At 33.4% G+C, this 56489-nt stretch carries 64 protein-coding genes and 2 pseudogenes (2 of these 66 cut by a window edge); 34 read left to right on the top strand and 32 right to left on the bottom strand.

All coding sequences use genetic code 11. From position 1 onward, the window contains the following. Positions 1 to 260 carry the 5' portion of an RT0821/Lpp0805 family surface protein gene (locus ACQH1W_RS06050; RefSeq protein ID WP_341762651.1) on the bottom strand. It extends 211 nt beyond the left edge of the window, so only the first 260 of its 471 coding nucleotides appear in the window; its start codon is at positions 258 to 260; its stop codon lies beyond the left edge, outside the window. A gap of 114 nt (positions 261 to 374) precedes the next feature. Between ACQH1W_RS06050 and ACQH1W_RS06045 the strand changes: the two genes are divergently transcribed. From ACQH1W_RS06045 to ACQH1W_RS06035, 3 genes and pseudogenes are all read left to right on the top strand, one after another. Further along, a complete protein-coding gene (locus tag ACQH1W_RS06045) occupies positions 375 to 1283 on the top strand; it encodes a cation diffusion facilitator family transporter (protein WP_375332751.1) in 909 nt (302 codons plus the stop codon). A 10-nt stretch (positions 1284 to 1293) separates the two neighbouring features. After that, positions 1294 to 1737 carry a nucleoside deaminase gene (locus ACQH1W_RS06040; RefSeq protein WP_341763442.1) on the top strand — a complete coding sequence of 148 codons (444 nt, stop codon included), beginning with the start codon at positions 1294 to 1296 and terminating at the stop codon, positions 1735 to 1737. 402 nt (positions 1738 to 2139) lie between these two features. Further along, positions 2140 to 3364: pseudogene (locus tag ACQH1W_RS06035) on the top strand (multidrug effflux MFS transporter). A 575-nt stretch (positions 3365 to 3939) separates the two neighbouring features. On the opposite strand, the gene tsaD reads toward ACQH1W_RS06035, so the two are convergent. After that, a complete protein-coding gene (gene tsaD, locus ACQH1W_RS06030; RefSeq protein WP_425361208.1) occupies positions 3940 to 4974 on the bottom strand; it encodes a tRNA (adenosine(37)-N6)-threonylcarbamoyltransferase complex transferase subunit TsaD in 1035 nt (344 codons plus the stop codon). Continuing rightward, positions 4971 to 6419, bottom strand: a complete 1449-nt coding sequence (gene gatB / locus ACQH1W_RS06025; protein WP_375332753.1) for an Asp-tRNA(Asn)/Glu-tRNA(Gln) amidotransferase subunit GatB — start codon at positions 6417 to 6419, stop codon at positions 4971 to 4973. The genes tsaD and gatB overlap by 4 nt, the downstream gene beginning before the upstream one ends. Positions 6420 to 6703: 284 nt before the next feature. Between gatB and infA the strand changes: the two genes are divergently transcribed. Both infA and ACQH1W_RS06015 read left to right on the top strand, forming a co-directional pair. After that, complete coding sequence (gene infA / locus ACQH1W_RS06020) at positions 6704 to 6919, top strand: translation initiation factor IF-1 (RefSeq protein WP_341748261.1); 216 nt, start codon at positions 6704 to 6706, stop codon at positions 6917 to 6919. Positions 6920 to 6934: 15 nt separating this feature from the next. Further along, positions 6935 to 7567, top strand: a complete 633-nt coding sequence (locus ACQH1W_RS06015) for a Maf family protein (RefSeq protein WP_341761612.1) — start codon at positions 6935 to 6937, stop codon at positions 7565 to 7567. A 40-nt stretch (positions 7568 to 7607) separates the two neighbouring features. Here the strand turns inward: ACQH1W_RS06015 and ACQH1W_RS06010 are convergent, their stop codons facing one another. The 6 genes from ACQH1W_RS06010 to ACQH1W_RS05985 all read right to left on the bottom strand — a co-directional run bounded on the left by ACQH1W_RS06010 (position 7608) and on the right by ACQH1W_RS05985 (position 13094). Next, positions 7608 to 7781, bottom strand: a complete 174-nt coding sequence (locus ACQH1W_RS06010; protein WP_425361000.1) for a hypothetical protein — start codon at positions 7779 to 7781, stop codon at positions 7608 to 7610. After that, positions 7769 to 7918, bottom strand: coding sequence for a hypothetical protein (locus ACQH1W_RS06005; RefSeq protein ID WP_375332754.1), 150 nt, complete (start codon positions 7916 to 7918; stop codon positions 7769 to 7771). The genes ACQH1W_RS06010 and ACQH1W_RS06005 overlap by 13 nt, the downstream gene beginning before the upstream one ends. 309 nt (positions 7919 to 8227) lie before the next feature. Then, positions 8228 to 8857, bottom strand: a complete 630-nt coding sequence (locus ACQH1W_RS06000; RefSeq protein WP_375332755.1) for an IS110 family transposase — start codon at positions 8855 to 8857, stop codon at positions 8228 to 8230. Positions 8858 to 9596: 739 nt separating this feature from the next. Continuing rightward, positions 9597 to 11912 carry a hypothetical protein gene (locus ACQH1W_RS05995; protein ID WP_425360999.1) on the bottom strand — a complete coding sequence of 772 codons (2316 nt, stop codon included), beginning with the start codon at positions 11910 to 11912 and terminating at the stop codon, positions 9597 to 9599. Between the two features lie 248 nt (positions 11913 to 12160). Continuing rightward, the gene (locus tag ACQH1W_RS05990; RefSeq protein ID WP_341762645.1) at positions 12161 to 12283 is read right to left on the bottom strand and encodes a hypothetical protein; all 123 of its coding nucleotides are present in this window, start codon (positions 12281 to 12283) and stop codon (positions 12161 to 12163) included. Positions 12284 to 12401: 118 nt separating this feature from the next. After that, positions 12402 to 13094 carry a CvpA family protein gene (locus ACQH1W_RS05985; protein WP_375332757.1) on the bottom strand — a complete coding sequence of 231 codons (693 nt, stop codon included), beginning with the start codon at positions 13092 to 13094 and terminating at the stop codon, positions 12402 to 12404. 183 nt (positions 13095 to 13277) lie between these two features. On the opposite strand from ACQH1W_RS05985, the gene ACQH1W_RS05980 reads away from it, so the two are divergent. The 6 genes and pseudogenes from ACQH1W_RS05980 (at position 13278) to ACQH1W_RS05955 (ending at position 17339) form a co-directional block, all read left to right on the top strand. After that, positions 13278 to 13850 (top strand): YqgE/AlgH family protein, encoded by a 573-nt coding sequence (locus tag ACQH1W_RS05980; protein WP_341761659.1) that lies wholly within the window; start codon positions 13278 to 13280, stop codon positions 13848 to 13850. A gap of 62 nt (positions 13851 to 13912) precedes the next feature. Next, the gene (locus ACQH1W_RS05975; RefSeq protein WP_341761658.1) at positions 13913 to 14815 is read left to right on the top strand and encodes a TerC/Alx family metal homeostasis membrane protein; all 903 of its coding nucleotides are present in this window, start codon (positions 13913 to 13915) and stop codon (positions 14813 to 14815) included. A 210-nt stretch (positions 14816 to 15025) separates the two neighbouring features. Beyond that, entirely contained in the window at positions 15026 to 15295 is a 270-nt protein-coding gene (gene acpP / locus ACQH1W_RS05970) for an acyl carrier protein (RefSeq protein ID WP_341761657.1), read from the top strand. Between the two features lie 17 nt (positions 15296 to 15312). After that, on the top strand, positions 15313 to 16572 hold the full coding sequence (gene fabF / locus ACQH1W_RS05965; protein WP_425360998.1) for a beta-ketoacyl-ACP synthase II: 1260 nt from the start codon (positions 15313 to 15315) through the stop codon (positions 16570 to 16572). 364 nt (positions 16573 to 16936) lie between these two features. Beyond that, positions 16937 to 17023: pseudogene (locus ACQH1W_RS05960) on the top strand (IS6 family transposase); the annotation flags it as partial. 193 nt (positions 17024 to 17216) lie between these two features. Beyond that, a complete protein-coding gene (locus tag ACQH1W_RS05955; protein ID WP_341762641.1) occupies positions 17217 to 17339 on the top strand; it encodes a hypothetical protein in 123 nt (40 codons plus the stop codon). A 61-nt stretch (positions 17340 to 17400) separates the two neighbouring features. On the opposite strand, the gene rplI is transcribed toward ACQH1W_RS05955, so the two are convergent. The 3 genes from rplI to rpsF are packed head-to-tail and all read right to left on the bottom strand — an operon-like array spanning position 17401 to position 18649. Beyond that, complete coding sequence (gene rplI, locus ACQH1W_RS05950; RefSeq protein WP_375332758.1) at positions 17401 to 17955, bottom strand: 50S ribosomal protein L9; 555 nt, start codon at positions 17953 to 17955, stop codon at positions 17401 to 17403. A gap of 13 nt (positions 17956 to 17968) precedes the next feature. Continuing rightward, a complete protein-coding gene (gene rpsR / locus ACQH1W_RS05945; protein ID WP_341762193.1) occupies positions 17969 to 18253 on the bottom strand; it encodes a 30S ribosomal protein S18 in 285 nt (94 codons plus the stop codon). Positions 18254 to 18280: 27 nt separating this feature from the next. Beyond that, positions 18281 to 18649, bottom strand: coding sequence for a 30S ribosomal protein S6 (rpsF, locus tag ACQH1W_RS05940; protein WP_341748149.1), 369 nt, complete (start codon positions 18647 to 18649; stop codon positions 18281 to 18283). 471 nt (positions 18650 to 19120) lie between these two features. Here rpsF and ACQH1W_RS05935 point away from each other — a divergent pair, with 471 nt between their 5' ends. The 3 genes from ACQH1W_RS05935 to ACQH1W_RS05925 all read left to right on the top strand — a co-directional run bounded on the left by ACQH1W_RS05935 (position 19121) and on the right by ACQH1W_RS05925 (position 21257). Further along, positions 19121 to 19825 carry a winged helix-turn-helix domain-containing protein gene (locus tag ACQH1W_RS05935; protein WP_425360997.1) on the top strand — a complete coding sequence of 235 codons (705 nt, stop codon included), beginning with the start codon at positions 19121 to 19123 and terminating at the stop codon, positions 19823 to 19825. 290 nt (positions 19826 to 20115) lie between these two features. Continuing rightward, positions 20116 to 20460 (top strand): hypothetical protein, encoded by a 345-nt coding sequence (locus ACQH1W_RS05930; RefSeq protein ID WP_425360996.1) that lies wholly within the window; start codon positions 20116 to 20118, stop codon positions 20458 to 20460. Beyond that, complete coding sequence (locus tag ACQH1W_RS05925; protein ID WP_375332761.1) at positions 20415 to 21257, top strand: IS110 family transposase; 843 nt, start codon at positions 20415 to 20417, stop codon at positions 21255 to 21257. Before ACQH1W_RS05930 ends, ACQH1W_RS05925 begins: the two co-directional genes overlap by 46 nt. A gap of 35 nt (positions 21258 to 21292) precedes the next feature. On the opposite strand, the gene ACQH1W_RS05920 is transcribed toward ACQH1W_RS05925, so the two are convergent. The 6 genes from ACQH1W_RS05920 to ACQH1W_RS05895 form a co-directional block, all read right to left on the bottom strand. Then, positions 21293 to 21865, bottom strand: coding sequence for a malonic semialdehyde reductase (locus ACQH1W_RS05920; RefSeq protein WP_341762636.1), 573 nt, complete (start codon positions 21863 to 21865; stop codon positions 21293 to 21295). 566 nt (positions 21866 to 22431) lie between these two features. Further along, a complete protein-coding gene (locus ACQH1W_RS05915) occupies positions 22432 to 23502 on the bottom strand; it encodes a hypothetical protein (RefSeq protein ID WP_341762635.1) in 1071 nt (356 codons plus the stop codon). A gap of 13 nt (positions 23503 to 23515) precedes the next feature. Continuing rightward, on the bottom strand, positions 23516 to 23848 hold the full coding sequence (locus ACQH1W_RS05910) for a ferredoxin family 2Fe-2S iron-sulfur cluster binding protein (RefSeq protein ID WP_341762634.1): 333 nt from the start codon (positions 23846 to 23848) through the stop codon (positions 23516 to 23518). A 28-nt stretch (positions 23849 to 23876) separates the two neighbouring features. After that, a complete protein-coding gene (hscA, locus tag ACQH1W_RS05905; RefSeq protein WP_375332762.1) occupies positions 23877 to 25682 on the bottom strand; it encodes a Fe-S protein assembly chaperone HscA in 1806 nt (601 codons plus the stop codon). After that, positions 25673 to 26173 carry a Fe-S protein assembly co-chaperone HscB gene (gene hscB / locus ACQH1W_RS05900; RefSeq protein ID WP_341761668.1) on the bottom strand — a complete coding sequence of 167 codons (501 nt, stop codon included), beginning with the start codon at positions 26171 to 26173 and terminating at the stop codon, positions 25673 to 25675. Before hscB ends, hscA begins: the two co-directional genes overlap by 10 nt. Positions 26174 to 26260: 87 nt before the next feature. After that, positions 26261 to 27502 (bottom strand): MFS transporter, encoded by a 1242-nt coding sequence (locus ACQH1W_RS05895; RefSeq protein ID WP_341762631.1) that lies wholly within the window; start codon positions 27500 to 27502, stop codon positions 26261 to 26263. Between the two features lie 454 nt (positions 27503 to 27956). On the opposite strand from ACQH1W_RS05895, the gene rpmI reads away from it, so the two are divergent. Both rpmI and rplT read left to right on the top strand, forming a co-directional pair. Further along, the gene (gene rpmI / locus ACQH1W_RS05890) at positions 27957 to 28160 is read left to right on the top strand and encodes a 50S ribosomal protein L35 (protein ID WP_341747956.1); all 204 of its coding nucleotides are present in this window, start codon (positions 27957 to 27959) and stop codon (positions 28158 to 28160) included. 27 nt (positions 28161 to 28187) lie between these two features. Next, positions 28188 to 28544, top strand: a complete 357-nt coding sequence (gene rplT, locus ACQH1W_RS05885; protein ID WP_341747957.1) for a 50S ribosomal protein L20 — start codon at positions 28188 to 28190, stop codon at positions 28542 to 28544. Positions 28545 to 29222: 678 nt separating this feature from the next. Here the strand turns inward: rplT and ACQH1W_RS05880 are convergent. After that, a complete protein-coding gene (locus ACQH1W_RS05880) occupies positions 29223 to 29438 on the bottom strand; it encodes a palindromic element RPE1 domain-containing protein (RefSeq protein ID WP_375332763.1) in 216 nt (71 codons plus the stop codon). A gap of 18 nt (positions 29439 to 29456) precedes the next feature. On the opposite strand from ACQH1W_RS05880, the gene ACQH1W_RS05875 reads away from it, so the two are divergent. Beyond that, positions 29457 to 30008, top strand: a complete 552-nt coding sequence (locus tag ACQH1W_RS05875; RefSeq protein ID WP_375332764.1) for a hypothetical protein — start codon at positions 29457 to 29459, stop codon at positions 30006 to 30008. A 16-nt stretch (positions 30009 to 30024) separates the two neighbouring features. Next, positions 30025 to 30777, top strand: a complete 753-nt coding sequence (locus ACQH1W_RS05870) for a hypothetical protein (RefSeq protein ID WP_341762629.1) — start codon at positions 30025 to 30027, stop codon at positions 30775 to 30777. A gap of 5 nt (positions 30778 to 30782) precedes the next feature. Here the strand turns inward: ACQH1W_RS05870 and ACQH1W_RS05865 are convergent, their stop codons facing one another. Both ACQH1W_RS05865 and ffh read right to left on the bottom strand, forming a co-directional pair. After that, entirely contained in the window at positions 30783 to 31847 is a 1065-nt protein-coding gene (locus ACQH1W_RS05865; RefSeq protein ID WP_375332765.1) for a hypothetical protein, read from the bottom strand. A gap of 29 nt (positions 31848 to 31876) precedes the next feature. Next, a complete protein-coding gene (ffh, locus tag ACQH1W_RS05860; RefSeq protein WP_375332766.1) occupies positions 31877 to 33229 on the bottom strand; it encodes a signal recognition particle protein in 1353 nt (450 codons plus the stop codon). Positions 33230 to 33466: 237 nt separating this feature from the next. On the opposite strand from ffh, the gene ACQH1W_RS05855 reads away from it, so the two are divergent. Both ACQH1W_RS05855 and ACQH1W_RS05850 read left to right on the top strand, forming a co-directional pair. Beyond that, positions 33467 to 34276: a class I SAM-dependent methyltransferase gene (locus tag ACQH1W_RS05855; protein WP_425360995.1), complete on the top strand. Its 810-nt coding sequence runs from the start codon at positions 33467 to 33469 to the stop codon at positions 34274 to 34276. A gap of 58 nt (positions 34277 to 34334) precedes the next feature. Next, a complete protein-coding gene (locus ACQH1W_RS05850) occupies positions 34335 to 35624 on the top strand; it encodes an MFS transporter (protein ID WP_425360994.1) in 1290 nt (429 codons plus the stop codon). Here ACQH1W_RS05850 and ACQH1W_RS05845 read toward each other — a convergent pair. The 4 genes from ACQH1W_RS05845 to ACQH1W_RS05830 form a co-directional block, all read right to left on the bottom strand. Then, the gene (locus ACQH1W_RS05845) at positions 35542 to 36291 is read right to left on the bottom strand and encodes an HD domain-containing protein (protein WP_425360993.1); all 750 of its coding nucleotides are present in this window, start codon (positions 36289 to 36291) and stop codon (positions 35542 to 35544) included. The genes ACQH1W_RS05850 and ACQH1W_RS05845 overlap by 83 nt on opposite strands. A 689-nt stretch (positions 36292 to 36980) precedes the next feature. Beyond that, positions 36981 to 37814 carry a 3-deoxy-8-phosphooctulonate synthase gene (gene kdsA / locus ACQH1W_RS05840; RefSeq protein WP_375332770.1) on the bottom strand — a complete coding sequence of 278 codons (834 nt, stop codon included), beginning with the start codon at positions 37812 to 37814 and terminating at the stop codon, positions 36981 to 36983. A 17-nt stretch (positions 37815 to 37831) separates the two neighbouring features. Next, positions 37832 to 38137, bottom strand: a complete 306-nt coding sequence (gene secG, locus ACQH1W_RS05835) for a preprotein translocase subunit SecG (RefSeq protein WP_341755495.1) — start codon at positions 38135 to 38137, stop codon at positions 37832 to 37834. After that, a complete protein-coding gene (locus ACQH1W_RS05830; RefSeq protein ID WP_425360992.1) occupies positions 38134 to 38874 on the bottom strand; it encodes a triose-phosphate isomerase family protein in 741 nt (246 codons plus the stop codon). The genes secG and ACQH1W_RS05830 overlap by 4 nt, the downstream gene beginning before the upstream one ends. Positions 38875 to 38963: 89 nt before the next feature. On the opposite strand from ACQH1W_RS05830, the gene ACQH1W_RS05825 reads away from it, so the two are divergent. Both ACQH1W_RS05825 and ACQH1W_RS05820 read left to right on the top strand, forming a co-directional pair. Next, complete coding sequence (locus ACQH1W_RS05825; RefSeq protein ID WP_375332771.1) at positions 38964 to 40652, top strand: peptidylprolyl isomerase; 1689 nt, start codon at positions 38964 to 38966, stop codon at positions 40650 to 40652. A gap of 390 nt (positions 40653 to 41042) precedes the next feature. Continuing rightward, positions 41043 to 41885 carry a hypothetical protein gene (locus tag ACQH1W_RS05820; protein WP_375332772.1) on the top strand — a complete coding sequence of 281 codons (843 nt, stop codon included), beginning with the start codon at positions 41043 to 41045 and terminating at the stop codon, positions 41883 to 41885. A 364-nt stretch (positions 41886 to 42249) separates the two neighbouring features. Here the strand turns inward: ACQH1W_RS05820 and ACQH1W_RS05815 are convergent, their stop codons facing one another. Beyond that, on the bottom strand, positions 42250 to 42693 hold the full coding sequence (locus ACQH1W_RS05815; RefSeq protein WP_375332773.1) for a hypothetical protein: 444 nt from the start codon (positions 42691 to 42693) through the stop codon (positions 42250 to 42252). Between the two features lie 650 nt (positions 42694 to 43343). Here ACQH1W_RS05815 and ACQH1W_RS05810 point away from each other — a divergent pair. Continuing rightward, complete coding sequence (locus tag ACQH1W_RS05810) at positions 43344 to 43631, top strand: co-chaperone GroES (RefSeq protein ID WP_341762618.1); 288 nt, start codon at positions 43344 to 43346, stop codon at positions 43629 to 43631. Positions 43632 to 43661: 30 nt separating this feature from the next. Further along, positions 43662 to 45305: a chaperonin GroEL gene (gene groL, locus ACQH1W_RS05805; RefSeq protein ID WP_425360991.1), complete on the top strand. Its 1644-nt coding sequence runs from the start codon at positions 43662 to 43664 to the stop codon at positions 45303 to 45305. Between the two features lie 118 nt (positions 45306 to 45423). On the opposite strand, the gene ACQH1W_RS05800 is transcribed toward groL, so the two are convergent. The 4 genes from ACQH1W_RS05800 to ACQH1W_RS05785 all read right to left on the bottom strand — a co-directional run bounded on the left by ACQH1W_RS05800 (position 45424) and on the right by ACQH1W_RS05785 (position 47739). After that, positions 45424 to 45843 carry a type II toxin-antitoxin system VapC family toxin gene (locus ACQH1W_RS05800; protein WP_341762617.1) on the bottom strand — a complete coding sequence of 140 codons (420 nt, stop codon included), beginning with the start codon at positions 45841 to 45843 and terminating at the stop codon, positions 45424 to 45426. Continuing rightward, positions 45827 to 46069, bottom strand: coding sequence for an AbrB/MazE/SpoVT family DNA-binding domain-containing protein (locus ACQH1W_RS05795; protein WP_341747931.1), 243 nt, complete (start codon positions 46067 to 46069; stop codon positions 45827 to 45829). Before ACQH1W_RS05795 ends, ACQH1W_RS05800 begins: the two co-directional genes overlap by 17 nt. A gap of 417 nt (positions 46070 to 46486) precedes the next feature. Further along, on the bottom strand, positions 46487 to 47092 hold the full coding sequence (locus ACQH1W_RS05790; RefSeq protein ID WP_425360990.1) for a carbonic anhydrase: 606 nt from the start codon (positions 47090 to 47092) through the stop codon (positions 46487 to 46489). Positions 47093 to 47151: 59 nt separating this feature from the next. After that, positions 47152 to 47739 carry a UbiX family flavin prenyltransferase gene (locus ACQH1W_RS05785; protein WP_342279177.1) on the bottom strand — a complete coding sequence of 196 codons (588 nt, stop codon included), beginning with the start codon at positions 47737 to 47739 and terminating at the stop codon, positions 47152 to 47154. 104 nt (positions 47740 to 47843) lie between these two features. Here ACQH1W_RS05785 and ACQH1W_RS05780 point away from each other — a divergent pair, with 104 nt between their 5' ends. Next, complete coding sequence (locus ACQH1W_RS05780; RefSeq protein WP_341755487.1) at positions 47844 to 48029, top strand: DUF465 domain-containing protein; 186 nt, start codon at positions 47844 to 47846, stop codon at positions 48027 to 48029. Then, positions 48007 to 48636 carry a guanylate kinase gene (gmk, locus tag ACQH1W_RS05775; protein WP_342278233.1) on the top strand — a complete coding sequence of 210 codons (630 nt, stop codon included), beginning with the start codon at positions 48007 to 48009 and terminating at the stop codon, positions 48634 to 48636. Before ACQH1W_RS05780 ends, gmk begins: the two co-directional genes overlap by 23 nt. A gap of 220 nt (positions 48637 to 48856) precedes the next feature. On the opposite strand, the gene ACQH1W_RS05770 is transcribed toward gmk, so the two are convergent. Continuing rightward, positions 48857 to 48991, bottom strand: coding sequence for a palindromic element RPE2 domain-containing protein (locus ACQH1W_RS05770; protein WP_375331484.1), 135 nt, complete (start codon positions 48989 to 48991; stop codon positions 48857 to 48859). A gap of 18 nt (positions 48992 to 49009) precedes the next feature. Further along, positions 49010 to 49675 (bottom strand): bifunctional (p)ppGpp synthetase/guanosine-3',5'-bis(diphosphate) 3'-pyrophosphohydrolase, encoded by a 666-nt coding sequence (locus tag ACQH1W_RS05765; RefSeq protein ID WP_341761688.1) that lies wholly within the window; start codon positions 49673 to 49675, stop codon positions 49010 to 49012. 554 nt (positions 49676 to 50229) lie between these two features. On the opposite strand from ACQH1W_RS05765, the gene ACQH1W_RS05760 reads away from it, so the two are divergent. The 8 genes from ACQH1W_RS05760 to lptC form a co-directional block, all read left to right on the top strand. Beyond that, on the top strand, positions 50230 to 51522 hold the full coding sequence (locus ACQH1W_RS05760; RefSeq protein ID WP_375332775.1) for an NAD(P)H-binding protein: 1293 nt from the start codon (positions 50230 to 50232) through the stop codon (positions 51520 to 51522). Further along, positions 51522 to 51989 (top strand): DUF2269 family protein, encoded by a 468-nt coding sequence (locus tag ACQH1W_RS05755; RefSeq protein WP_375331482.1) that lies wholly within the window; start codon positions 51522 to 51524, stop codon positions 51987 to 51989. The genes ACQH1W_RS05760 and ACQH1W_RS05755 overlap by 1 nt, the downstream gene beginning before the upstream one ends. Before the next feature lie 207 nt (positions 51990 to 52196). Next, positions 52197 to 52976: an exodeoxyribonuclease III gene (gene xth / locus ACQH1W_RS05750; RefSeq protein ID WP_341762612.1), complete on the top strand. Its 780-nt coding sequence runs from the start codon at positions 52197 to 52199 to the stop codon at positions 52974 to 52976. A gap of 297 nt (positions 52977 to 53273) precedes the next feature. Then, entirely contained in the window at positions 53274 to 53579 is a 306-nt protein-coding gene (locus ACQH1W_RS05745) for an RNHCP domain-containing protein (protein WP_341762611.1), read from the top strand. A gap of 326 nt (positions 53580 to 53905) precedes the next feature. Further along, on the top strand, positions 53906 to 54601 hold the full coding sequence (locus tag ACQH1W_RS05740) for an outer membrane beta-barrel protein (protein WP_375332776.1): 696 nt from the start codon (positions 53906 to 53908) through the stop codon (positions 54599 to 54601). A gap of 150 nt (positions 54602 to 54751) precedes the next feature. After that, positions 54752 to 55360: an outer membrane protein gene (locus ACQH1W_RS05735; protein WP_341762609.1), complete on the top strand. Its 609-nt coding sequence runs from the start codon at positions 54752 to 54754 to the stop codon at positions 55358 to 55360. Positions 55361 to 55423: 63 nt separating this feature from the next. Next, entirely contained in the window at positions 55424 to 56380 is a 957-nt protein-coding gene (locus tag ACQH1W_RS05730; RefSeq protein ID WP_375332777.1) for a KpsF/GutQ family sugar-phosphate isomerase, read from the top strand. Continuing rightward, on the top strand, positions 56380 to 56489 hold the beginning of the coding sequence (lptC, locus tag ACQH1W_RS05725) for an LPS export ABC transporter periplasmic protein LptC (RefSeq protein ID WP_375332778.1). Its footprint extends 553 nt past the window's final position; 110 of the gene's 663 nt are visible here — the first part of the coding sequence; the start codon lies at positions 56380 to 56382; its stop codon lies off the right edge, out of view. Before ACQH1W_RS05730 ends, lptC begins: the two co-directional genes overlap by 1 nt.

Genomic DNA, 56489 nt, shown 5'->3' with positions numbered 1-56489 from the left:
GCTTTCTGAGAACTTAGCTCTGCCAATTTCCTATCATGTTCATCCATAGTTTGACCAATTTGACCACCAATAAGTGCACCAGCTAAAACACCTATACCAGTTGCGGCAAGACGACCAGTCCCTTTACCAAATTGTGATCCTAAAAGTCCGCCAGCTACACCGCCAATTAGCGTTCCACCACCTTGTTTATTCATACCAGAACAGCCGTGTAACATTGTTGCTGCTAAAATAATTGCTATAATTTTGCATGTTAAATTCATAAAAACCATATGTTTAAGAGTTACGTTATTTGACGCACCCTAGGGTTAGTATATACTATACACTAATATATACTAACACTAATACATTTTATACTATAAAATCGAAAATTTTATATGACTAATTCAGAACATCAAATTTTAATCAAGTCCTCATCTTATTTGTCTTTTAGTATAGCTGTATTCATTTTATTTATTAAATCTTATGCATGGCTAGTAACTGATTCTCAATCTATTCTAGCGTCTTTAATTGATACTATGCTTGATATTTCATCATCTCTTATTAATTTGATTGCTATTCGTTTTTCACTGCAGCAACCTGATTATCACCATAGATTTGGTCATGAAAAAATCCAAGATTTAGCAATTTTTTCACAAGCAGTATTCTTTGTTGTTTCGGGTTTATTTATGGGTTTTTCTTCTTTAAGGTCTCTTATTGATGGATCAGTTCCAAGCAATATAGAATCTGGCATTAATATACTATATTTGTGCATTATCCTAACTGTTATTTTGGTGGCTTATCAAACTTATGTGATAAAAAAAACTAGTTCTGAAATAATCAAAGTAGATAAATTACATTATTTTACAGATTTACTAACAAATGTTGGCGTAATTGTTTCTATAAAATTAAGTACTCATTTTTGGTTTATAGATTCATTATTTGGCATTGGTATTGCAATATATATAATATATGCCTCTTATGCTTTATTCAGAAAAGCTTTTAAAAATCTTATTGATGAAGAAATGCCTGAAGAAGATAGAAAAAAAATTCTCTCAATAATTACTAGATTTAAAGAAGTAAAAGGTATACACGAAATGAAGACTAGATATGCTGCAAGTAAGCCGTTTATACAATGTCACATAGAAATGGACGGAGATATGTCATTGTATAGTTCTCATTATATTAGTGATAAAATTTATATTGCATTGTTATTAGAGTTTCCAGGTGCAGAAATAATTATTCACCTAGATCCATATGGTTATGAGGAAAAAGTGAATTACCGTGAAAACATCAACCAAATTTAACAATTTCTTCATGGAGGAGGCTTTAAAGCAGGCACAACTTGCTTTTAATGAAAATGAAATTCCGGTAGGTGCTATTATAGTTAATAGAATAAGTAACAAAGTTATTTCAAAGGCTCATAATATTGTTGAACAAACAAAGAATCCGCTACTCCATGCTGAAATTATCGCAATAAATCAATCTTGTCAAATTCTATCTAGTAAGAATCTATCAGACTGTGATATGTATGTTACTTTAGAACCATGTACAATGTGTGCTGCTGCAATATCTTTCGCTAGAATAGGCAGATTATTTTATGCAGCAAATGACCCAAAACAGGGAGGAGTTGAGAATGGTGGGCGTTTCTTTAATAGTAAATCTTGTTTTTACCATCCTGAAATATATAGTGGTTTTTCAGCAAAAATTTCTGAGAATTTAATGAAGGAATTTTTTAAAAAAGTCAGATCACTGGAATAGATAGGGTATACTTAAATGATTTGGAGGATTGGATTTGAAAATGAATGGTGAGCAAGCGGAGTGTACATATAGTACCATAACTGTTGAAAGTTAGTAAATACAGCTTCCCTATACGTCTATTGGCGAGGAGACCGTAGGTCGACGAAGCAATCCAGTAACATCATTTATCTATAGATTGTTTCCTAGATTGCTTCGCTTACGCTCGCTAATAGACGCTGTGGTATAGGTATTTGTAAACTTTCAACAGTTGTGGGGTGACATCCGAAGGTGCAGGGACACCCTAGGCTATTAAACCAATATCTTACATCAATATTTGAGGTCATTTAGCATCCAAAAATTTTGTGTAATGTTCCAAAATTTTAATGTATAAAGGACAATATCTGCAACTAATGGGAGTTATTAATGAAACTAGATAAAATTGAGAATATCATAGTCGCACCACTATATATTATTATATTAATTATTGCAATATCCCAATTAAGTGAGACTATTTATGCTCCTTCCCTTCCTGACTTAGCCAAAGATTTAGCAATTAGTGCTAATTTAGCAGAATACACTCTGACTATTTTTTTGCTTGGCTTGGCTGTTGGTATTTTAATATGGGGTAATTTATCTGATTGTTATGGGCGTAAACCTTGCTTACTTACAGGATTTTTGATTTATGCTTTATCGTGCTTCATTTGTTATTTCACAGATAATATTAATATATTACTGGCTGCAAGCTTTTGGAGTTAGTGTTGGATCGGTATTAGGGCAAGCCATAGCTAGAGATGCAGTAAAACCAGAAGAGCGTGGTAAAATGTTCTCAACGATATCTATTGCCATGGCGTTTTCTCCTGCTATAGGACCAGTTATCGGTGGTTTTGTTATAAAATTTTATCATTGGTCGGCGGTATTTCTTGTTCTGATAATGATTGCAATATTTATCATGCTGTTAATATCAGTTAAACTTCCAGAAACTAACCTAAATCTTAGAACTGAACGTTTGGTTATTCCACTTTATAAAGAATGTTTTGGTAAAATGATCAAAGATCCAAGATTGCTTGGTTTAGCATTTTTAATTGGAGCAGTGAATGGTATTTTATTTGGCTATTTTACTGAAGCACCTTTTTATTTTATCTCAGGACTAAATATTTTAACTTCATCATTTGGTATGATATCATTTTTTATATGTATTCCCTTAGCTTTAGGTGGGCTTATATCCAAAAAGATGCATAAACTGCAAAGAACCTCTGATAATATTATTTTTGCAGCTATTAAGGTTATGTGTTCAGGATCTCTACTATTCTTTTTATCTAGCTATTTTAATCTAATTAATACAGAGAATGTGACAGGGTCTTTAGTACAAACTTTAATATGGCTAGGTATGATTATTACTGGTATCACTATGATAGCTACAAATTGCTTAAGTCAAGCTTTGGAAAATTATGGCAAATTTGCTGGCACAGCAGCTTCGCTTTTTGGTTTTATATATTATGTAATTGCCACAAGTTTTACAGCATTAATGGGATATATGCATAACGGATCATTGACACAATTACCATTATTCATGCTGATCACTTCAATTAGTATGATGTTAGTGTTTCATATTGTTATTAATAAGCAGCAAATGGCGAAGAATTATTAATTCTTATATCGATACTTGCTTTGTTATAAGGAAAAATGCACTCTTGAAGCGGCTGACGCGACTCATCTTCGAGACGAAAAAGTGCTTGAAACGTCTAAAGAATCAGGTTTGCAGTGGTTTTAGCATGAAGTTTGTAGTCATGTAAACATCACTTTTCTACTTGACATACTAAAAATTAGTCAACATAATGCTTCTTATGTGTATTACCATTGTTTTGTTTCAAATAAAAACTCTTGTCATTAAAGTACACTTTTATCAGTATTTCTTTATTATAAAATTCCACAGGTGAAAAAATGTAGTCAGTAACGAGAATTTAATTCTATACTCCACTCGTCGCATAATACTAACGTTCTATAGCATAATTTCTGCTCATATTTATCTCGAAGATGAGACGCGAGTGCATTTTAACTTTTTTCATCATTCAATATGTGATTTTAATTATTAAAATCACATATTGAATGGAGTATTATATTTTAACAATCAGGTGGGCAGCCGCTTCAAACCTGATTGTTTCTATATATAATACTGAATTCGATGTAACTTGTTACATCGAATTCAGGTTAGATTACCCATTTTTATAAATCCTCTAAGCTCCATTTAGCTCTAGGACAGAAATCGAGTCGGTTAGTAAGATTGTTTTGTAGACGTTCTAACCCAGCATAAGCGATCATAGCAGCATTATCAGTGCATAAATGTGCTGGGGGTAGTAAAAGTGCATATCCTTGGGTTGCAGCTTGATACTTAAGTATAGACCTCAAATAATCATTAGCAGCAACCCCACCGGCAAGCACGCAAGTTTTTTGTGGCAATAGCGACTTACCTATAAATTCTTCATACATTCTGAAGCTATTAAGCATTTTTACTGACAAGATTTCTCCAACCACATATTGAAAGCTGGCTGCTATATCATTAATTTCTTGATCACCTATAGGTTCTAATTTGGATATTAATATGCGTACTGCAGTCTTCAAACCTGAAAACGACATATTACAGCCAGTTTGATGAATAATGGGTTTTGGTAAAATATATTTAGACGAATCGCCAAATTTTGCTCTTCTCTCAATTTCTACGCCTCCAGGGAAAGGCAAACCCAACATTTTAGCTACTTTATCAAAACACTCTCCAACCGAATCATCTATAGTTTGTCCTAAAATTTTATATTTGCCAAGGGAGGAAGTGGCAACAAATTGACAATGTCCACCGGAAACTAATAGAAGTAAGTAAGGATATTCAGCCTTATTGGTTAATCTAGCAGTAAGTAAATGTCCTTCTAAGTGGTTAACTGCAATAAAAGGCTTATTTAAGACACTAGCAATGGACCTAGCAAACATTGATCCAACTATTACTCCTCCTATCAAGCCAGGACCGGAAGTGGCTGCGATTCCATCTATATCAGATAACTCAAGATGGCTTTCATCTAAAACATATCTAACTGCTTTTTCTAAATTCTGCAAATGTGATCTAGCGGCAATTTCCGGTACTACCCCTTGGAATAGCTTATGCTCTTGATGTTGGGAAATAACAATATTTGACAAAATTTCTTTATCTGAGGTGACTATTGCCACGCCAGTATCATCACAACTTGACTCAATACCCAATATTTTAATTATTGTAATCTCTCCTTTAATAAATCATTCACTAGGCTAGGATTGGCCTTGCCTTCAGTTTTTTTCATTACTTGTCCTACGAAAAAGCCAAATAACTTATCCTTACCGCTTTTATAAGCAGCAACAGAATCAGGATTCTCCGACAATATTTCGTCAATTATAGCAGATAGTATACCACTATCTGACATTTGCACTAAGCCCTTTTCTTTAATAATTTTTTCCGGTTGCTCACCAGTTTCAAACATAGTTTCGAAAACTACTTTGGCAATTTTTCCCGAAATCACCCCATCTTCTATTAGCTTGACCATTTGGGCAAGCATTTTCGGGGTAATTTTACACTCATTTAAGCTAATGGAATTTTTATTAAGCTGACCAAATAACTCACTAATAATCCAATTAGCAAGTATCTTAGGACTGCATAAGGTCACTGCTGCTTCGAAATAATATGCTACCTGTTCATCAGCCGCAAGAACCTCAGCGTCATAGGTGTTTAAACTATATTCTGCAATATATCTTTTAATTTTTGCATCCGGAAGTTCCGGTAGCTCCCGAGCTAATTGCTCTATCAGCTCCTCAGATAAGACTATTGGTAATAGATCTGGATCAGGAAAATATCTATAGTCATGAGATTCTTCTTTTAAACGCATTGTCCTAGTTTCACCAATATCAGCATCAAATAATCTAGTCTCCTGTATTATTGTCTGACCATTTTCGATTAAATTTACTTGCCTATTTGCTTCAAACTCTATTGCCCGCATAATATTACGAATCGAATTTATGTTCTTAATCTCACACCTTGTTCCAAGTGGATTCTTAGGCAGCCTTACTGAAACATTAGCATCGCAACGTAACGAGCCTTTTTCCATGTCACCATCACAACTTCCTATATATCTCAACAAAGTCCTGAGTTTACGAATAAATTCAGCCGTTTCCTCCGGTGAGCTAAGGTCTGGTTCAGTAACAATTTCCATTAATCCTACACCAGCCCGGTTTAAATCAATGAAGCTATAATACTGAGATTGATCATGGATAGATTTGCCCGCATCTTGTTCTAAATGCAAACGATTAATTCTAATTTTCTTGGTTGCTCCCTGCTGAGTTACTATGTCTAAATAACCATCTTGGACAATTGGATTATAGAATTGCGAGATTTGATACCCTTGCGGTAGGTCAGGGTAAAAGTAATTCTTACGATCAAATCTTGAATTAAGATTAATTTTTGCCTTAAGTCCGAGACCGGTCTTAATTGCTTGATGGACACAATATTCATTTAATACTGGTAACATTCCAGGCATTGCTGCATCAATCAACGATACCTGTGAATTGGGAGGAGCAGCAAATTCGGCAGAACTAGCAGAGAAAAGCTTGGATTTTGAAGAAATTTGAGCATGTATCTCCACACCTATAACATATTCCCATTTACCTGTATTACCAATAATATAAGCCATTTAAAATCTCTTTAGTTTACTATTAAAATGTGAAAAATTCTTAAGATTAAATCTTTATCATATTTTCAATAAAAATTGTAGTTTTTTATAAATCTTTATTTTCTACATCTTTTTTCATGAGGTGATCCTGATATTACTTGCAAATTTTTTATATTAATGTAGATTCTTTAATATTGGTGTATAAGCGTTTGAATAACTATAATTTTATGTCAAGCGTGGTTCTGAAATTGTCCACTATGGCAAGCCATTTTAGAAATTAAAAATTATAATTTAGTTAAGTTGTAATGAGCAAAGAAGAGCTAATTAATTTTGAAGGCGTTGTCCTTGAGCTTTTGCCTAACGCAACTTTTAGAGTGAAGTTGGAAAATGGTCATTTTATTATCGCCCATACTTCTGGTAGGATGCGTAAGAATCGTATTAGGATACTTGTCGGAGATAAAATCACAGTGGAAATGACGCCTTATGATCTAACAAAAGGTCGTGTTATCCACCGTCATTAGAGTCTTTCATATTTTATGTCAAATATAGAATCCACTTTTTTAGAACAGCAGAATATACCTATAGTTCTAGCCTCACAATCACCTGCAAGACTTGAATTACTAAAAAGAATAAAGGTATTTCCTGCACAAATTATTCCTGCTAATATAAATGAAACAGAGTACTTACGAGAGTTACCAAACCAATTGGTAACAAGATTAGCACAGGAAAAAGCCGAGGTTGTTGCCAAAAAAATAAGTGGTGAAGCTATAATTATAGCAGCTGATACTGTTGTGGTTCACGGTAGAAAAATACTACCCAAGGCTTTAACAAGTGAAGATGTTAGATATTGCCTTAATATTTTATCTGGAAAGCGTCATAGGGTTTATACAGGTATCTGTATAATAAAAAAGACTCTCGAACAAGTGCTATTGCGACAAAAATTAGTGCAAACCATAGTCAAATTTAAAAGATTGAGCCAGCAAGAGATAGAATTTTACTGTAGCCTAGATGAAGGAATCAATAAAGCAGGCGGCTGCGGAATTCATGGATATGCCGAAGCCTTTGTTCCTAGCATATATGGATCTTACTCAAATATTATGGGATTACCACTACTGGAAACCATGCATATGCTTACTTCTTTAGGTTTTAAAAATATACCTCTTAAATAACCTGAGCATCCGTAATAGAAGTCAATAAAAAAATAGTAACTTAACATAAATTTTCATTCCAAGAAGAATTATTTTTTACAATAGAGTGCATAAAAGCTAGTAATTTACGCATAACAGCAACAAGAGCAACTTTTGCTGGTTTATGTTTAGCAATTAAGTGGTCATAAAAATTGCTTAAGCACTTATTACATCGTAAGGCAGCTACTGCAGCCATATTAGATTACCTCTACCTGCAAAAATACTTCTTCTACCTTTATAACTACCGCTTTCTCTAGCAAAAGGAGCAAGACCTACTAAAGATGTTAACTGCCTAAAAGTAATATTGCCAAGCTCCAAGGCTTCACGTCTCATCTTCGAGACGAAAAAGTGCTTGAAACGTCTAAAGAATCAGGTTTGCAGTGGTTTTAGCATGAAGTTTGTAGTCATGTAAACATCACTTTTCTACTTGACATACTAAAAATTAGTCAACATAATGCTTCTTATGTGTATTACCATTGTTTTGTTTCAAATAAAAACTCTTGTCATTAAAGTACACTTTTATCAGTATTTCTTTATTATAAAATTCCACAGGTGAAAAAATGTAGTCAGTAACGAGAATTTAATTCTACACTCCACTCGTCGCATAATACTCACGTTCTATAGCATAATTTCTGCTCATATTTATCTCGAAGATGAGTCACGTATTACAGTGCTAGCAAGAGTAATGCCAACTGCTGGAATAGAAGTAAGACGATCAATTTTATCCTTTATTTCTTGAGCTTGAGAAATTAATTCTTTAATACTGTCATCAATCTCTTGTAATTGTTCTGTTAAACTAGCAATATGCTGGTTCAAAGATAAAATGACGACCGCATTAAACTCAGTATCCTGCCTAGCAATTTCTTGATTCTTAAATACTAATAATTGTTCTCTTCTTTTTAATAAAGCATGTAACTGTTGTTGACTATTACTATCATAAGTAACATTCACTGGTAAAGCAAAGCACGTTGCATAATCATGCAACAATTTACTATCGATATTATCAGTTTTAGCAAGCCATCCTTTAGCTTTAGCATAACTACGCACTTTATTAGGGTGTACTGTAGCAAAAGGCAATTTATTTATTTTTAAAAATTCTCTTAAATTATGTTCATATCCACCAGTAGGTTCAAAGACAACAATTAACTCAGATAAGACAGGATAGTATTTATTAATAGTGCTAAGTATAGTAGTAAAGCCATGTTGATCATTGGTAACTTCAAAAGCCTTGTTGGTAGTATAGATACTTAAAGTTTTTTTACTAACGTCCACACCAATATAAGTTGTTTCATATAGAGCCTCATGATTTATATTAATAATAGGATACGCTACATACTCATACGCAAGGTTTAAACCTTATGACATCCGTTCGTAGTCTTTATCCAAACAGGATGGGTCTTTGCTCAGGTACGAAGTCTTTAAAATTCAAAGCTTCAATTCGAGATACAGTTTACCCATCCTACCACTATATATAACTGATCACGTTATATTTATCATGGCTTTTTTATTGTATGAATTCGATATAAGAATTATTAACTCTTATATCTGAATTCAGGTTAAGATTATATAGTGTTCTTATTGTTTGGAGGTAATTCTACTTACAAAATTACCTCTTTTCGTATTTTAGGATCAGGGCAATTTAAAAATCGTAGCTAATAATTGATATAACATACATTTAGCCACTATCGATGTTATTCCTACGTAGGTGGGAAGGCTTTATTGCGTGGATCAAAAACACCAACGTTAATATGGTACTTACAGAACCAAAAACGATCTCACCCCTACCTACGCAGGGGTAACATCCACAACTGTTGAAAGTTAAAAATCGTCATCGCGAGGCGTCGATACGCCGTGGCGATCTCATGAAGTAAGCTCTTCTTCACAAGATTGCCACATCGTCGCTTACAGCGACTCCTCGCAATGACGGTTTTTTAACTTTCAACAGTTATGGGGTGACACCGGGCTATTAAAGCGATGAGTCACATCGAATTGAGGTTAAATTACCCCAGTTTTAGGCATCTACATCACCGTTAACTGTCACACCTATTAAAGATGCATCTTCATGATTGTTTATGTCTAGTTCTACTAATGCTAATTCAGCTAATGCTAATGCTTCATGGCTCAAATGGCTTACTCCACCAAAAAACTTCTTGATAACCCATCCAACAGTACCTCCAACAGCACCTATAGTAGTTACAGCAAAAGATATCAGACCTAAGATTTCTCCTATTGACATTGTGCTACTAGCAGGATTATTAGGATTTGATTCCTTAGGAGTATGCTTTTCTGTAGTAGAATCAGCAACTACACCAGCAGCAATTGGTTCTGATTTCTCAGTAAGATTTTTCTTAGGAGTAGTAAGTTCTTCCTTAAGAGTAGTAGTTTTTTGAGGATTAGACCATACTGTAGCAGAATCAGTAGTAGGATTTCCAGCAGAGGAAGCAGTAGACTTTGTCGTAGTAGTACTAGACCCATCCGTAGTAGGAACAGTAGTCTCTTGCTCAGTAGTAGTCGAACCTTCAGTAGAGGAAGTAGTAACCCTCTTTGTAGTAGTACTAGACTTCTCCATAATAGGAGTAGTAGTCTCTTGCTCAGTAATATCTTCAGTGGAGGAAGCAATAGACTCATCCGTAGTAGAAGCAGTAGACTTCACGGTAGTAACAGCAGACTCTGTCGTAGTAGTAGACCCCTCAGGAATAGCAGTAGTAAGCTCTTCCTCAATAGTAGTAGTGTCTTGCTTAGTAGTACTAAACTCCTTCGTAGCAGGAACAGTAGACTTCACGGTAGTAACAGCAGACTCTGTCGTAGTAGTAGACTCCTCAGGAGTAGCAGTAGTAAGCTCTTCCTCAATAGTAGTAGTCTCTTGCTCAGTAATATCTTCAGTGGAGGAAGCAATAGACTCATCCGTAGTAGAAGCAGTAGACTTCACAGTAGTAACAGTAGACTCTGTCGTAGTAGTAACAGTAGACTCTGTCGTAGTAGGAACAGTAGACTTCACGGTAGTAACAGCAGACTCTGTCGTAGTAGTAGACTCCTCAGGAGTAGCAGCAGTAAGCTCTTCCTCAATAGTAGTAGTGTCTTGCTCAGTAGTACTAAACTCGTCCGTAGTAGGAACAGTAGACTTCTCTGTAGTAGAAGCAATAGACTTTTCCTTAGGAAGAGGCTTATTAGTAGTACGAATATCACGCTTCTCTCGCTTGCCAGTATGGGATATATCTTTGGAAGACTCCTCCTCAGTAGTACTAGACTCCATTGTAGAGGTGTGGGACTCTTTATTAATATGTTTATTGCGTTCTAGTACCTTTAAGATTTTTTTGGATGTCTTACCTTTTATACCTATGTTTTTCATTAGGCCTACTTCAATAATCTTAGTATCTGTAAGTTCTGGTATAAGATCATTTACCCCTTTATCACTTATCTTGTTACTTGCTAGATTTACTGCTTTAACCTTAGTATTGCCTTTTTTAAGTGATTTTATAAGATCTATTGCTCTTTCATCACCTATTTTATTATGTGCTAGATTTAATGTAGTAACTTCAGTACCTGTAAGCATTGTTCCAAAGTCTATTGCTCCTGTAGTTCCTATCTTATTATGCACTAGACTTAATACTTTAACCTTACTCCCTTTAAGAATTTTTCCAATCTCTTGTGCTTTTTGGGGATCAACCCCAACATCCCATAGATATAATTCAGTAATATTACTATTTTCGAGTTGTTGTTTGAGCATTTCTGTATTTAGATCATAGCTGAAAGTTAACTTACTACCATTACCATGTAGTATAATATTACCATCAGCATTATGTAGTATAAGACCATCACCTACTGCACGTTTTCCCCTAATAAGAGATTGGTCATCATTATGTTTTGTAGAGCCTTTTGATTTGTTATGGTTTTGGCTAGTTGAAGTAGTTGCAGGAGTAGTATCAAAAAGAACAGGTGGCTTACTCATCTCTGTAGAACTTTTTACCGTACTTGATAAGCTATTTTGATTATCTGTCGAGATAGCTTTCTTGGACGAAACGGTAATATTAGGAGAAATGGCAGAAAGGGCGGTAAGAGCAGTCAAAAAAGCTTGTGCAGTAGGAGTATGTGCTTTACCTCCATCAATAGGCTCTATAATATTCTGCCTTGAAAGATTAGGTTCATAATCCAATATGGCAGGAATATTAGGTAAGTCATCTGTGTTTAGTCTATTATTTCCTTGTATGTTGTTCCCATTACTCAGCTTTTTACTTAATAATTGTACTTCAAAATCTTGTGTTTTTAGAAACTCCCCTTGACTCTTCCGATGCTGATTAACCCAATCTCCATTATTAATACGTCCCATATTTTTTCTCTCCAGTTATATTACAGATTATTAAAAATTTATTTACTATAGGATAGTATTAGAATAATATTTGTTAACTAATGTCAAGCAAATAATAACAATACTTTAATATTTAAGAACTTTTTTGTAAAATAACTTAGTCTAGATAGCATTAATGTAACCTGAGTCTGATGTAAGACATCGGTTTAATAGCCTCGATGTCACCCCTAATAGAGATAATACTGATAACTTGTTACATCGAACTTAGGTTAAATTACCTTATATTCAATAACAAATTTTTGCTCTTGAATAAACTCATGATTAGCTATATCTTGAATATATCTACCAATAATATAACTCTTTTTATTATAGTTATTCAATAGCCTAGTCATGATTCTCTATAGCCTAGTCATGATTCTCTATAGCCTAGTCATGATTCTCTATAGCCTAGTCATGATTCTCTATAGCCTAGTCATGATTCTCTATAGCCTAGTCATGATTCTCTATAGCCTAGTCATGATTCTCTATTTTTTTTGATAATACTTCATCAAGTTCTTGCATAAGATCTTCAGGGAGTTGTTTTACTTTATTGGGAGATTCTTGAGATTGTGATTTTTCTAACACATTTGTAGTATCAATAATCTTTGATTTTTTAGGTAATTTAATGGATTCCAAACTATCTTGTGGTAAAGTTCTTATAAGATTTTTACTTAAATTATCTAGATACGATGTAGTCACAGATTCCTTAAGCCATTTTGGATATTTATCAATAGTAGTATTTTGTATAACGTCTTTTAGGGTTTCTGCTTGTAAGTAACTGTCAGAAAAGAAAATTGTTAGGACTAGGAAGATACATAAACAAATAATCATACCTCTAAACATGCCTGCGGCTAAGCCTATAGATCTGTCAATGACCCCACCACTTATAATAGAGATCATCAAAAGAAATTTACGGGTTACAAAAGAGCATATGATTAGAGAGATAATATAGGAAATAATCCCAGAGGTGACTACCAATGCAATGTGGTTATTAAAATATCGAGTAATAATGGAAATAGTATATGGAGATAGGTAATAGGCAAAAAGAATTGAGACTATAAAGCCAAGTAAGCTAATAGTAAGCTTTATTATTCCTCCATATGCTCCGAGCATCGATGAAGTAGTAATAATTGCCAGTATTATTATGTCAAACCAAGTAAACATTAGACTTTTTCAAAAATTACTTTAAGTTTAGAACAGGAGTTGAGTATATTTACCATCATGTTCAAAATTTTTATTAGACCTCTCAGATGAAATTTCAAAAGAGGTCTATTGAATAGCCGTAATTTAACATTATATGTATCTAAAAGCTAGTATGTTAATAAATTTTAAAATACAATAAACATTATGAGTGTAAACGATAAGATTTTTGATAATTTATCTGGTAAGGTTCTGATCGCTACTCCTTACATGCTTGAGGGTATATTTAATAAATCACTTATTTATATGCTGTCTCATACAGCAGAAGGAGCAATGGGTTTAATTTTCAATAATTTAGTGAATCATATAGAGATAAAATCGTTTTTTAAAATATCTGATGATCAAATAGATAGTAACATTATGATGCCTATATATCTAGGAGGACCAGTTGAGCATGAACGCGGATTCTTCCTACATTCTGATGATTATAACGAAAATCTACTATTGAAGTTTCAGAATCATTTAGCAGTTAGCTCTAATCCTAAAATCCCTCATGATATTGCTTCTGGTCATGGCCCTAAAAATAGTTTATTTATTATTGGATACACTGCTTGGAAAGCAGGGCAGCTTGAAACAGAGATTAAGGAGAATTTGTGGATAATAACAAAGTGTGATAAAGAATTTATTTTTTCTGATCATCCAGAGAATAAGTGGCACAATGCTTTACACAATCTCGGTATCAAAGAATCCCACTTTACTTCACGAATGGCTAATGCTTAACATCAGATCATAAACTTGAGAATTAATTCTTCAAGTTATTATAGTAGTTTATGGAGGGAATCTTGACTTGGGTTGTTTTTTGTACAGTGATTGCAGGTTTACTAATCTACGATCTTGGTTTTGCAAACCAAGAAAATAAAGTGATGAGCTTCCGCCAAACTATTTATTTTAGCCTTTTTTATTTAATTATAGCATGCCTCTTCGGTATTTTCATTTTTTTTGATATGGGAGGAGAAAAAGCCCGGGAATACTACACTTGCTTTTTTATAGAGAAAGCTATGTCATTGGATAATATTTTTATTATATTGATGGTTTTTCAGTTTTTCTCTATTCCTTTAATATATCAGCATCGGATATTATTCTTAGGAATTCTAGGTGTCATTGTTTTTAGAGCCATAATTATATATCTAGGTGTCATTGTTATCTCGAAATTCTCTTGGTTATTATATATTTTTGCAGCTATTCTTATAGTTACAGGCATCAAAACTTTTTATATAGCAAAAAAAAGTTTTAAAGTAGAGGAATCGTATATTTATAGAATTCTACAAAAATACTTTAATCTTACTCCTAAAATTTCCGGTTACAAATTTTTTATTAAAACTAACAATAGGTTAAGTATTACGCCTCTTCTTGCATCATTAATAATTATAGAAATCATGGATATTGTCTTTGCCATTGATAGTATACCAGCAATATTTGCTATCACTAAGGATCCTTACATAATTTATACTTCTAATATTTTTGCCATATTAGGTTTACGTGCCTTATTCTTATGTTTAGCTAATATTGTTGAGCAATTTAGTTATATAAAATATTCACTAGCATTAATATTAATATTTATTGGCATAAAAATATTCGCTGAACATTTTATTGAGATTCCATCTTACGCTGCACTGGCTATGACTATTACTCTTCTGTTGCTTGGTATTATTGCTTCTATTATCAGGAAAAGGAGTGTATACTAAACTGTAAACTATTAGTAATATTTCAATTTAAGAACTAAAGAAATTTTACACTGGCATAAAATATTTTTTTGTGCTAGAAGTTTGGAATTATTGTATCGTCTTATTCAAAGCTTACTTATGTATAGATTATGTTTATTCCATACAAGTCATTATAAGTGGCTAGAGTTTAAGTGTTTTACTAAATTTAATTTATGTTATGAGGTTCTAATTATGAGTGAAAATATAAATATTACACAAAATGTTGTTGAGCAAGATATTGTCGAACAGGAGGTTATTGAAATCGTCGCTAACACATTAAAAGTAAAGAAGGATTTAATCACTCCTGAATCTAGATTTGTTGAGGATCTTAAATCAGATAGTTTAGATACAGTTGAATTAATGATGGCAATAGAAGCAAAGTATAAATGTGATATACCAGATGAAGATGCAAGTAAAATTTTAACTGTCTCTGATGTTGTACAGTACATAATAAAAAAATAACTAATTAATAAATAATCATGTCGACTAGAAGAGTTGTTATAACCGGTATTGGGCTTATCACACCACTAGCAATTGGTGTAAAGACCTCTTGGGAAGGTATTATAAAGGGTCGCAGTGGCATCAAGTCAATCACAAAATTTGATACTTCTAACCTTGCCTGTAAAATAGCGGGTACAGTGGATCACTTAACAGATAATGGCTTTAACCCGGAAAAATTTATTGATCCTCGCAATGTCCATAAGATGGATTTATTCATTCAATATGGTGTAGGAGCAGCTACTGAGGCAATCGAGGATAGTGGGTGGAAAGTAAAAGATGCATTATCTGGAGATAGGACCGGCTTAATACTTGGTTCAGGAATAGGTGGACTTGGGATGATCGAAGAAACATCCGTAAAGTTTCATAAAGAAAATAATGGCAAAGTTAGTCCATTTTTTATCCCCTCCTCATTAATTAATCTCCTTTCAGGTCATGTTTCCATTAAATACGGATTTACCGGACCAAATCAGGCTGTCGTTACAGCTTGTTCTACTGGCTCTCATGCTATAGGGGATGCTATGCGTATGATTCAATACGGTAATGTAGATGTTATGGTTGCTGGTGGGGCTGAAGCACCGGTTACTCCGGTTGGAGTGGCTGGATTCGTTGCCGCAAGGGCATTATCTACTAAATATAATTCTACGCCTGAAATTGCATCAAGACCATGGGATCAAGATCGTGATGGATTTGTAATGGGAGAAGGAGCAGGTGTTGTAGTACTTGAAGAATATGAGCATGCTTGTGCTAGAAACGCTAAGATTTATGCTGAAATTATTGGATATGGTTCTACTGGCGATGCTTATCATATGACCTCACCTCATCCCGATGGAAGAGGTGCTTATAGATCTATGTCTGATGCTCTTAAAGATGCAAAAATTGATGCAAGTCTTATTGATTATATCAATGCCCACGGCACTTCTACACAAGTTGGTGATGCTATAGAGTTAACGGCTGTTCAAAAATTATTTTTGGATGCTAACCCAAATGTTCTTATGTCGTCAACCAAATCATCTATTGGTCATTTGCTTGGAGCAGCTGGCAGCGTGGAATTAATATATTCAATTCTTGCTATGCGAGACCAAGTTGCTCCACCAACTCTCAATTTGCATAAACCGATAGCAGAAGCAAAAATAGATTTAGTTGCTTTAGAAGCTAGAAATACAAAAATTAATTACGTGCTTTCTAATTCATTCGGATTTGGAGGAACTAATGCAAGCTTAATTATTAAGAAAGTATAGGATTTACTTTTGGTTTGTATCATTTTCAAAAGTTGGAGTAGGAAGCTACCCCAATTAGGGATAATAATTAGTTAATTCTTACCCCTAATTGGCTTTAATATAAGGAAAAATGCATTTTTAAAGCGGCTAACACGAATGCATTTTAAACCTATTCTAAAGCTAAAAACATGATTTTAAAAGATTAAAATCATGTTTTTAGCAAAATATTAATTTAACAATCAGATGCAGAGCTGTCTCAAATCTGATTGTTTCGATAATTTCACCGAATTTGGAATAAGAATTGGTCAATTCTTATCCCAAATTCGCGTGTCTTGTACTTTTCTGCAATTTTTAAATCGCCATGGGGGTTATACGTAAGGTAAGTAATATAGCTGAACAAGACCACCGCTTTATCAAGAAACGAACTAAGCCAATGCTTGGTTTTAAGAGTTTTCGCTCTGCTGCTATTACCACATATTACCCTACATTTTTTATATAACCACTATTAAAATGGCTGCTGATCGTCTATTAGCGAGGAGTCGCGAAAAAGTGGCGACGCGGCAATCCAAGATACGCGAAGCGTTCTCTAAAAAAACAGCTTCGCTGTTTACCTAGATCGCCACAACTTCTAAAGAGCCTTGCTATGACGATTATAGAAAAATGTAGTGTACCATGCTATTACCATTACTGGTATAGAAAATATTCATATGATTCAAAAAAGACAAATTACTGGAGCTAATAATAATTTTTCTACTTTTGAGAATTTTGTTATGCTCATGGCATCATAATGTCCAAAATCTAAGGTTTTACAATTTTCGTTAGAACACGATTTACAAATGCGACAAAACCTTATATCTGCTCCACATCGTTAGGAGTAGAGGTTTCTTGTTGATCAGAACTTTCAAGGGGGTCAATAGTATCTTGCTTATTGTTCCTTGAGTAATCTTGTGCTTCAGATTCTGACCTTGCAACAATTACCGTTATATTTGTACTAAGCTCAGCGTGCAACCTAACCTCTACCACGAATACACCTGTTGACTTTATCGGTTTCTCAAGAATTATACTTAAATGTGATATTAAGTGCAAAGAAGCCTTAGACAAACTTTCAGCAATTTCTTTATTATTCACTGAACCAAACAACCGACCATCATCAGCAGACTGCTTAATAAATATTAATTCCTTACCACTTATAACATTATTAATAGCTTCTGCCTCAGATCTTATTTTTAGCTCCTTCGTTTCAAGATCATGTTTTTGGGCTTCTATGAACTGTTTATTAGGTTCTGTTGCCCTAATTGCTAATTTTTTGGGGATAAGATAATTACGAGCAAACCCCTTTTTTACCTTAAGAATCTCTGCAATCTTTCCAAGTTTTCTTACAGGTTTAATCAAAATAACTTCCATCTTATTCCTCTGCTCAAATTTGAAATACAAAAGGCAACAACGCTAGGATTCTAGCAATTTTTATAGCATTCTTCAGTTTTCTTTGCTTTTTGGCACATACATTGGTAATCCTACTAGGCAACATTCTACCACCTTCTGATACAAATTTTATTAACAAATCAGGGTTCTTGTAATCAATTACTGGAGCATTTGGAATAGAAAGAGGACATCCCTTACGTTTTCTAAAAAACACTCTTTTATTATTTCTATCAGCCATTCTAGTCATTGACTGAGAGTCAACAGCATCATTCTCAAACATTTTAATCTTTTCCAATTTTATTACTATTTAGTCTTTATTAATTGTTACATCAACTATTTCTTCATGATCTGAACCTTTACTTCTTAGAATCGGCGAAGGTTCAGCACTTATTGAATCAACATTGATATTAACAAACCTAATAATATTTTCACTTAGCTTCATTTTCCTTTCCAGTTCATTTATTACCGAAAAATCAGTTTTAAGCCCCATAAAAACATAATGTCCTTTTTTATTATTACCAATTTTATAGGCTAAACTTCTTAAACCCCAATATTCAGTTTTAATAACTTCACCGTTACTATCTTTAACAATTTTAGTAAAGTCATCGGTAATTTTATCTACATCAGCAGACGAAATATCTTGGCGTATGATAAAAACTGATTCGTAAAAAGCCATATATAAGAATCTCCAGCTACAAAATAAAGCCATTTATAACAATAAAAAACATTTAATTCAAGTGTTATCTTTATTATAGAGCATAATTAATAAATCACTAATACCTTTTGATTGCAAAAATATAACCGTTTTACACGGATTGTAAATAAATAATTAAATTAGTAGACTTATATTAATAAATTTAGTAGAAATTTATTAATTAATTCGATAATATTGCACTTTAAAAAGTCAAATTAATATCATTACAATAAATTCACAATAATGTAACATTAGACTCTTGCATAACTGAATTATACTCTTTTTACTTTAAAAATTGACTCAGCAAAAACTTTGAGGATTCGCGTACTTCACATTACTTACATGTACGTTTAGCATGCTTATACCTTGTTTTATGCTCCAATCCCTCAATCATTTGGGTATACAAAGAAGAATTTAGTCATGCCTAAAGTCTTCATTTAATTAGTATTTAAAATGTTCGATAAATTACCACCTAGAATTCTTATTATAGAATCAACTAAAAGCATTAACGTTTCTTTATCTAATGTCATAGAGAGAGCATGGTTTAATCTTGTTAAGGCTAACACAATAGAAAAAGCTATAGCCTACTCTATTGCAAATCACCCTGATATAATTATTGTTGATTCAATGGTACAAGATAAAGTTGCTACAGAAATAGCAACTAAACTAAGAGAAATTAATGGTTTAGAGAAAGTACCAATAATTTTTTTGCTACATTCCGGAGAATCTCCGTCTAATTATACTTTGGAAGATAATAACTTTGTTGTTTCTCTTACTAAACCATTCACTTCAGATCAGCTAATGATTTCAATAAGATCATTACTCCGACGATCTAATTTAATTCTACAAGATAAAGTTATAAAATATAAGGAAGTAAGTATGGATCTTACTACCTATAAAGTAACTAATAAAGGCAGGATAATTCGTTTAGGACCAACAGAATTTGAGATTTTACAACTTTTTATCAAAGCACCTAAAGTAATATTTTCCCGTCAAGATATTGTAGACAAAGTGTGGGGCAGAGATACATCTATTGACCTACGTACTATTGATGTACATATAAATAGAATAAGAACATCTCTAAAAAATAAAGAATCTGAGGTATTTATAAAAACGATCCGTGCTATAGGATATTGCCTTGATTTGCCAAATTCTTAGAATTAAAGTAAAAAATTATCTATTTAACCTGAATTCGATATAAGAATTATTAATTCTTATATCGAATTCATACAATAGAAAAGCCATGATAAATATAACGTGATCAGTTATATATAGTGGTAGGATGGGTAAACTGTATCTCGAATTGAAGCTTTGAATTTTAAAGACTTCGTACCTGAGCAAAGACCCATCCTGTTTGGATAAAGACTACAAACGGATGTCATAAGGTTTAAACCTTGCGTATGAGTATGTAGCGTATCCTATTATTAATATAAATCATGAGGCTCTATATGGCAACAACTTATATTGGTGTGGACGTTAGTAAAAAAACTTTAAGTATCTATATACCAGCTACCAACAAGGCTTTACTACTATGCTTAGCACCATTAATAAACACTATACTGCCTTATTATATTGGTGTGGACGTTAGTAAAAAAACTTTAAGTATCTATATACCAGCTACCAACAAGGCTTTACTACTATGCTTAGCACCATTAATAAACACTATACTGCCTTATTATATTGGTGTGGACGTTAGTAAAAAAACTTTAAGTATCTATATACCAGCTACCAACAAGGCTTTACTACTATGCTTAGCACCATTAATAAACACTATACTGCCTTATCTGAGTTAATTGTTGTCTTTGAACCTACTGGTGGATATGAACATAATTTAAGAGAATTTTTAAAAATAAATAAATTGCCTTTTGCTACAGTACACCCTAATAAAGTGCGTAGTTATGCTAAAGCTAAAGGATGGCTTGCTAAAACTGATAATATCGATAGTAAATTGTTGCATGATTATGCAACGTGCTTTGCTTTACCAGTGAATGTTACTTATGATAGTAATAGCCAACAACAGTTACATGCTTTATTAAAAAGAAGAGAACAATTATTAGTATTTAAGAATCAAGAAATTGCTAGGCAGGATACTGAGTTTAATGCGGTCGTCATTTTATCTTTGAACCAGCATATTGCTAGTTTAACAGAACAATTACAAGAGATTGATGACAGTATTAAAGAATTAATTTCTCAAGCTCAAGAAATAAAGGATAAAATTGATTGGCTTACTTCTATTCCAGCAGTTGGCATTACTCTTGCTAGCACTGTAATATGTGAAGCACCGGAGCTTGGCAATATTACTTTTAGGCAGTTAACATCTTTAGTAGGTCTTGCTCCTTTTGCTAGAGAAAGCGGTAGTTATAAAGGTAGAAGAAGTATTTTTGCAGGTAGAGGTAATCTTCGAAGAGTTCTTTATATGGCTGCAGTAGCTGCCTTACGATGTAATAAGCACCTACGCAATTTTTATGACCACTTAATTGCTAAACATAAACCAGCAAAAGTTGCTCTTGTTGCTGTTATGCGCAAATTACTAGCTTTTATGTACTCTATTGTCAAAAATAATTCTTCTTGGAATGAAAATTTATGTTAAGTTACTATTTTTTTATTGACTTCCATTACGGATGCTCAGGTAATCTTACAGCATTCATTGAAATCGAGTCTTGGTAGCCGTGGGAAAGGGGCATCACCATCTTTGTAACCAATATTACATATGAAATTTACTTGATAAGTTGAATTGCTAAAGAAAGTACTATTTATAGCGTTTTTATTAAACCCCGACATAGGACCACAAGCTAATCCCTTACTTCTCGCAACAATCATCAAGTAAGCTGCTTGTAATGATGAGTTGCGAATTGCGGTATCTAGGGCAATCTGCTCAAAAGAAGCAAAATAATCTTTTATACTTGCATCATGAGGAAATAACTTGGGCATTAATTCATAAAACTTAGTATCAAAAGCAAAAATGGCTGTAACAGGTGCTGACTTAACTTTTTCAACGTTACTTGGAACTAAGCATCTGTACAATTTATCTTTTTCAGCTGAACTCTGAACAAAAACAATTCTCAAAGGGCAGCAATTAGCTGAAGTAGGACCAAGTTTTGCTATATTATAAATTTCTTCAAGTAACGCTCTATCAACTGGCTTATCCAAAAATTTGTAACAGGTTCTATCTGAAAATACTTCCTTAACATTTTTCATAGTAATACCCCCTTAAATTTACCATTAATTCGATATAACAAGTTATACTCGATAATCAAGTTTTTTTCTGAAGGCTACAATTCATGGTAGTTTATGTCATTCCCGCACAGGTAGCGAAATCTAGAATGTCTAAAGCACCTTTTCTGTCTGTTTCTTTAGATTCCCGCCATTGCTCATAGGTGTCAACTTAAGAGCGTAATGATTGAGCATGTATAAGTAAATCAAACCTAAACGTCTATTAGCGAGAAGCCGCTGCAAGCGGCGACGCGGCAATCTAAGATACGCGAAGCGTTACTCTAAAAAACAGCTTCGCTGTTTATTTGGATCGCCACGGCATCTAACGATGCCTTGCTATGACGACTGTGTTTAATTTGTTTATACATGTTCAATCATTACGCTCTTAAGTTGACGCCTATGCACCATTGCTAAGAATGACATACTAGTGATTCACGTAGGCAAAGCTTACGCGGGGATGACATCTTCTCGACTTCTTTTCATGATTTTTAAACTGCCATGAATTATATAACTCAATAAAAACTTGATTATCGAGTTATATCGAACTCTTGTTAACTTTCAGTGTTGTTCTCTTCTATAGCTTCATCTACTTTACTATCCTCTAGTTTAAACTCAAGCAAATTAATTGAACCTATATGTATACCATTATCAGAAAATTCAATATCAAATTTCACCTTTTCATAAGTTGCTAATTCATTATCATCTGTCTTAACTACTCCAAATAAAGAAGAATCAACAGCTTTCTCAATGATAGTTTTGACCATTTTTTTAGGTAATAACAAATTGTTAGGAATCAATTTATCGATGATATCATGGTAATTAGTTAATTCAAAAGATAATTTACCTTTTGGTAACTTACTATCAGAAAATTGTAAGAACCCTACCAAATCTACTTGGGCATTATCATCACAAGAAAAAACTAAACGATCGATATTTAAATTTCTGATAGAATTTGTATCTTTACCTTGGTTAGTAGCAATATTGATCAGTGTGGCTAAATCAAGCTGTGCTGTTTTGAAATTAAAAAAATCTTCCCCCGCAGAGTACAACAAACGTAATTGTAGAGCTATATTTTCACCGTCCTGAGATTTTGCCTTATTGATTAGGAAAACTAAATCAGCAATATTAAAAATTTCCTTATCTTCCTGAATGAAGGATAATAATTTATTGTTAACTTGCAGAAACTTTACGATAGATTTTAAACTATCTCCATGGGATAATTTATATATAGGTTTATTAAATTTAACTAGTGCTGTAATATATTCCTTGGACTGAACACTATACTCTATTAATTTACCATCAAAATTCTCTTGTTGTTTTATCCCTTGTTCTCCTAAAATCAATCTAGCCTTTTTAAAACTAAAATCAAACAAAAATGTCATTTCCTCAGTAGATATTTCTTTGGAATTAACATGATCGATAAATTTTATTTTTGGCTCGACTAAACGAATTTGAAAGCGAATAGGGAAACCAGAAACTTTGATTTGGCTATAAGATATTTTAGTATTATCTGTCTCTGAATTTTTTATAGTATTTACTATATTGCTTTTGATAGTATAAGCAATGCCAAACCATATTATGGTGTAAATTAAACAAATAAAAAACAAAATTTTACGTATCACTCTATATACTCAATTATAAGTTAATATTACGGGTAGCAGATGGCAAGCGAACCCTTATACCGTCAAGTTCTTCACTAACAATAATCTGACAACCAAGTCTTGAAGTATGGGTAAGACCAAACGCTAAGTCAAGCATATCTTCTTCTGCTTCAGAAGGATTTTTTAATTTGTGGTAAAATTCCTCATCTACAATAACATGGCAAGTGGCACATGCTAGTGATCCTTCGCATGCACCTTCAAGATCGATGTTGTTTTGATGAGCAATTTCCAAAATAGACAATCCGAGAGGGGCATCCACTATTTTTTCCGTACCATCTTTGTCTATAATAAAAATTACTTTAGGCATTAATTATCATTCCTCTTTTTTAAAACAATCATCTTATTTTATCAATATGCTTACCTTTCAGTAAGTCTAAAGTAGCACTATTTAATCTTTCATAAAAGAAATGCTCCGTTATAGTCTCAAAAGTTTTGCTACATTCTATAATGTAATCACGATCATTTGAATCTATTGCTTCTTTCAGAGTGTTAATTGCAGTATCAATTTTTTTCATTTCATTCTTTGCAAGAATATTTGGTGTTTCTCTAATAGCATTTTCTATATTATAAATCAAAGATTTTGTATGAATAATTGTTTCTTGCAATAATTTCTTATTATGATCACTAGCAGCATTTTGATAAGCATTTTCTAGAATTTCGGTAATTTCACTTTCGTTTAAACCATAACTTGGTTTTAACGAAACATCATGTGATATACCACTATTTCTTTCTAGAGCTGACACTGACAAGATGCCATCTGCATCAATAGAAAATGTTACTTCTGCTCTCACTCCTCCTGCTTTCATCATTGGTAATTTTAGTTCAAATTTTGCCAGTGACCTACAATCTTCTACCATTTCTCTCTCTCCTTGTACCACATGTAGCTTCATAGAAGTTTGGTTATCTACATAAGTGGTGAACTCCTTAGTAACCGATATCGGTATGGGGCTATTACGAAGAATGATTTTCTCAGTAATACCACCATTTAATTCGATACCGAGTGACAAAGGAACTACATCGATTAATAAGGAATTAACATTTGCCGAAGTTAGGTTCTCTGCTTGCAGGGCTGCTCCCCATACTACCGCTTTATTTGGGTTAATATCCGAGAAAATAATAGTATTAAACGTTTGTGCTAAACTTCTACTAATTAAGGGTATGCGAGTTGAACCACCAACAAGGATGATACCTGAAATATTAGGATTCCCTGCATGTTCTAGCGTATCTTTAGTAATAGATATTGTACGTTCTACCAATGGTAATATTAACTGCTCAAAATTCTCGAGATCTAACTCCAATAGCGTCGCCTCCTCGTATATCATAGCACATTTATTTTGACCACTAAGTGTTTCTTTAGCTTTTTTTGCTAATTTTATTAACTCGCTAGATTCTAGTAATTTATATTTATCACAAAAATATCTCATCACTAAGTGGTCAATATCATCACCACCTAAAATATTATCTCCACCAGTGGCAATGACCTGAAATACGCCCGTTTGCATATTTAGAATTGATACATCAAAAGTACCACCTCCTAGGTCATACACTAAATAACACCCTCTACTATCTTTATTTAAACCATATGCATAAGCTGCTGCTGTTGGTTCTGCAATTAACCGTAATACCCTAAACCCTGCAATTTTTGCAGCTAGCATTACTTCTCCTCTAGCAGCATCGTTAAAATGTGCTGGCACGGTTATTACAGCTTTTTTGACTTCCGAATTCAATTTTTGAGTAGCCTGTTTCTTTAAGTACAAAAAGATTTGTCCGGCAATTTCTGGAATCGTCAGTAATTTTCCAGCAAACCTTATTCGTAAAATTTCACTATCTAAATCAATATAGTCTTTCACTAGAGTAAAAAGAACAGGGTTGTTGCGTATATCAGATAGTTTTTTACCAAAAAGTCTTTTAATAGAACGAAAATTGTCAATTATATTATCATTGCCAACAATAAAGTCTTTACCATGAAATGCTATAACTGATGGTATAAGTCCTCGGCCATGATCATCTATGATAATTTGTATTATTTGTTTATTTGATAAAGCAATCAATGAGTTGGTTGTACCAAAATCAATACCAACTGCTATATCCTTATCATGTGGGTTAGAAGAGCCAGCTTCGCTAATTTCTATTATTTGCATGACTTGATTTTTAGTTGAATATTATTAATTAAATTTTTAAGATATTTAAATTTTATGGTAATATCAAGAGCGTCTTGCATATTTTGATCTTGAAATGCAATAGTTAGAGATTCAATAAGTTTTTCTTTTTCAAGGATTTTGTTATTTAGCATATGCTCTAACTTAGTTAATTCTTGAGTAGTTTCAACAAGTTCTAATTCACTCCACACAACATTTAATTGTTCCTTTGAGATACCTTGCCTAACCGTTATTTCATCCAAGACTATATTGTTTAAAAGTAGAAGATACTCAGCTCGTGCTAAATCATCTTTAAGAATTGAATAAGCTTTATTTATATCAATAGAGATAGCCAAATTTTCTTGCCTCGCATTGTTAGTTTTAGCTCTATCTGGATGATATTTTGACTGTGCAGCAAAATATTGGCGATCCAATATATTTAAGTCAATATTATATTTTCGTTCTACATCTAATAACTCAAAATAACTGCTCATAATCACTTCTAGTAACGCGAATTTGGGATAAGAATTTGTCAACTCTTGAAATCATAGACAGTATAGCATAGTAAAGTATCAAATCTATTAAATCTTACGTATCCTTAAAAAGGCTGGTACAAATAACATGCTAAATAACGTAGTCAATAAAAAAAGTTGAGGCCAGTCCATATAATTTGCACAAATACCAGATAAAAAGGATAAAATAATCCGGACGAAGGAGCCAAAAGAAGATATAATTGAGTATTGTGTGGCTATCAATTCGCTACTACATAAACTAGAAAAATAAATAAGAATCGCTGTATTACCAAGCCCGCAACAAAAATTCTGTACAGTAATTGTTATAGTAAATATAAGCATATCATGACCTACCATAGATAAGAACACAAACATTAAGGGTGACAGTAATTGTAGACTACCACATATTAGGATGCTTCGAGATATTCCTATTTTTGCAGTTAAAATACCGCTAATGACTCCTCCAGAGATCATTAGCATGAATCCATATGCTTTTGAAATAGAAGCAATTTCTTGAGAGGTAAAAGACAAGTCAATAAACACTGGCGAACTCATTGCCATAGGAATTGAGTCGCTTGCTTTATATAGAAAGACAAACAGTACAATGAACATCCAGTTAGGATGATTTCGTTTTAACAATAGTAAGCTATCACCAATGACTTGAAAATATTGTGCAGGTGAAATTAAATCAGTAGAGATGTGTTGAGTTTTTTTTGTAATAGGTTCTTGCATATATAAGGTTATTATAGGTGCAGCCATTGTTATAAGAAAGATACATAGATATACAAAGTACCAATTAAAGAGGCAAGATAAATATAATGCCCCTGTACTATTAATAAGTATTCCTATACGAAAACCAGTTGAATTAAAAGTTGTAGCAATTGAGAGTTCTTCTTTTTTTACAGTCCGTTCTATACGGTATGCATCTAAAACAACATCTTGAGTTGCTGCACAACAGGAAATAATAAAAATTAAAATTGCGGTAATAATTATGTTAACAGGGGGATCTATAATTAAAAATCCACTAATAGTGACTAATAAACATGCTTGGGTAACTAGTGTCCATCCACGACGTTGACCAAATTTTTGACATATAACAGGTATAGAATATTTATCAATAAACGGTGCCCATATTGGTTTTAAGCAATATGGAATAGATGTTAGAAACATTGCACCAATAATATCAGTTGAATATCCCGCCTGTGATAATTGGTAATGAATAGTAAATGATACTAAAGAAAAATTTACCCCTGCAACTATTCCTAGCAAGAATAAACAAATAAAATAAGAACGTGTATGATTAGTTAGCATATTCAGGAGTGATATCCATCTTTTCAAACAATTATCTAGACATTACACCCCAATTCGGGATAAGAATTAGTTAATTCTTATCCCGAATTCGCGTATTACGTATATTTATTTAGTAATACAGCTTTTTTAATAATTTCATATAGTTAATATGCTAACCTCATGCAGGGCAGTTTAAAAATCCCAACTAATGATAGAAAATACTAAATTATAGAAATAATTAGTTGTCATCGCGAGCCACAAAGTGGCGTGGCGATCCAAATAAACAGCAATTATCTTTTTAAAAAACAAACTTTTCTATCATTAGTTAGGACTTTTAAACTGCCCTGCCAAAATATTTGCAAAATTGACTTGCAATAATGCTTAAAAATATTATACTTACGTCTATTAGCAACGTGGCTTTGGTATGCCTAGTTTTTGCTAGACTGATCTTAAAATACCAAATAAAGGAATTATAATGCCTAAATTAAAAACAAAATCAGCGGTAAAAAAGCGCTTTAAGCTTACTGCTACTGGCAAAGTCTGTGCCACTCAAGCTGGAAAAAAGCACTTTATGCGACGTCGTACAAAATCTCAGCTTCGTAACCTTAGAGGAACAACAATTCTCTGCGATCAAGATGCAAAGAACTTGAAAAAATTCTTTCTTCCATATGGAATTTAATAATTTAAATAAGGAAATAGGTGAGATATGTCACGAGTAAAATCAGGAAAAGTTTCAAAAAATCGTCATAAAAAAATTCTCAAACTTGCTAAAGGTTATAGGGGAAGATCGAATAATTGCTTTAGGGTAGCAATTGAAAAAGTTGAAAAAGCTCTACAATATGCTTATAGAGATCGTAGAAATCGTAAGCGTGATTTTAGAGGGCTTTGGATACAAAGAATCAATGCAGCAGTACGCGAGCATGATTTAGTATATTCACAGTTTATGGGTGGGCTGAAAAAAGCTGCCATAGATATCGATCGCAAGGTGCTAGCTGAATTGGCAGTTAACAACCCACAAGGTTTTGCAGATATAGTGGTGCAGGTAAAGACTCATCTGCAATAGACTTATTATACCATTTCCGAAAATTAATCATCACGTCGTCGTACTTCATGATCTCCGCTCCTCACATACCTAGTTGTACGCGAAGGTAGCCGACACTCGTACTCCGAGTAGCAATTTAATTTTGGGAAATGGTATTAAACCTCTTGGATCATTCTACTTTTGCTGGTAATTTGGGCGTTGGGATTAGACTCAAATCCTCACGTATATTTGTTATACTGCTTGCGGGTTAAGGTTTCGGCCATAACTGTTGAAAGTTTACAAATACCTATACCACAGCGTCATTGCGAGCGTAAGCGAAGCAATCTAGGAAACAATCTATAGATAAATGATGTTACTGGATTGCTTCGTCGGCCTTACGGTCTCCTCGCTAATAGACGTATAGAGAAGCTGTATTTACTAACTTTCAACAGTTGTGAGGTTTAGGCTCTCCTGCAAATTCCGCAGAAGAGAATTTTGTAAGAGGTCTATTGTTGCGTGCAATTTAGAAATACAACTTAGAAGTAGTTTTGTCATCAAAGTAATGATAGTGTTGTGAACGGATTCTTTGTGGTAATTTTGTCGTCAAAATTTGCTTCCGTTTCTCACATACATCTGCGTACTGCTTGCGGTATTCAGCTACATTTTTCCTAAAAATTCCTCAAAAATTATTCAGTTTAATTGGCAACTGGAGATAGTAATTTATTGCATGTATCTTTGTACATTTAGTATAATCTTACTTATTAATTCATTAGACTTCTTTCGAAACTCTACTTCTGCTGGTGATTTGTACGTCGATGCGGTACTCGAATCCTCACGTACATTAGAGTACGCTGCGGTTCTGCGTTCCGCGTCTCCTTCAAATCCCTCAGCATAAGCGAGTTTCGAAAGAAGTCTATTCTTAAATTTTATTAGCAATATAAAAATAATAATTTTATGATTAAAAAACTTTTATATACTTTTTTGATTCTTATAATTGCTTCTACTATTTCTAGTTGTGGTCGGAATCTTGCGGCAAATACATATACTAGTGATTCAACATTAAATATTGTATTGGAAGGAAAGCTTCTTGCCAAAAGAGATATCAAAATCACGGAGGATGAAAGACTTGGTGATAATGCAGTTGGTGGTCTAACTGGTGCTGTCGCTGGTGGGGCGGTTGCTGCTAGCGGAACTAATAACGCGGCTATAATTGTTGGTGGTGCTATTGTTGGAGGTGTTACTGGTGCAATAATGCAATCTGCTTTGGGGGCATCAAAAGGTACAGAATATATCGTACAGGTTAATAGATCGAATCTGAAAGACGATTATTACGAAGGTAGCAGACTTCTAAGAAATGCTATAGCAGCTGTACGTGCAACAGGTATTATCACCATTGTGCAGGCTAAAGAAGATAAAACTAATCCTGTGATAAATGAGGGGCAAGATGTTCTAGTTATTCTTTCTGAGAAGAGATCTAGACTCATTCCAGCTACATATAAAAATTAATAAAAATACATAGTTAATGGTCAGAATTTTCTTTATAATTTTACTGTTTTTTTCTACATCGGCTTGTACTAAGACGACTTTTGTTAGATCTGCACCTGATTATTCGCAATCACTAACTAAGTCCAAAATTGTTTTGCTTTTACCACCAATAGTTGAAGTAAATCAAATTGATGCTTTTAACAAAAAAACGAGAGTTTATAGTTATGAGGATCGCCTTGAAGAAAATATTGTAGACACATTCATAACCAAAATGCAGGACAAAGGGTATAATATTAAACTTTTCTCTAGAACAGAAATTGGTACTAACAAACTGTCAAAATACGTCGTTGACATTAAGGATAATTTTGATGAAACTCTAAATATACTCTATGCTAGTGGAGCTTGGAAAGAGGATGCGGCATATTCTATTGATGAAAAAATTTCTTCTGCAGTTGATCTTGGTGAGAAAGCTGGAGCTGATTTATTAGTTGTAATGAATTTCTATGCGGAGAGTAAAACATCTGGTGCAGTAACTAAGGATTTTTGTACAGAGATTTTGAAGGGATGTATAACTGGTAGAGTCAATTTAGACCCATCAGAATTTTCGCGAGTTAGATTAGCTATTCTTGATGTACCAACTGGTAGGGTACTATGGACACACTCGGTAGGACTGTCTAGTGATATGATTGACACCACTATTGCTAGTTTTTCTGATAATGACAAAGTGGATAAGAAAAATCTTTCTATATTGTTTAATTCAGCACTTGCAGATCTTCCTGATGCGAAATAGGTTTGTTATACCTTCTTATATTCATCCACAGATGGCTGGTTGAATGGATCGATTTTTAGGTGATTTGCAATTAGGATAGTACTCAACATTACGTGAATAATTTGATCTACAATTATCTGTTCATCGATATGTACAAAATTCTCTAGCATCACTGGTCGTTTGACTTGACCTAATGCATTATATATATTATTAGCATGAGCAGCTAGAGCTATTTCAATATCTGAGCTTGCTTTGTTAGTAATAACTTGATAAAATTTATCATCCGGACCTTCTAAATAAAGCTGCAATTGACTGTGTTGATCAAATGTTCCTTTTGCTATTATAGGAGTTATACCAAAACCATTCTTACCAAGTGATTCAGCTATAATCTGTTGTTGCCATCTACATAGACCATCTAATTGATAACAATAATTAAACATAACTAACATATGTCTATTTAAAGAATATTGATTAAGGTAATACTCCGCTATCTCACAAATATTAAATCCATCAAGAATAATATCTGATATTTTTTTTGAAGCAGCTAGTACGACTTTATGTACATCAACTCCTGCAACTGCGGTTGGGAGCAAAGATGCATTAGAAATTACGCCAAATCTTCCACTACGAATGTTATCATGTTCTAGACAATTTGTACCAAAAGACTCTGCTAAATTACGTAATAAATTATTACTAAACGGTACTATTACATAAATATTTTGAGGGGGAACGTGTAAAACTTCTAAAACATACTTAGTTAATAAATAGGTTTCATTTGTGTTCCCAGATTTACTCAATGAGAAAAAGACGGCTTTACTTAAATCAACTAATGCCAGTTTCTCATCAATTTCCAACTGATCTAAACTATCAAGATATATTAGCCTTTTAGTAGCTACTGCCTTTATACTTAATAATGCTCTAACATTTAGAGAAGACGCACCAAAACCTATAACTACCACAATATCATATTTTAAAGCAAGCTGAGCTGCGAGATCCTTTATGGCATCTTGCTTAATCAGATCAAACCTTAGAAAATCATATTTATTAGCTTTAATCTGTAAAATAAGATCGTTATATACCTTGCTAAGCATTTAATCTCCAGTCCTGCTAATTCAGATTATCATAATTTAAATAAGTTGCCTATACCACTACGCATTAGGCTTTTGGGATTCATATTGCTTGCCTTTTTCATGAAACCACTTATTTGTTTAAATTGCTTCAATAGACTATTCACTTTTTGGACTGATGTTCCAGAGCCTTCAGCGATACGTTTTCGACGTGAGGCATTTAGCAAATCTGGGTTTTTTCGTTCTTTTTGGGTCATAGATAAAATTATTGCTTCTTGGTGGTCTATTAATTTGCCACTTAATTTCGATTGATCGACTTTATCGATAATTTTATTAATACCAGGCAACATACTCATCATACTGCTGAATCCACCTAGTTTCTTTATACTCCTCATTTGCGTTAGATAATCTTCCAAATCAAATTTACCCTTTTTAAGTCTAGCAGCCGCTCTTTCTGCCTCTTGATTGTCTATTATGCTTGCTGCTTTTTCAACGAAGGAGATGATATCTCCCATATCTAATATTCTTGAAGCTATGCGTTCTGGGTCAAATAATTCTAGAGTTGTCAATTTCTCGCCAGCGCTTAAGAACTTAATAGGTTTCTTGGTAACATGTTTAATGCTTAGAGCCGCCCCACCTTTGGCATCGCCATCAATGCAGGATAAAATTACGCCGGTAATCCCTAATTTTTGATCAAAATTGCTGGCTATAAGTACCGAATCTTGCCCAGTCATTGCATCAACCACCAAAATTATCTCTTTTGGATCTATTAAATTTTTTATATTTGATGCTTCTTTCATCATCTCATCATCGATTTGCGACCTACCTGCTGTATCATAAATAACGACATCATAGGCAGATAATTTTGACTCGTGTAAAGCTCTTTTCGTAATATCTATAGGAGTATGGTTGGGGACAATAGTTAAACAATCTACCCCTATAGATTTACCAAGGATAGTTAACTGCTCCTGAGCACTTGGTCTATAAATATCAAGAGAGACTAAAAGTACCTTTTTATTTTGATTTTTTAGCCTAAGTGCTAATTTGGCACTTGCTGTAGTTTTTCCACTACCTTGCAGACCAACCATTAAAATATTTACCGGCGGTTCAGATTTAAGCTGTAAACTACTTTCATCTAGAGACGAGGATAATATATTGATTAACTCATTATGGACAATCTTTACTATCATCTGCCCTGGGGCTACTGATTTTATGACTTCCTGCCCTGTAGCTTTTAATGTTACTTCAGCAATAAAATCTTTAACTACCGGTAGTGCAACATCTGCTTCAAGAAGGGCAATCCTAATATCACGCATAGTATCGTTTATTTGGGACTCCGATAAAGTACCACTTCTTTTGATACGATCAAAAATTTTCGTTAGATTTTGAGTTAATGTTTGAAACATAAAATGTAATAAATTACTTGAATTCACCGCATTGTAGCATATTTACTAATAATCACTAAGCATATTAGCAAAAAAAATAGTAATTAATTTGTGAAATAAAATTTTCAGATTCTATTGAGAACTAGTGATATTGTTACAACCAAGAATTTATTATTTCAATTTTCTATATTATTTTCTCTTGCTATCAATAAACCAAATCAGCAATATATTTACTAAAAAATAGATATATAAAATATAATGGGAAAAAAGAATAGCTATATTTTGGCAATTGGCAATGAAACGGATTATAGGCTTAGTATTCTGAATAAAATATATGGTAAATATACTAATATTCTATTAGACAGGTTAGAACTTCGTCCTAGTATGAAAGTAGCGATTATTGGTTGTGGATCGGGGGAGTCTATTGATGTAATATATCAGAAAATTGGACAAGATGGCAAACTATTATGCCTAGATATAAGCCAGAAACAGATAGAGCTTACTAAAAGTAAGTTAAGTAGTAAAAACATCGATATTGTTGAATACCAAGTTGCAGATATACAAGATTATCAGGGTAATGAGCAATATGATCTCGTATATTGTAGGTTTGTACTCATACATCTAACACATCCTCAAAAAGCCTTAAATAATATGTTAAGTTTATTAAAGCTAGGCGGAACTATTGCATGTGAAGAGCATGATTATAAAGCCATATTTAATTATCCATATGCTCGTTCAATAGAACAATATAAAGAATTATTACATAAAATTGAAAAAAGACTTAGTGTAGATTATTCTTATGGTATAAAGCTATTTAATACTTTGTGTAGTCTTCAATTAACAGATGTAAAATTTGATTTTCATCAACCAGTTTTTAATGGGGCTGAAGAAAAATTATTATTAAAATTATCTCTGTTAGAAGAAAAAGAACATTTTATTAAGCATAAGTTGATCGATAATTTAGAAATAGAAAAGATGCTAAAAGAAATGGATCAGATTATTCAAGATAAGACGGTTATACAAAGTGCAGGTGGGGTGTTTCAATCTTGGGGGAGAAAACTCCAATGAGTAGTATAATTTACTCCCTCATAAATATATTTCAATGAACGCAAATGCAAGGCAAATAATGTTAAAATATCAGCAAGAACAAAGAAGCTTAACTAGAGAACAAAAAGAAGCGGTAGGATTGCTGTCCATTGGCACATTTTTAGAATTTTTTGATTTTATGCTTTACGTACACATGGCTACATTCCTTAATGAGATATTTTTCCCAAAAACAGATCCTAGTACTGCCACTTTGCTCGCAGCAGCTGCTTTTTGTTCATCATATGTGCTTAGACCTATAGGAGCATTAATATTTGGATATATAGGAGACAATATAGGGCGTAAATCAACTTTCATTATAACTACTTGTATTATGGCTGCCTGTTGCTTCACTATGGCTAATCTCCCAACTTACGCTCAATGGGGTTATACTGCTTCTGTATGTATGGTTATATGTCGTGTTATGCAGGGGCTCTCTTCTATTGGGGAAATAGTTGGTGCGGAGGTTTACGTCACAGAAATGACGAAACCGCCTGCTCAATATCCCGCTGTAGCAACTATTGAAGTAATGGGGCTTTTAGGCACAACAATTGCCTTAATTGTTGCAAGTTTTGCAACTTTAGGAAATGTAAATTGGCGGATAGCTTTTTGGTTTGGAACAATAATAGCCATAATTGGAGGAACTGCTAGAAGAATTTTAATAGAAACTCCGGAATTTGCTGATGCAAAACTTCAGTTAAAAAGGGTATTTGAAAAAGCTAATATGGATATTAAAAAATTAAATAATAACCCCATTGTTAATGAAAAGGTGAATAAGAAAACAGCCTTTGCTTATTTCTTATTAGATTGCTCTTGGCCATTAAATTTCTACATTGCGTATTTTTTTTGTGGTACTATTCTAAAAAATTCTTTCTGTTTTAGTACAGAACAAGTGATTCATCAAAATTTAATGCTCTCAATAATACAAATTTTTCCTTGGTGCATGTTAGCTTGGCTAAGTTACAAAATACATCCATTAAAATTACTAAAAGTAAAGTTATTTATTTTTCCATTTTTACTGAAAAATGTCACTAACTCATTTAATATGTTATTAATTCAGAGTTTTATTGTTGTCTTTTCTCCAACTACTATACCAGCTGTTCCTATCATTCTTAAAGCCCTTCCTATCTTTAAACGTTTTACATGTAGCGGTTTAATATATGCTTTTTCTCGGGCTGGTGTCTTTATTGTTTGTTCTTTTGGATTAATTTATTTAACAACATATTTTGGCTATCCAGGATTATTATTTATTATGATCCCAGTAAGTATTGGTTATATATTTGGGCTACTTCATTTTGAGAAGTTGTCTCGGGAAACTGAAAATCATCTTTAACCATAATTTTCCATTGTTTCAATAAAGGATGTTTAATAGATAAATGTTGACAGCATAGTTCAATAATTTGTTTTGTTATTGTTGGTATTTCTAAATGTATAGCTAAAGTTACAAAATGTATTACCGTCTCTTCTATAATCTTCTTAATTTTTTCAGGAGATTTTACACCAACAGTTTCTAAATTATGAATCCGATCAAAAAGTTTAATCAGTGCTACATCATGTTTTTTTTGCTGAATTAATAAATCTAGTGTTTCTGCCGAGTTAATCTTGCCATGAGGTTTAACCCTAGTTAAGTCTTGCACTTGACTAGCCACTTGACTGCCAAAAATATAGGCAATCATCTTTTCGGTAAGTGGTGTATCTTCAATGGTGTCGTGTAGTAACGCAGTCACAATAATGTCGGTTCTAAACAATCGTGGAATTTCTAGGGCTGTGTACTGGGCAACCATATAAGCCACCTCTATTGGATGCGAGTAATATGGCTCGCCAGACTGCCTCATTTGACTACCATGATATTTTTTAGCATAGTAGATGCCTTTTTTGACTTCATACATGTCTATTGGTTGCTTTACTTTTTCATTTAGCAAAATTAATTCATTAAGCAACCTTTCAGCATATGCACAAGATTGGTATCTTGAATTATCCCAATAGTTAATATCTTCCATAAGAACCACAATATTTTAATTCTAAAGTCATTTTAAACTAAAATTTCGACTGTTTAAAGCATTTACTATTTTTTATTTTTAAAAAGATGCAATATCTTCTAATCTTGTTGTATAAATTACAGCATAGTACCATTTTTTATGCTGCTGCTGTTAAGAGGTCTTCCGAGCGTCTATTAGCGAGGAGTCGCGAAAAAGCGGCGACGCGGCAATCTAGGATACGCACAACTGTTGAAAGTTAAAAAATCGTCATCGCGAGGCGTCGATAGACGCCGTGGCGATCTCATGAAGTAAGCTCTTCTTCACAAGATTGCCACGTCGTCGCTTACAGCGACTCCTCGCTAATAGACGGTTTAGGGCTTACAAAGCTCATCGCGATGACGGTTTTTTAACTTTCAACAGTTGTGCCAGGATACGCGAAGCGTTACTCTAAAAAAACAGCTTCGCTGTTTACCTAGAGCATCTAAAGAGCCTTGCTATGACGATTATAGAAAAATGTAGGTATACTCTTCTGCTTTGAAAAATTGTTTTTTGAAAATATCATGGATTCGCATGCTCACGTACTATATGTACGCTCCGCTTGCTCACCATTCATTTTCAAATCCAATTCTTCAAATCATTTGAGTATACTATGGGTGCAGGGACACCCTAGGCTATTAAACCGATGTCTTATATCAATACTTGAGGTTAGGTTATACCTTAAATATTGCTTTAGTTAGCTCATCATAGCTCTTTAACCTAACCAATATAGGTTCTAAATCATCCAGCTTGATCATACAAGGTCCGTCACTTGGGGCATTATTTGGGTCTTGGTGAACTTCCATAAAAACACCTGCTAATCCAACGCTAACAGCTGCCCTTGCTAATATTTCAACATATTTTCTTTCGCCACCACTACTATTGCCTATGCCACCTGGTTGCTGAACTGAATGGGTCGCGTCAAAAATTACAGGGGTCTTAGTTTCTGCCATAATTGGCAAACTACGCATATCTGATACTAGTGTGTTGTAACCAAAACATGCACCCCGTTCGGTAAGCATGATATTCTTTGCACCAAACGCTTCAAGTTTAGCATACACATTCTTCATATCCCAAGGGGCAAGAAACTGACCTTTTTTAACATTAACAACCTTATTAGTCATAGCTGCAGCATGCAGTAAATCTGTTTGTCTACATAAGAAGGCAGGGATTTGGATTATATCAACAATTTCAGCAACTTTAGCACACTGATTCTCTGTATGAACGTCAGTAAGAATAGGGCAGTTAAAGGCTGTTTTTACTTTAGACAAAATTTCCAACCCTTTCTCAAGACCGCTACCCCGGATACCATTTATTGAAGTTCTATTGGCTTTATCGAATGACGATTTATAGATAAAGGGTATGTTAAGTTTAGCAGTAAGGGTCACAAGCTTGTCAGCCATAAATAATGCATGATCTAGATTTTCTATTTGACAAGGTCCAGCAATAAACACAAATGGTAGGGTATTACCAATTTTGATATTATGTAAATCAATTATTTTTTGCATAACTTAGTCCTTAAATTTTACTTGGCAATTGGCAAGCTAGACTCTTCTTGTTTATCGTCAACTTGCTCAATTTTCTTAATTATCCCAAGGTTTTTCTTAGAAGACAGATTGGCAAGAATAATAGCATTAATTATAAACAAGGTGGCAAGCACTACCGTGGTTTTAGTCAAGAAATTAGCTACAGTTCTGCCTGTTACAACACCCATATTACCACTACCACCGCTCATACCACTTAATCCATCATTGCCAGTCTTTTGCATCAGAATTACGATAATTAGCAGTATTGCTATTACAATATGAACAAAAAGTAATATATTCATCATTTTCTAAAAAACCTATAATTTAATATTTGAACTAAAATTTGATAATCAAGTGAAGATTTGCCAATCATAACCCCATCAATATTCTGTACACTTAATATTTTTTCTATATTACCTAAATTTACAGATCCACCATACACTAAGCTAACATTATTTGCAATTTGGCTTTGCTGAAGAAAATAATTGAGGACATCAAATATCTCTATTAATTCTTCTTGGTTAGGAATAATGCCTGTTCCTATAGTCCAAATCGGCTCATACGCTATTATCACATCTATCCCCTCCCCTATTGTATCATTTGGCAGGGATTCCACTAATTGTTTTAATAAAAAATTTTTATAATTATTATTTTTTCGTGTAGCTAGGTCTTCTCCGATACAAATAATAGGGCTAATCTTGGCGTTTAAGCAATTCTCTGCTTTTTGTCTGATTAATTCATTGGATTCTTGAAAGAGACTTCTACGTTCACTATGACCAACAATAGCGTAATTAATACCACTTAGTTTCAGTAGTAGGCTTGAATATTCTCCCGTATAACTTCCTTGTCCTTCAAATTGACTGACATTTTGTCCACAAAACTCTATAGATTTGAATTTATCAGATAAATAAGCAAGATAGGGAGCAGGAGGAGCTATAATAAATTTGTTGTTATGTTGCTGCTCTGTCAGCCTAGCACAAAATTTAAATGCATCATCTAAACTTATATGCATTTTCCAGTTAGCAATAATAAGTTTTTTCATAAAAATCGCTTGCAGATATTAGTGTACAGAACTATTGTAGTATACTATTTTAGTATACTACAAAAACTTGAAGAGAAAAATTTATATTTATGTTAAATAATATTAGAAACGCTGCTGATAGTTTTGTAATGCGTGTTTTACTTGGAATGATTGCCTTTGCATTTGTTGGATGGGGAATTAAAGATGTATTACAGACTACCAATAATTTTGATTTGATTACATTTTCTGATGCAAAAACTATTAGCGAAGAAGATTTTCTAAAAGCAAAAGCCGAACAAATTCGTGTTATTCAAAAACAAACTGGAACACATCTTAGTGAAGAAGATATAAAGCAGTTGAATATTGATAATTTTATTATTAAAAAACTTATCAATAATCGCATTATGAACTATTTAGTACACTATTATAATCTAGATATAACTGATGATACTGTGATTCAGTTTATTAAAGAATCTGCTAATTTTAAGAATGAGCAAGGTCTATTTGACATAGCACTCTTTAAAGGTTTTTTAAAAAATTCTTATATTAATGAGGAGGACTATGTATCTGACGTAAAAGAACATACCTTAAAGAATACTCTAATTAGTATTTTTATAGAATCATTTCAAACACCAAAAATAATGGTCAAAAATATCGTAGACTATATGGCTGAAACAAGAGAGGTCGACCTTGTACAAATTGACCTAAAAGCTCAGCCTAAAGGTGCGTTTATGACTTATGCAACTTCGGTCGAGTTAGAAGAACTATACAAGCAAAATCAAGAGTTATTTGAAATACCGGAAAAACGTAGCTTTTCTTATGTAAAAATATCAAGTGAAGTGTTAGGTAAGCAAATTCATAATAGCGATGAAGAATTATTGAAGTTTTATCAGGATAACCAAGAAGAATTTGCTAATAAAAAATTTAGCGAGGTACGAAAACAGGTTAATGAATTATTGCAACAACAAAAAATAGAAGAGCTGAAGCTACTGTTAGCAAAAAATTTAGAGGATGATGTAGCAGCTGGTTCAAGTTTAACAGAAATTGCTGGAAAATATGAATTACCAATACAAAATTTGGATTCTGTAAGCTATAAGGATTTAACTAATAATATACAAGATGAATTTCAAGATTTGGCTAAGCCTGCGAGTGGTGAGCGGACTGGGCGTAGTCAAACCGTTGTTCCTACGCGAAGTACCATCGTGCCACAACGCCAACATTTGAAAGGCGAATGGTATGTTGATCTTGGCCAAAATGCTGACAGTATTTTTGATCTTGCAGAAGGAGAATTATCATATCCAATGGAGATAACTGATCAAGGAGCTTTTATATTGGTTGAGATTAAATCTATTCAGCCAAGTAAGCTACAAGAATTCTCGGCAGTCAAGGATCAAGTATATGAACTATGGTATAAGCAATATATTAGAAAGATAAATTTAGGAAACATAGAGAGTCTTGCTAAAGAATATAAACCTGGTAAAAGTAAAAAACCTCTAGACATTACTACCAACCAAGCTGCAACTTTTTCTAGGTATGAAGTTCACAATAATCAGCAATTACCAGCAGAATTACTATCAGCAATTTTTAATGCTAACATTGATTCCAATACTCCAGTTTTTCAGTCAAAAGATAAGGCGTATTTTGCTTATGTAAAATCAAAAAGAATTGATAAGACGAAAAGGCAAGAAATTCAGAAAAAAAATGAAGTAGATATTGCAGTAGCCATAAGAAACAATGTTATTGATGAGCTGATTAGCTATGCCATTAAGAAAAATAAAATGAAACAAAAGAGTATGTGATTTATATTGTATGTTATCATTCACCTTACGTATAGCATTTAAAAATTGCAGAAAAGTACAAGAGTCTATTAGCAAGACTACGTAGTGCTAGGTGATGCACACAAAATTAGTAAGCTGTATACAGCTTTTAGTTAAACGTCATTGCGAGGAGCCACTTTGTGGCGACGCGGCAATCCAAATTACTTATTATATTTTTTGTGGATTGCTTCGTCGCCACAAAGTGGCTTCTCGCTAATAGCGCTAGGCTGTTCTTTCTATGACTTTTAAATTGCCATGGGGGTTACGCGTAAGGTGAGTTATCATGATATAAATATGACAATTTATATAACTAATTTTAACTATATTGTTACTAAATCTTGCATATTAATATAATCTTAATATGTGTTTATTATGTCAAAAGATCGTACGCTATTAGCAAGGCTTTCTACCGCAAAACAATTACTTGAGAATAAAATTGATAAGACAGAACGAGCTATAAAGTTGTTTGCTACTGATAGTACTGTTCATGAGATATTGCAGGCTGCTAATTTGGAGGAATGTTGTAATCTTGTAGAAACTACGGAAGATAGATCATCAGCTAGTCGGGAATTAAAAGCTAGTTTAAAGGGTCTGTATGGTCAACAATCTGTCTTATCAAAGTATAATACAGTTGATTGTAAAAAGTTTAAAGAACGCAGTGACCAAATATACGAAATAATTCAAGCTAGAAAGTTACTTAAATGTATTGACCAACATGATTTTAAGGAAGCACTGAAGATTGCTGGGTTGAGCTATATAATTAAGAAGGGGGCACCATGGATAAGTAGAATATGGATAACAGAAAATACTTTTTTTGAAAATTTGGATAAATATTTAGAAGTTAAACGGGAAGAATATAAAGTAATACTAGATGCACATCAAGCTGAATGTGAGCGTGAACCAAGTGCTCCAGCACTACCCCTATCAACTGTTCTTGAAGGATCAAGTAACTGTAATAATATGTATGTTACTAATAACAACCATCCAGCAGCAGATTCTACACAACCTAGTATACTACCACTTGATCAACATTCATACCTGCAACTACCTCAAAATAATATTACAACTACATCCAATACAATGTACTCTCATCTGAAACCTCGTAAACCTGTTGCCCCACCTCCTCCATATGCTGCAGTAGTGCCTGATGTTTCAAGATCAGTAGAATCTGATGAGAATAACCACCTTTTAGGTATTGCAGATCATTATAATTAAGCTCAGCTTTGTGGTTATACCACAACTGTTGAAAGTTCAACAAACGTCATTGCGATGAGCGTTGTCAGCCCTAGACCGTCATTGCGAGCGAACGTACGTGAGCGTGGCAATCCATGAAGCTTGTCATATGGATTGCTTCGTCGACCTACGGTCTCCTCGCAATGACGTTTGTTGAACTTTCGACAGTTGTGCTATGGTCTCCTCGCAATGACGTTTTATAGACGCCTTTTATAGACGTATTCGTAGGTAGCCACGTACTATATGTACGCCTAGCACCTAGACCATTTGACTCTTGCTACTATCAGGATTTTGATTCTATCGTATATCAACTCTTCATTTACGAGTAGTATATTATTCATCTGTATTAAATATTTAATAGTTCATTAGCAAATTTATAATGGTTTTTACAGTAAGTAGCAGCCACGTATAAAAAATAATCATCCTCTATATTTACTTTTTTCAAGAGTACTTTTTTATAGGATCTTTCGTAAGTAGTAACGGTAATTAGGCCGGCAGATGACAAAGTACCAAGTACAGACCAAAGTAGAGTGTTAATTGTTGTATGCCGTATATCTTCGTTAATTAGGATGATGACAGGCTTATTATTGCAGCTCATTACTCGGCGGATTAACTTACCAAAAGTACTGTGGTCATAAGGTCCTTTAGATTCGATAATTTCAACTATTGTTAATCCATCTTGTTCACTAGTAGCACTAACATCATCTCTAAGTTTTAGATCCTTAGGATGGTCATAAGCTGGATCAAGAAAGATGATTGCTTCAGAAGGTAAAGTTGTTGTATATGTCATAGCAGTATCCCCTTTATGATTAAACTTAAAGTTATCAAGTTTTAACCACCAAAGAACCTTGAGAGATTACTTTGGCGATCGGGGAGTTAGTAAACTGTATAGCATAACAGCTACGCTAGCCTTTAGGTTTAAGGTTTACACCTTAAACCCTGAACATAGCTAACATCTCCCCGACCATAACAATCGAGGATTACACCTTTATTCGGCAGATGTGTTCCGATGCTATAAGAGGTTACTACACCCCAAAGTAACTTTGCAGTTACTTCATTTTTAATTTTAAACTATACTCCTATAAAGTCAATAATAGAAAAACTTATGCGAGGATAAAAAAGGTATTACTCGATAATCAAGTTTTTTAGAATTATTAAAAAATACGTCTATTAGCGAGAAGCCGCGAAAAAGCGGCGACGCGGCAATCCAGTATACGCGAAGCGTTACTCTAAAAAAACAGCTTCGCTGTTTACCTAGATCGCCACGGCATCTAAAGATCCTTGCTATGACGGTTAAGGAAAAACTTGATTATCGAGTATTACACACAATTTGCTCACAGCGATTATTCTTAAAAATTTTTCTTTTTACCCCTTGAACTGTTATAAAATCAAGCATATATAGAATACACATTATTAAGTATTAAATCTATGGAGGTAAGAATGTCTTTTAGACCATTGCACGATAGAATTGCGGTAAAACCAATTCAACAAGAAGAAAAAACAAGTGGAGGAATTATTATTCCTGATACAGCAAAGGAAAAACCAATACAAGGTGAAGTAGTAGCTGTAGGTAAGGGAACAAAAAGTGAGAATGGTACTGTCCATCCATTAGAAATAAAAGTAGGAGATAAAGTACTTTATGGCAAATGGGCTGGCACTGAAGTAAAAGTTGATGGTTTAGATTTGGTCATTATGAAAGAAAGTGATGTCATGGGCATAATTGGTTAATAATTTATTTATTGTAAGGAGAATATATATATGGCAGCAAAATTAATAAAACACGGCTTACATGCACGTGAACAAATGCTAAAAGGTATTGATATTTTAGCTGATACCGTAAAAGTAACATTAGGTCCAAAAGGTAGAAATGTTGCAATTGAACAATCATTCGGGGCACCAAGGCTAACCAAAGACGGTGTAACTGTTGCAAAAGCCATTGAACTAAAAGACAAAGCTCAGAATTTGGGAGCTCAATTAGTGAAATCTGTGGCTAGCAAAACATCTGATGTTGCTGGTGATGGAACAACTACCGCAACTGTGCTAACTCAAGCAATAGCAAGAGAAGGCAATAAAGCCGTAGCAGCCGGTTTTAATCCTATGGATATAAAACGCGGTATAGACTCAGCGGTTAACCTAGTAGTTGAAGAAATTAGGAAAGCAAGTAAAAAGATCAGTAGCCAAGAGGAGATTGCTCAAGTTGGTACTATTTCGTCAAATGGTGATAAAGAAATTGGTGAAAAAATTGCCATGGCTATGGAAAAAGTAGGCAAAGAGGGAGTAATTACCGTCGAAGAAGCCAAGAATTTTAGTTTCGAAGTAGATGTAGTTGAAGGTATGATGTTTGATAGAGGTTATCTATCACCATATTTTGTTACTAATTCTGAAAAGATGGTAGCAGAATTGGAAAATCCTTTTATCTTACTATTTGAAAAGAAATTATCAAATTTACAACAAATGTTACCAGTACTTGAAGCGGTAATGCAATCAGGACGTCCTTTACTTATAATCGCTGAAGATGTAGAAGGAGAAGCACTGGCTACTCTAGTAGTAAATAAATTACGTGGTGGGTTAAAAGTTGCGGCAGTTAAAGCTCCTGGCTTTGGAGATAGAAAAAAACTCATGATGGAAGATATATCTATTTTAACCAATGGTCAGCTTATCAGCGAAGATCTTGGTATGAAGCTTGAGAATGTTAATATCAAAATGTTGGGTACTGCTAAAAAAGTTACCATCTCTAAAGAAAATACTGTCATAATTGATGGTGTTGGTAGTAAGGCGGATATCGCTACTCGTTGTTCACAAATTCGTAAACAAATTGATGAATCTACTTCAGAGTACGATAAAGAAAAATTACAAGAGCGTTTGGCTAAACTTGCTGGTGGTGTAGCTGTCTTAAAAGTTGGTGGTACTACCGAAGTTGAAGTAAAAGAAAGGAAAGATCGTGTCGAGGATGCCCTGCATGCTACTAGAGCTGCAGTAGAAGAAGGTGTTGTTGCAGGGGGTGGGGTCACTCTTTTCTATGCAGCAAAAGCTTTAGAATCGTTAAAAAATACTAACGAAGATCAACAGGCTGGTATTAACATAGTTAAGAAGGCATTGCAAGCTCCAGTAAAACAAATCGCAGAAAATGCTGGTGTGGAAGGAGCTATTGTAGTTGGAAAACTTAATGATAGTAAAGACAAACATTTTGGCTTCAATGCTCAAGACATGACTTATGTTGATATGATTAAGGCTGGTATTATCGATCCAACAAAAGTTGTACGTACAGCTTTGCAAGATGCAGCATCAGTTGCTTCTTTGATTATTACTACTGAAGCATTTATTATTGATGAACCAACTGATAAAGATGAACCTGCTATGCCACGTGGTGGTATGGGCGGCATGGGCGGTATGGACTTCTAACGCTCATTTCTTCATACGAATAAACCCCAATTCGGGATAAGAATTAGTTAATTCTTATCCTGAATTCGCGTACTTTGATGTCATCCCTCTGCTTTTTTGTAGGGATGACATCTTTTTATTAACGTACTAAAGTAATTTTTACCGGAAGCTTATCAGATAATTTTAACCAAATTCTATCAGTAGTATAAATTTCCATATTATAATAACCACCAGTTGCTATGCATGCTCTGTCACCTAAAGATAAACCATAATCTTTTGTTAAACTTATTAACTTACCTGCTTTGATACTTATACTTTCAGAAAATGGTATGATGTCTGGAACTATATCTGTTATGATTGTATCAATTTCATTTTCTTTTATATTAGATCTAGTTAAGACAGAAACTAATTCACTTAAATTAACTGATGATAAGGCACTACTTGCAATAACATCCTCTAATATTTTATAACCTGATTCTTGTTTTAATAAGGCAATGATTGCAGATGTATCTAATAAAAATTTCTTAGTCTTGATTAGAGATTTAGAACTTGTTTGCATCTTCGTTCCTCATCAGTTTTAGCTCTTTTTGTAAATCAATATTCTTGTATTTACTTAAAATATTTCTAGCTTTTTCTATATTAGCATGATAAGTCGAAACTATTAATTCAGAATCTTTATATTTAATGGACACTTCATCACCAGCTTTAAGATGCAGTTTTTTTCTAATTTTAGCGGGGATAGCAAGTCTCCCATTACTATCTATATAACTTTTTAATGCTGTCATAATATATACCGATAATGTTAAGATTAATATAAAGATACAACTATATACATAGTAACTAAAATTATAAAAATGGTCAATTTAATAAATACTAGATAAATACTAATTCTAATAATCCTGCTTTTTAGTCTAATTTTTTAATTTTAGATTTCTAATAAGCGAGTTTGCCAAAGATATCTATTAATAAAATTTACTTTGCTATAAGCCGGATACATGACTGTATTTGATCTTTGGTCGCGGGAATCTTTTTATACTGCTATGATTTCAAGAGTTGGGTAGACGAAGGTCAACTTCAAGAAGAGCTAGGAGTGTCAAAGTCGAGCAGCGGAGCGTACATTAGTACGTGAGCAGCGGAGATCTTTGGTCGCGGGAACGCCAATTCTTGAAGTTCACCGAGTATACCTGAGTATGCTCAAGAACCTAAGCAAGGGGTAGATATGTTTGTTGCTTATCAGAATAAGTAAAAATTTGTCCAGTTTTTATATCAAAAAACCATAAATGAATAGTTAGCTCTTTCTTGGTCACTAGTTCATTAATCCATGGAAACGTCATACAATTTTGATGTGATTGTTTAAGTGCTAATTTTGTATAATCATCAACATTATGATGTCTAAAATTAGGTGTTTTTATCAGAGAGACCCAGTTGGTTATAAAATCATTTTGCACTCTATCGTCACTATTTAATAATTCTTGAATTCCTCCACATTGGCTATGTCCTAATATAATTAAGTGTTCAACTTTCAAAAAGCATATTCCAAACTCTAAGGCAGCACTTGTGCCATGATGAGATCCATCTTTTTCGTAAGGAGGAACAATATTTGCTACATTACGTACAACAAATAAATCCCCTGGATCACATTGTAGTATTAATGCCGGATCTACTCGTGCATCACAACAAGCAACCACCATAATCTTTGGTTGTTGACCATCCCGGGATAGACTCTGCATAATAGATTTATTACCATAAGCATATTTTTTTCTAAATAGCTGATAGCCTTTTAGTATTTTTTCAAAACTTTGTTGCATATATGACCCTCAAGACGTCACTGCAATTATAGCAGATATTTTTCAAGCACTAATAGATTTTAAATTTTTGTAGGCATACCATCCCAACGTTTTATTAAATCAGTATTAATATCAAAAATATCAAGAACCCGCGAAATTGAGTAATTTATCATGTCATCCAAGGTTTTAGGTAAACTATAAAAAGCAGGTACTGGAGGTGCAATTATCCCACCATAATTCGTTACTTTTAACATATTTTCTAAATGACCTAGATGTAAAGGAGTCTCTCTTATCATCAACACCAGTTTTCTTCGTTCTTTTAGTGTAACCCCTGCTGCTCTACTGATTAAATTATTCTCAATACTGCCAGCAATTGATGCAAGAGTTCTCATGCTACATGGGGCTATTATCATGCCAAATGTCCTAAAAGCACCGCAAGCAACCCTAGCACCAATATCAGAAAGATTGTAACAGTAATCTGCTAGATATTTTACTTGTTCTATGGAATAATTCGTCTCATGTAATATGGTAAGATGAGCAGATTTTGAAATAATTAGATGACTCTCAATATTTATCTGCCTCAGAATTTCAAGTAACCTTATACCATATATTGCTCCAGAAGCTCCAGAGATTGCCACAAGCAATTTTTTTTTATTATCGCTAGTCATAGCTATATTTTTTCCTTTCAAAGTGTGTTTGCTTATATTAAAATGATGCTTGGTTTACAAAAAACCAAGCTTTTAACTGATTATGGAGTTTGCAAATGAGTCTCATGAGCCACATACAAAGTTTACAAAAAAAACATAATGATTTAGAAAGACTAATAAATACCGGATTTTTGCATTTGCAAGATAATACTAAAGTCAGGCAGTTAAAGAAACAAAAATTAATATTAAAAGATAAAATTCTATTGCTATATAAAGGTTTCACCAAGAATGCTACTATCTCTCAGAAGTAAAGGATTAGCTATTATTTTGTCTTCGCCCTCGGCTACTGGTAAATCTAGCTTAGCTAGAGCAGTTTTAAAAATTGATAGTAATCTTAGATTGTCCGTTTCTGCAACTACTAGAAGGTCAAGAACAGATGAAGTTGATGGAGTAAGTTACTATTTCAAGACCAAAGAGGAATTTAATAAATTAATTGAGCAAGATGCATTTCTTGAATATGCAAATATTTACAATAATTATTATGGAACACCTAAAAAAGTTGTAGAAGACTTACTAAGTCAAGGGTTAGATGTTTTGTTTGATATAGATTGGCAAGGTACAAAGCTAATAAAAAAAACCTTGCCAAATGTAATTACAATTTTTATTTTGCCACCGAGTCCTAGTATTTTGCAACAACGAATTAAAAATAGAGGGCAAGATAGTAAAGAATCAATAAAGTTGCGTATGAAATTGGCTACTAAAGAAGTGTATTATGCCAAACAATATGATTACGTGGTTATTAACGATGATTTTGATACCACTCTTGAAACAATATATTCTATAATCACTGCTGAGCGATCGAAAAGAATAAGACTTGATTTAGGCAAGTTTTATAATGATTGGCATGACCAACTCTGATGTTATCCCATAACTGTTGAAAGTTAAAAATCGTCATCGCGAGGCGTTGACAGACGCCGTGGCGATCTTATGAAGTAAACTCTTCTTCACAAGATTGCCACGTCGTCGCTTACAGCGACTCCTCGCTAATAGACGGTTTAGGGCTTACAAAGCTCATCGCAATGACGATTTCTTAACTTTCGACAGTTATGGACGTTATTCCAGACAGTAGAGTTTACTATTACCCACAAATATTTATAGAGTTATAGTCAATTGATGAGAAGTTGGTGACGTCGTCACTCGTCGCTCGCCTATTACATATAGGCGTCGCTCCATCGCTCCTAGCACCAAATCCTCCTGAATTGACTATAGCCAACCGCCAACCTTGGATTAATTAGACAAAATTTCTCTCTAACGGTTCTACATTATTTATTTCTTTTATAAATTGTTCTTGTATTGTTTGCAAGTTATCTTGAAAATTATCCCAAAAATTTTTAATTTCTTGTTCGTAAGCAACCAGTTCAGACATAGTCCAATTAAATTGTTCAAAAAGTTTATATAAATTATTTAGTCCGATGTGAAGAACAATTATATTAAGTAATTCTGGAGAAAATAATTTTTTTATCCTTGCTTCTTGTGCTTCTTTATATTCACCATGATTAGCGATGCCAAACTCTGCTATATCATGCATTTGACTAGTCCGTACTTGTATTTCCACATTACGTCTAGATGTACCAATAGTAGTCACAATATGCAAGGAACTATAGCCGTTATCTTTGGGATTAACAATATAGTCTTTATATTTTTCATGGTTACTAGGATATATATCATTAATAATATCCAGTACTTTATAACAGTCTTCTAGCGTATCAACTATAATTCTAAAAGCAATGAGGTCAGTTAATTGATAAAAACCAATACCTTTTCTTACCAACTTCTTTACGATAGAATAAGGGTCTTTTAATCTGCAAGATATCTTCGCTACTATAAAATTCTCTTGCAATTTAGTACTAATAATATCAGTGATATTGTGTAAATTATCAATATCCTCGTATAACATAAAATGCATACTGTTACTTTAATTATTGATTTAGATTATTATATATACTTTACTATCAAGAATTCGCAAGTATTTACGAAGGCAATTCTTCAAAAGCATCGAATATACCTGTAATATTAATAAAAACTATTACCCTGTCAAGATCAAATTATTAATTTATAAATAAGAAAGAGCTTCCAAATGATATAATTTGTTAAATAATTTTTATATCGAATTGAGATTAATGTACTTAGTGTTTAGTTATTTTATGTTATTATAACCTCAGTTTTGGATTAAAATTAAAAATTTTAATCCAAAACTGGCTATAATATCAGAAAAATGCATTCTTGAAGTGCTTCTACGAATGCATTTTAATCTATTATCGCTAATAATCTTATTTTTATTTATATAAAAATAAGATTATTAGCAAATGAAATATTTAACAATCAGGCGTCAAACCGCTTTAAGCCTGATTGTTTACTTTCTCATTCCAATTTCGGATTAATGAAATTAATCCGAAATTGAGGTTTATACAATCAGTTGATTTGAATTTGCTATGTTATAGAGAGGATAGGGTGAAAGTTTTAGTAGTAGGTGCTAATGGTTTTATTGGTTCATATATCACCGCTGAGTTATTAAAAGATAATCATGATGTAGTTTGTGCAGTTAGAGATATAAAAGCTACTAAAAGAAAATTCCCTAACCTAGAAATTTTAGCTTGTGATTTTAACAATGATACTGATCAACAAAAGTGGCTTAACAATTTACAAAATATTGATGTAGTCATTAATGTATCCGGAGTGTTAACTTCAACTAATAACAACAAAATAGAGAATGTTCATTTCTTTGGTCCAAAAGCTTTATTTGATGCATGTATTTTAGCTAAAGTAAAAAGAATTATTCATATTTCAGCTCTTGGTATAGATAATGAGAAAACTACTGACTATGCTATAACAAAGAAAAAAATTGACAATTATTTAAAAACTTTAAAAAATATTGATTGGGTGATTTTACAACCATCGCTTGTGTATACAAGTGGTTGTTATGGAGGCACTTCATTATTTAGATCTCTTGCAGCTTTACCTTGGTTTATTCCTTTAATAGGAGATGGATCACAACAATTCCAACCAATACATATGGATGACTTAACTAAAGTGGTTGTTAATTGTACTAAAAGAGAAGGAAAAATTTGTAGAGTATTAAAAATAGTTGGTCCAGAAATAGTTACAGTAAAAGATATATTGATTAATTTTAGGAGCTGGCTTGGTCTAGACACTGCCAGGCTAATAAAGATTCCTTTAATATTCATTAGAATTGCAGCTAAGTTAGGAGACTTTTTTAGTATAGGACCACTTAATAGCACTTCATATAATATGTTATTACAGCCGAATATTGCAGATAAGAAAGACTTTATCAATTTTACTTCTGTTGTTCCAAGAAGTTTTGAGCAAGGATTAGCCACTGAACCTCTTACTGTCCAATCACTATGGCATGCAAGACTTTTTTTGTTGAAACCACTATTAAAAATCATTTTAGGTTTATTTTGGATTATGACAGGCGTCATTACAGGGGTTTTTACTTCAGAACGAGGTCTGAAAATAATAACAGAGTTAGGATTTAGCAAGCAAATTGCACAAGTTATGTTATATTCAAGCTGTCTTGCTGATATAATTCTTGGAACTCTGATGATTATCAAGCCAAGAATTATAGGAGTATGTATACTACAGATTTTATTAATGCTAGCTTATACATTTTTTCTAACCTTGCTTAAGTCTGATTTATGGCTAGAACCTTTGGGGTCACTTACTAAAAATATTCCCATAATACTTCTTACTCTTGTCCTACTTGCTATAGAAAAGGATAAATAATGGATTGGTATTCTGTCGTCAAAACTATTCACATCATTAGCTCTACTATTTTGTTTGGTACAGGTATTGGTATTGCTTTTTTTATGTGGTGGGCGAATAAAACCGGGGATTTAGCAGCCAAAGTTTATGCAGCACGTACTACGGTTATTGCCGATTTTCTCTTTACTACCACTAGTGCTATTATTCAACCAATTAGCGGTATAATATTAATCAATATAGTTGGATATGATTTCTTTGATTTATGGCTTATTTTAACTTATTTAGGATACGCTATTACAGGAGCATGTTGGCTACCAGTAGTATGGATTCAAATACAATTACGGAATATTGCAGTCAGAACATTAAAAAATAATGAGCAATTACCAGCACAGTATTATAAATTATTTAATTTATGGTTTTATCTTGGCTGGCCAGCATTTATCAGCCTAGTTATTATTTTCTTTTTAATGGTTTTTAAGCCGATGTAAAATTCGGTGAAATTATCGAAACAATCAGATTTGAGGCTGCTCTGCATCTGATTGTTAAATCATGTCATTGCGAGGAGGCCGTAGGTCGACGAAGCAATCCATATGACAAGCTTCATGGATTGCCACGCTCATGTACATTCGCTCGCAATGACGTGTAGAGAAGGTGTATTTACTAATATTAAAGCCAATTTGGGATAAGAATTAGAAATGAAAATAGCTACTTGGAATATTAATTCTATAAGAATAAGACTACAACATTTACGGGACTTTTTAACAGAAGTAGATCCAGACATTGTTTTGTTACAAGAAATCAAGTGTGAGACTGATAAGTTTCCTTTTGATGAACTATCAGATCTAGCGTATAATTTCTATGTGTATGGTCAGAAATCCTATAATGGTGTGGCTATCTTATCAAAGTTTCCAGCTGATGAAGTGGTAAAAGACTTTCCGGGTATTAATTGTACTAATCAAGCACGGATTATAGAAATATCTCTACAAACTCCTATAGGTTTTTGTAGTATCACTTCATTATATGCACCTAACGGTTCATTGGTAGGTAGTGATAAATTTAAAATGAAATTAGAATTTTATGACAATTTAATTAATTACTTCGAATCCAAGAGATCTCTTGATACTAAGGTGATAGTTGGAGGAGATTTTAATATTGCTCCTTTTGATATTGACGTATACTCCGCAAAAGAGTTACAAAATATTACTTGTTTTACTAGCGAAGAAAAACAACGACTGAGAATTATTTTAAATTCTAGTTTTGAGGATTTATATAGATTATCAAATCCTACTAAGCAAGAATTCTCTTGGTGGGATTATAGAGCAGGTTGCTTCGAACAAAATAAAGGTATGCGTATTGATATGATACTTGCATCAAGCAATGTTGCAGATTATCTAAATGATTGTTACATGCATTATAGTTTACGAACAAAAATTAAGCCTTCTGATCATATACCCGTTGTTGCTATCATTAGTTAACCTCAAATATCGATGTATACTTAGGTAGAACTTCAAGAATTGGCGTTCCCGCGACCAAAGCACAACTGTTGAAAGTTAAAAATCGTCATTACGAAGCGTTGTTATAAGGCTTAAACCGTCTATTAGCGAGCGAACGTACGTGAGCGTGGCAATCCATGAAGCTTGTCATATGGATTGCTTCGTCGACCTACGGTCTCCTCGCAATGACGGGTTTTTAACTTTCAACAGTTGTGGGGTGTTCCCTGCGTAGGTAGGGGGTCTAAAAAAATAGCATGTGTTGCCAAAAAAAATTAAAGAATGGTTACAAAAAGGTTTTACAGAAATAAAGAAGATTTTATTTGTGAGATATGTAGTGAATTGGTACAAGGAAATGGTTATACTAACCATTGTTCAACATGCTTCTACAGCAAGCATGTGGATATTAACCCTGGGGATAGAGCTTCTAGATGTAACGGACTAATGCAGCCAGTTTCCTATAAACTCGATAGTAAAAAGGGCATAATTCTAACCCATAAATGTCTTAAATGTGGAGAATATAAAAATAACAAGCTTGCGAACACAGATAGCGTAGAGAATTTGCTAGATATTTTCAGTTATGCCTGAATAAATTAGGGATAAGAATTGACAAATTCTTATCCTGAATTCGCGTAATATCAGGGCAATGGCATAAATTCTATCACCATTACTATGGCTTAAACATTTGCGGGTTAACTATAGATCAGTCTATTGTGTTTTTATTACCACAAAGTATCTCTATAACACTATTGATTAATGCTCATAATAGTTTTTAGTTTGCCCTAAGGGAAATAGTATGCTATATATACCAAACTAGGTGGTCTAAGTGGGATTTGGAGAGATTTGTGTTTCACGGGCCTTATTTGAGAATCTAATAAGGGGATTCTTGTCTATATAATTTAAGGAGAAATATTATGAAAAAGTTGTTTTTAATCGCTGCTACAAGTACGGCTCTTTTAACTTCTGCTACATCTTTTGCAGATGTAGGGCAGTTTTATATTAAAGCCGAAGGTGGTGCGACTAAGTTGAATAATACGAAAATGAAATGGGATGATGTTGAAACAAAGAAAGAAGATAGCTTGAAATTAAAATCTAAAACTAACGCGATTTTGGGTCTTGGTGCTGGTTATTATGCCATGGATAATGTTAGAGCAGAATTGACACTTGATTTCCTAGTCAATCCAGAATTTACTAATTCTATATCTAAAACTTCGGGTGCAACTGAAAAAGCGACAGCTAAAGGACAAGTGATGTCATTATTGCTCAGTGGTTATGTTGATTTGTATGATGCAGGTTTTGCTAAATTCTTTGCCGGAGCAGGTATTGGTATGGCTCAAGTAAAAGAAAAGATAAGTGTGGAAAGAACTAAAGACAGTAAAAAGCTATCGGAAGGTTCTGTAACTAAGAAACCCGCTAATAATTTTGCTTATCAGTTGACTGTTGGTGCTTCTGCTAATGTGGCTGATGGTGTGAATGTTGAGCTTGCCTATAGCTGGAGAGATTATGGAGAATCAAATTCTAAAAATAAAGATAAGAAGGAGACTGTAAAACTACCTAAAACTGCTTACAGAGGTCACAATTTAATGGCTGGCTTAAGATTTGATATCTAATAGTAAATAATTTATAGATTTATTATTTTTGTTCTACAAAAGAAGAGGGCTTTTAGTAACCCTCTTCTTTTGTTATTTGTAGGGTGATCTTGAAAATAAGCTAGCGGATTAGTTTAATTTATAGTAAGCTGTAAATTAAAAAATAGAATTATGAAACATTTACTCTTAGTAACGATTACAGCTATTTCACTTTTATTCTCTGTTTCCTCTTTGGCTATTGAAAATCAATTTTATTTGAAAGCAGAGGTTGGGGCGAATAAAATGGCTAATATTAAGTTAAATGATAAAAAATTAAAGCAAAATACCGCTATGTTTCTTGGCGGAGGTTTGGGTTATTATATTCTAAATAATGTTAGAGCTGATCTCATGCTTGCTTGGATTGCTAATCATCAATCTAAGCATTCTTTTGCCGGTACAGACTCAAAAATTAAGCCTCAAATTGCTACTTTAATGCTTAATGGTTATGTGGATATTGTTGATATAAGTATTTGTGAATTTTTTGTTGGTGCTGGTGCTGGAGTTGGTCAACTGAAAAACCAAATTACTAAGAATAATGGTGTATCAGTTTCTAGTGGTAAAAAAAATAACCTAGTCTACCAGCTTACTCTTGGAGCTGCTACAAAGTTAGCCCCAGGAGTAAAAGTTGAAGCAGCTTACAGTTGGAAAGATTTTGGTAGCACAAAAGAAATAAAAAATCATATTAAATCATTAGCATATAAAGGTCATAATGTATCACTCGGCGTCAGGCTTGATGTGTAATATGTTCTAATATTCTGTCATTCCTCTAGCTACGACAACATCATTGAACAATTCGGACACTATATGAAAATACCATACCATTGTGATGTTGCCAAAAGGGTTATATTAAAAGAATCTGCTGCATTAGTTGAATTATCTAATAATATTCCTAGTGATTTTAACAATATAGTAGATTATATAATTAACTGTAAAGGTAGGGTTATTTTAACCGGCATAGGAAAGAGTGGTTATATAGCTCATAAAATAGCAGCAAGTTTTGCTTCTACCGGTACGGCTGCTTTTTATCTGCACCCAGCTGAGGCTAGCCACGGTGATCTTGGTATGGTAACTGACAATGATGTAGTATTCATGCTGTCTAATTCAGGGGAGACAAAAGAATTATTTGATATAATGAAATATTGTAAGAGATTTTCTATAAAAATAATTGCCATGACTATGAATGCCAACTCTACTATAGCAATCAATAGCGATTTCCTATTATTAATACCAAGAATCAATGAAGCATCTTATATTGCCGCTCCAACAACTTCTTCAGTAATGATGTTATCTCTTGGAGATGCACTTACTACTTCTGTACATGAAGCACGAGGTTTTTCTGAAGATGATTTTCGGCTGTATCATCCTGGAGGAAAGATTGGAGCGAATCTTATAAAGGTAGAGAGCTTAATGCGGGTGAAAGATCAGTTGCCTTTAGTATATGCTGATACCTCATTTACCGATACTATATTGGTTATGAATCAAAAGAGTCTTGGATGTGCTATAGTGGTAGATAAAGATTTGAGTTTGGTTGGTATTATAACAGATGGAGATTTGCGTAGACATATTAATGATAAAATAGATATGAAGTATGCAAGCGATGTAATGACTTCTAACCCAAAACAAATTTCTCCTTCGAAATTAGCGGGAGAGGCTTTAGGTCTAATGAATAGTAAATCGATTACTAGCATACCAGTAACTGAAAATAATATGGTGATTGGTATTGTTCATATCCATGACTTACTTAGGGCAGGAATCAGCTGATGAATGTTCATAATAATGTTGGTAATATTATGGTTAAGATTCCCTTCATAGATAAAGGTAGTAGTGCTATCATTTCATCTTATAGACGTTCAATTAGTTTATCAAAGAT

The sequence above is a fragment of the Candidatus Tisiphia endosymbiont of Stenodema calcarata genome, from assembly GCF_964030695.1.
Lineage (GTDB): Bacteria > Pseudomonadota > Alphaproteobacteria > Rickettsiales > Rickettsiaceae > Tisiphia.
Note: the sequence above shows the minus strand (reverse complement) of the source record. Positions and strands in the feature narration are given on the sequence as shown.

Excerpts from the sequence above, each read along its gene's own strand:
- ACQH1W_RS06045 (WP_375332751.1), top strand. The coding sequence starts at position 375 with ATGACTAATTCAGAACATCAAATTTTAATCAAGTCCTCATCTTATTTG.
- ACQH1W_RS06040 (WP_341763442.1), top strand. The coding sequence starts at position 1,294 with ATGGAGGAGGCTTTAAAGCAGGCACAACTTGCTTTTAATGAAAATGAA.
- gatB (WP_375332753.1), bottom strand. The coding sequence starts at position 6,419 with ATGGCTTATATTATTGGTAATACAGGTAAATGGGAATATGTTATAGGT.
- infA (WP_341748261.1), top strand. The coding sequence starts at position 6,704 with ATGAGCAAAGAAGAGCTAATTAATTTTGAAGGCGTTGTCCTTGAGCTT.
- ACQH1W_RS06015 (WP_341761612.1), top strand. The coding sequence starts at position 6,935 with ATGTCAAATATAGAATCCACTTTTTTAGAACAGCAGAATATACCTATA.
- ACQH1W_RS06010 (WP_425361000.1), bottom strand. The coding sequence starts at position 7,781 with ATGGCTGCAGTAGCTGCCTTACGATGTAATAAGTGCTTAAGCAATTTT.
- ACQH1W_RS06005 (WP_375332754.1), bottom strand. The coding sequence starts at position 7,918 with ATGAGACGTGAAGCCTTGGAGCTTGGCAATATTACTTTTAGGCAGTTA.
- ACQH1W_RS05995 (WP_425360999.1), bottom strand. The coding sequence starts at position 11,912 with ATGGGACGTATTAATAATGGAGATTGGGTTAATCAGCATCGGAAGAGT.
- ACQH1W_RS05990 (WP_341762645.1), bottom strand. The coding sequence starts at position 12,283 with ATGACTAGGCTATTGAATAACTATAATAAAAAGAGTTATATTATTGGT.
- ACQH1W_RS05985 (WP_375332757.1), bottom strand. The coding sequence starts at position 13,094 with ATGTTTACTTGGTTTGACATAATAATACTGGCAATTATTACTACTTCA.
- ACQH1W_RS05980 (WP_341761659.1), top strand. The coding sequence starts at position 13,278 with ATGAGTGTAAACGATAAGATTTTTGATAATTTATCTGGTAAGGTTCTG.
- acpP (WP_341761657.1), top strand. The coding sequence starts at position 15,026 with ATGAGTGAAAATATAAATATTACACAAAATGTTGTTGAGCAAGATATT.
- fabF (WP_425360998.1), top strand. The coding sequence starts at position 15,313 with ATGTCGACTAGAAGAGTTGTTATAACCGGTATTGGGCTTATCACACCA.
- rplI (WP_375332758.1), bottom strand. The coding sequence starts at position 17,955 with ATGGAAGTTATTTTGATTAAACCTGTAAGAAAACTTGGAAAGATTGCA.
- rpsR (WP_341762193.1), bottom strand. The coding sequence starts at position 18,253 with ATGTTTGAGAATGATGCTGTTGACTCTCAGTCAATGACTAGAATGGCT.
- rpsF (WP_341748149.1), bottom strand. The coding sequence starts at position 18,649 with ATGGCTTTTTACGAATCAGTTTTTATCATACGCCAAGATATTTCGTCT.
- ACQH1W_RS05935 (WP_425360997.1), top strand. The coding sequence starts at position 19,121 with ATGTTCGATAAATTACCACCTAGAATTCTTATTATAGAATCAACTAAA.
- ACQH1W_RS05930 (WP_425360996.1), top strand. The coding sequence starts at position 20,116 with ATGGCAACAACTTATATTGGTGTGGACGTTAGTAAAAAAACTTTAAGT.
- ACQH1W_RS05925 (WP_375332761.1), top strand. The coding sequence starts at position 20,415 with ATGCTTAGCACCATTAATAAACACTATACTGCCTTATCTGAGTTAATT.
- ACQH1W_RS05920 (WP_341762636.1), bottom strand. The coding sequence starts at position 21,865 with ATGAAAAATGTTAAGGAAGTATTTTCAGATAGAACCTGTTACAAATTT.
- ACQH1W_RS05910 (WP_341762634.1), bottom strand. The coding sequence starts at position 23,848 with ATGCCTAAAGTAATTTTTATTATAGACAAAGATGGTACGGAAAAAATA.
- hscA (WP_375332762.1), bottom strand. The coding sequence starts at position 25,682 with ATGCAAATAATAGAAATTAGCGAAGCTGGCTCTTCTAACCCACATGAT.
- hscB (WP_341761668.1), bottom strand. The coding sequence starts at position 26,173 with ATGAGCAGTTATTTTGAGTTATTAGATGTAGAACGAAAATATAATATT.
- ACQH1W_RS05895 (WP_341762631.1), bottom strand. The coding sequence starts at position 27,502 with ATGCTAACTAATCATACACGTTCTTATTTTATTTGTTTATTCTTGCTA.
- rpmI (WP_341747956.1), top strand. The coding sequence starts at position 27,957 with ATGCCTAAATTAAAAACAAAATCAGCGGTAAAAAAGCGCTTTAAGCTT.
- rplT (WP_341747957.1), top strand. The coding sequence starts at position 28,188 with ATGTCACGAGTAAAATCAGGAAAAGTTTCAAAAAATCGTCATAAAAAA.
- ACQH1W_RS05875 (WP_375332764.1), top strand. The coding sequence starts at position 29,457 with ATGATTAAAAAACTTTTATATACTTTTTTGATTCTTATAATTGCTTCT.
- ACQH1W_RS05870 (WP_341762629.1), top strand. The coding sequence starts at position 30,025 with ATGGTCAGAATTTTCTTTATAATTTTACTGTTTTTTTCTACATCGGCT.
- ACQH1W_RS05865 (WP_375332765.1), bottom strand. The coding sequence starts at position 31,847 with ATGCTTAGCAAGGTATATAACGATCTTATTTTACAGATTAAAGCTAAT.
- ffh (WP_375332766.1), bottom strand. The coding sequence starts at position 33,229 with ATGTTTCAAACATTAACTCAAAATCTAACGAAAATTTTTGATCGTATC.
- ACQH1W_RS05855 (WP_425360995.1), top strand. The coding sequence starts at position 33,467 with ATGGGAAAAAAGAATAGCTATATTTTGGCAATTGGCAATGAAACGGAT.
- ACQH1W_RS05850 (WP_425360994.1), top strand. The coding sequence starts at position 34,335 with ATGTTAAAATATCAGCAAGAACAAAGAAGCTTAACTAGAGAACAAAAA.
- ACQH1W_RS05845 (WP_425360993.1), bottom strand. The coding sequence starts at position 36,291 with ATGGAAGATATTAACTATTGGGATAATTCAAGATACCAATCTTGTGCA.
- kdsA (WP_375332770.1), bottom strand. The coding sequence starts at position 37,814 with ATGCAAAAAATAATTGATTTACATAATATCAAAATTGGTAATACCCTA.
- secG (WP_341755495.1), bottom strand. The coding sequence starts at position 38,137 with ATGATGAATATATTACTTTTTGTTCATATTGTAATAGCAATACTGCTA.
- ACQH1W_RS05830 (WP_425360992.1), bottom strand. The coding sequence starts at position 38,874 with ATGAAAAAACTTATTATTGCTAACTGGAAAATGCATATAAGTTTAGAT.
- ACQH1W_RS05825 (WP_375332771.1), top strand. The coding sequence starts at position 38,964 with ATGTTAAATAATATTAGAAACGCTGCTGATAGTTTTGTAATGCGTGTT.
- ACQH1W_RS05820 (WP_375332772.1), top strand. The coding sequence starts at position 41,043 with ATGTCAAAAGATCGTACGCTATTAGCAAGGCTTTCTACCGCAAAACAA.
- ACQH1W_RS05815 (WP_375332773.1), bottom strand. The coding sequence starts at position 42,693 with ATGACATATACAACAACTTTACCTTCTGAAGCAATCATCTTTCTTGAT.
- ACQH1W_RS05810 (WP_341762618.1), top strand. The coding sequence starts at position 43,344 with ATGTCTTTTAGACCATTGCACGATAGAATTGCGGTAAAACCAATTCAA.
- groL (WP_425360991.1), top strand. The coding sequence starts at position 43,662 with ATGGCAGCAAAATTAATAAAACACGGCTTACATGCACGTGAACAAATG.
- ACQH1W_RS05800 (WP_341762617.1), bottom strand. The coding sequence starts at position 45,843 with ATGCAAACAAGTTCTAAATCTCTAATCAAGACTAAGAAATTTTTATTA.
- ACQH1W_RS05795 (WP_341747931.1), bottom strand. The coding sequence starts at position 46,069 with ATGACAGCATTAAAAAGTTATATAGATAGTAATGGGAGACTTGCTATC.
- ACQH1W_RS05790 (WP_425360990.1), bottom strand. The coding sequence starts at position 47,092 with ATGCAACAAAGTTTTGAAAAAATACTAAAAGGCTATCAGCTATTTAGA.
- ACQH1W_RS05785 (WP_342279177.1), bottom strand. The coding sequence starts at position 47,739 with ATGACTAGCGATAATAAAAAAAAATTGCTTGTGGCAATCTCTGGAGCT.
- ACQH1W_RS05780 (WP_341755487.1), top strand. The coding sequence starts at position 47,844 with ATGAGCCACATACAAAGTTTACAAAAAAAACATAATGATTTAGAAAGA.
- gmk (WP_342278233.1), top strand. The coding sequence starts at position 48,007 with ATGCTACTATCTCTCAGAAGTAAAGGATTAGCTATTATTTTGTCTTCG.
- ACQH1W_RS05765 (WP_341761688.1), bottom strand. The coding sequence starts at position 49,675 with ATGTTATACGAGGATATTGATAATTTACACAATATCACTGATATTATT.
- ACQH1W_RS05755 (WP_375331482.1), top strand. The coding sequence starts at position 51,522 with ATGGATTGGTATTCTGTCGTCAAAACTATTCACATCATTAGCTCTACT.
- xth (WP_341762612.1), top strand. The coding sequence starts at position 52,197 with ATGAAAATAGCTACTTGGAATATTAATTCTATAAGAATAAGACTACAA.
- ACQH1W_RS05745 (WP_341762611.1), top strand. The coding sequence starts at position 53,274 with ATGGTTACAAAAAGGTTTTACAGAAATAAAGAAGATTTTATTTGTGAG.
- ACQH1W_RS05740 (WP_375332776.1), top strand. The coding sequence starts at position 53,906 with ATGAAAAAGTTGTTTTTAATCGCTGCTACAAGTACGGCTCTTTTAACT.
- ACQH1W_RS05735 (WP_341762609.1), top strand. The coding sequence starts at position 54,752 with ATGAAACATTTACTCTTAGTAACGATTACAGCTATTTCACTTTTATTC.
- ACQH1W_RS05730 (WP_375332777.1), top strand. The coding sequence starts at position 55,424 with ATGAAAATACCATACCATTGTGATGTTGCCAAAAGGGTTATATTAAAA.